The 57,671-nt window shown below is 31.6% G+C and carries 44 protein-coding genes (2 of these 44 running past the window's edge); 16 read left to right on the top strand and 28 right to left on the bottom strand.

Going from position 1 to position 57,671, the window contains the following annotated elements; translation table 11 throughout:
- Nucleotides 1–1,289, top strand: the final stretch of a protein-coding gene (locus VDP25_RS09875) for a DNA gyrase/topoisomerase IV subunit A (protein ID WP_334469301.1). Its footprint begins 1,387 nt before the window's first position; 1,289 of the gene's 2,676 nt are visible here — the last part of the coding sequence; its start codon lies beyond the left edge, outside the window; the stop codon is at nucleotides 1,287–1,289.
- Between the two features lie 385 nt (nucleotides 1,290–1,674).
- Here VDP25_RS09875 and VDP25_RS09870 read toward each other — a convergent pair whose 3' ends face one another.
- Nucleotides 1,675–2,061: a hypothetical protein gene (locus VDP25_RS09870; protein WP_334469299.1), complete on the bottom strand. Its 387-nt coding sequence runs from the start codon at nucleotides 2,059–2,061 to the stop codon at nucleotides 1,675–1,677.
- 41 nt (nucleotides 2,062–2,102) lie between these two features.
- A complete protein-coding gene (locus VDP25_RS09865; RefSeq protein WP_334469297.1) occupies nucleotides 2,103–2,480 on the bottom strand; it encodes a helix-turn-helix domain-containing protein in 378 nt (125 codons plus the stop codon).
- A gap of 302 nt (nucleotides 2,481–2,782) precedes the next feature.
- Between VDP25_RS09865 and VDP25_RS09860 the strand changes: the two genes are divergently transcribed.
- From VDP25_RS09860 to VDP25_RS09850, 3 genes are all read left to right on the top strand, one after another.
- On the top strand, nucleotides 2,783–3,928 hold the full coding sequence (locus VDP25_RS09860; RefSeq protein WP_334469295.1) for a M14 family zinc carboxypeptidase: 1,146 nt from the start codon (nucleotides 2,783–2,785) through the stop codon (nucleotides 3,926–3,928).
- Nucleotides 3,929–4,002: 74 nt separating this feature from the next.
- Nucleotides 4,003–4,482 (top strand): Lrp/AsnC family transcriptional regulator, encoded by a 480-nt coding sequence (locus VDP25_RS09855; protein ID WP_215925742.1) that lies wholly within the window; start codon nucleotides 4,003–4,005, stop codon nucleotides 4,480–4,482.
- Nucleotides 4,483–4,548: 66 nt separating this feature from the next.
- Nucleotides 4,549–5,064, top strand: coding sequence for a DinB family protein (locus VDP25_RS09850; RefSeq protein ID WP_334469292.1), 516 nt, complete (start codon nucleotides 4,549–4,551; stop codon nucleotides 5,062–5,064).
- Here the strand turns inward: VDP25_RS09850 and aroB are convergent.
- Nucleotides 5,061–6,131 carry a 3-dehydroquinate synthase gene (gene aroB / locus VDP25_RS09845; RefSeq protein ID WP_334469290.1) on the bottom strand — a complete coding sequence of 357 codons (1,071 nt, stop codon included), beginning with the start codon at nucleotides 6,129–6,131 and terminating at the stop codon, nucleotides 5,061–5,063. The genes VDP25_RS09850 and aroB overlap by 4 nt on opposite strands.
- Before the next feature lie 93 nt (nucleotides 6,132–6,224).
- Here aroB and VDP25_RS09840 point away from each other — a divergent pair, with 93 nt between their 5' ends.
- The gene (locus VDP25_RS09840; RefSeq protein ID WP_334469287.1) at nucleotides 6,225–7,397 is read left to right on the top strand and encodes a proline dehydrogenase family protein; all 1,173 of its coding nucleotides are present in this window, start codon (nucleotides 6,225–6,227) and stop codon (nucleotides 7,395–7,397) included.
- 79 nt (nucleotides 7,398–7,476) lie between these two features.
- On the opposite strand, the gene VDP25_RS09835 is transcribed toward VDP25_RS09840, so the two are convergent.
- From VDP25_RS09835 to VDP25_RS09810, 6 genes are all read right to left on the bottom strand, one after another.
- Entirely contained in the window at nucleotides 7,477–9,855 is a 2,379-nt protein-coding gene (locus VDP25_RS09835; protein WP_334469285.1) for a GumC family protein, read from the bottom strand.
- A gap of 19 nt (nucleotides 9,856–9,874) precedes the next feature.
- On the bottom strand, nucleotides 9,875–10,651 hold the full coding sequence (locus tag VDP25_RS09830) for a polysaccharide biosynthesis/export family protein (RefSeq protein ID WP_334469283.1): 777 nt from the start codon (nucleotides 10,649–10,651) through the stop codon (nucleotides 9,875–9,877).
- A 33-nt stretch (nucleotides 10,652–10,684) separates the two neighbouring features.
- The gene (locus tag VDP25_RS09825) at nucleotides 10,685–12,580 is read right to left on the bottom strand and encodes a polysaccharide biosynthesis protein (protein ID WP_334469281.1); all 1,896 of its coding nucleotides are present in this window, start codon (nucleotides 12,578–12,580) and stop codon (nucleotides 10,685–10,687) included.
- A complete protein-coding gene (locus VDP25_RS09820) occupies nucleotides 12,577–13,701 on the bottom strand; it encodes a DegT/DnrJ/EryC1/StrS family aminotransferase (protein ID WP_334469280.1) in 1,125 nt (374 codons plus the stop codon). Before VDP25_RS09820 ends, VDP25_RS09825 begins: the two co-directional genes overlap by 4 nt.
- A gap of 369 nt (nucleotides 13,702–14,070) precedes the next feature.
- Nucleotides 14,071–15,072 (bottom strand): peptidoglycan bridge formation glycyltransferase FemA/FemB family protein, encoded by a 1,002-nt coding sequence (locus VDP25_RS09815; protein WP_334469279.1) that lies wholly within the window; start codon nucleotides 15,070–15,072, stop codon nucleotides 14,071–14,073.
- Nucleotides 15,073–15,097: 25 nt separating this feature from the next.
- Nucleotides 15,098–15,718, bottom strand: coding sequence for a sugar transferase (locus tag VDP25_RS09810; RefSeq protein ID WP_334469277.1), 621 nt, complete (start codon nucleotides 15,716–15,718; stop codon nucleotides 15,098–15,100).
- Nucleotides 15,719–16,219: 501 nt separating this feature from the next.
- Here VDP25_RS09810 and VDP25_RS09805 point away from each other — a divergent pair.
- Complete coding sequence (locus tag VDP25_RS09805; protein WP_334469275.1) at nucleotides 16,220–17,173, top strand: glycosyltransferase family 2 protein; 954 nt, start codon at nucleotides 16,220–16,222, stop codon at nucleotides 17,171–17,173.
- Nucleotides 17,174–17,251: 78 nt separating this feature from the next.
- On the opposite strand, the gene VDP25_RS09800 is transcribed toward VDP25_RS09805, so the two are convergent.
- The 11 genes from VDP25_RS09800 to VDP25_RS09750 form a co-directional block, all read right to left on the bottom strand.
- Nucleotides 17,252–18,259, bottom strand: a complete 1,008-nt coding sequence (locus VDP25_RS09800) for an endonuclease/exonuclease/phosphatase family protein (protein ID WP_334469273.1) — start codon at nucleotides 18,257–18,259, stop codon at nucleotides 17,252–17,254.
- A 23-nt stretch (nucleotides 18,260–18,282) separates the two neighbouring features.
- Nucleotides 18,283–19,413: a glycosyltransferase family 4 protein gene (locus VDP25_RS09795; RefSeq protein ID WP_334469271.1), complete on the bottom strand. Its 1,131-nt coding sequence runs from the start codon at nucleotides 19,411–19,413 to the stop codon at nucleotides 18,283–18,285.
- A 6-nt stretch (nucleotides 19,414–19,419) separates the two neighbouring features.
- The gene (gene asnB, locus VDP25_RS09790) at nucleotides 19,420–21,324 is read right to left on the bottom strand and encodes an asparagine synthase (glutamine-hydrolyzing) (RefSeq protein ID WP_334469269.1); all 1,905 of its coding nucleotides are present in this window, start codon (nucleotides 21,322–21,324) and stop codon (nucleotides 19,420–19,422) included.
- A 17-nt stretch (nucleotides 21,325–21,341) separates the two neighbouring features.
- Nucleotides 21,342–22,496, bottom strand: a complete 1,155-nt coding sequence (locus tag VDP25_RS09785) for a glycosyltransferase (RefSeq protein ID WP_334469267.1) — start codon at nucleotides 22,494–22,496, stop codon at nucleotides 21,342–21,344.
- Nucleotides 22,497–22,503: 7 nt separating this feature from the next.
- Nucleotides 22,504–23,577, bottom strand: coding sequence for a glycosyltransferase (locus tag VDP25_RS09780; RefSeq protein ID WP_334469265.1), 1,074 nt, complete (start codon nucleotides 23,575–23,577; stop codon nucleotides 22,504–22,506).
- A gap of 33 nt (nucleotides 23,578–23,610) precedes the next feature.
- Entirely contained in the window at nucleotides 23,611–24,531 is a 921-nt protein-coding gene (locus tag VDP25_RS09775; protein ID WP_334469263.1) for a hypothetical protein, read from the bottom strand.
- A gap of 3 nt (nucleotides 24,532–24,534) precedes the next feature.
- The gene (locus tag VDP25_RS09770; RefSeq protein ID WP_334469261.1) at nucleotides 24,535–25,968 is read right to left on the bottom strand and encodes an MBOAT family O-acyltransferase; all 1,434 of its coding nucleotides are present in this window, start codon (nucleotides 25,966–25,968) and stop codon (nucleotides 24,535–24,537) included.
- Between the two features lie 355 nt (nucleotides 25,969–26,323).
- Nucleotides 26,324–27,514, bottom strand: a complete 1,191-nt coding sequence (locus VDP25_RS09765) for a hypothetical protein (protein ID WP_334469259.1) — start codon at nucleotides 27,512–27,514, stop codon at nucleotides 26,324–26,326.
- A 2-nt stretch (nucleotides 27,515–27,516) separates the two neighbouring features.
- Entirely contained in the window at nucleotides 27,517–28,581 is a 1,065-nt protein-coding gene (locus tag VDP25_RS09760; RefSeq protein ID WP_334469257.1) for a glycosyltransferase family 4 protein, read from the bottom strand.
- A complete protein-coding gene (gene murJ / locus VDP25_RS09755; RefSeq protein WP_334469255.1) occupies nucleotides 28,581–29,921 on the bottom strand; it encodes a murein biosynthesis integral membrane protein MurJ in 1,341 nt (446 codons plus the stop codon). Before murJ ends, VDP25_RS09760 begins: the two co-directional genes overlap by 1 nt.
- 327 nt (nucleotides 29,922–30,248) lie before the next feature.
- Entirely contained in the window at nucleotides 30,249–31,865 is a 1,617-nt protein-coding gene (locus VDP25_RS09750; RefSeq protein ID WP_334469253.1) for a glucosamine inositolphosphorylceramide transferase family protein, read from the bottom strand.
- Nucleotides 31,866–32,393: 528 nt separating this feature from the next.
- Here VDP25_RS09750 and VDP25_RS09745 point away from each other — a divergent pair.
- A complete protein-coding gene (locus tag VDP25_RS09745) occupies nucleotides 32,394–39,923 on the top strand; it encodes an Ig-like domain-containing protein (protein ID WP_334469251.1) in 7,530 nt (2,509 codons plus the stop codon).
- Nucleotides 39,924–39,996: 73 nt separating this feature from the next.
- Here the strand turns inward: VDP25_RS09745 and VDP25_RS09740 are convergent, their stop codons facing one another.
- The 8 genes from VDP25_RS09740 to porX all read right to left on the bottom strand — a co-directional run bounded on the left by VDP25_RS09740 (nucleotide 39,997) and on the right by porX (nucleotide 47,409).
- Nucleotides 39,997–41,376, bottom strand: a complete 1,380-nt coding sequence (locus VDP25_RS09740; protein ID WP_334469249.1) for a nucleotide sugar dehydrogenase — start codon at nucleotides 41,374–41,376, stop codon at nucleotides 39,997–39,999.
- A gap of 215 nt (nucleotides 41,377–41,591) precedes the next feature.
- Nucleotides 41,592–42,611: an NAD-dependent epimerase gene (locus VDP25_RS09735; RefSeq protein WP_334469248.1), complete on the bottom strand. Its 1,020-nt coding sequence runs from the start codon at nucleotides 42,609–42,611 to the stop codon at nucleotides 41,592–41,594.
- Nucleotides 42,612–42,699: 88 nt separating this feature from the next.
- The gene (locus VDP25_RS09730) at nucleotides 42,700–43,077 is read right to left on the bottom strand and encodes a hypothetical protein (protein WP_334469247.1); all 378 of its coding nucleotides are present in this window, start codon (nucleotides 43,075–43,077) and stop codon (nucleotides 42,700–42,702) included.
- Between the two features lie 45 nt (nucleotides 43,078–43,122).
- Nucleotides 43,123–44,322, bottom strand: coding sequence for an alanine dehydrogenase (locus VDP25_RS09725; RefSeq protein WP_215925716.1), 1,200 nt, complete (start codon nucleotides 44,320–44,322; stop codon nucleotides 43,123–43,125).
- Between the two features lie 112 nt (nucleotides 44,323–44,434).
- The gene (locus VDP25_RS09720; protein WP_334469245.1) at nucleotides 44,435–44,956 is read right to left on the bottom strand and encodes a hypothetical protein; all 522 of its coding nucleotides are present in this window, start codon (nucleotides 44,954–44,956) and stop codon (nucleotides 44,435–44,437) included.
- Nucleotides 44,919–45,065: a hypothetical protein gene (locus VDP25_RS09715; RefSeq protein ID WP_215925714.1), complete on the bottom strand. Its 147-nt coding sequence runs from the start codon at nucleotides 45,063–45,065 to the stop codon at nucleotides 44,919–44,921. Before VDP25_RS09715 ends, VDP25_RS09720 begins: the two co-directional genes overlap by 38 nt.
- Before the next feature lie 156 nt (nucleotides 45,066–45,221).
- The gene (tsaE, locus tag VDP25_RS09710; protein WP_334469243.1) at nucleotides 45,222–45,686 is read right to left on the bottom strand and encodes a tRNA (adenosine(37)-N6)-threonylcarbamoyltransferase complex ATPase subunit type 1 TsaE; all 465 of its coding nucleotides are present in this window, start codon (nucleotides 45,684–45,686) and stop codon (nucleotides 45,222–45,224) included.
- A gap of 175 nt (nucleotides 45,687–45,861) precedes the next feature.
- A complete protein-coding gene (gene porX / locus VDP25_RS09705; RefSeq protein WP_215925712.1) occupies nucleotides 45,862–47,409 on the bottom strand; it encodes a T9SS response regulator signal transducer PorX in 1,548 nt (515 codons plus the stop codon).
- Nucleotides 47,410–47,450: 41 nt separating this feature from the next.
- Between porX and VDP25_RS09700 the strand changes: the two genes are divergently transcribed.
- From VDP25_RS09700 to VDP25_RS09660, 9 genes are all read left to right on the top strand, one after another.
- On the top strand, nucleotides 47,451–48,680 hold the full coding sequence (locus tag VDP25_RS09700) for an HD domain-containing protein (RefSeq protein WP_334469240.1): 1,230 nt from the start codon (nucleotides 47,451–47,453) through the stop codon (nucleotides 48,678–48,680).
- A 50-nt stretch (nucleotides 48,681–48,730) separates the two neighbouring features.
- Nucleotides 48,731–49,759: a UDP-3-O-(3-hydroxymyristoyl)glucosamine N-acyltransferase gene (lpxD, locus tag VDP25_RS09695; RefSeq protein ID WP_334469238.1), complete on the top strand. Its 1,029-nt coding sequence runs from the start codon at nucleotides 48,731–48,733 to the stop codon at nucleotides 49,757–49,759.
- Nucleotides 49,746–51,152 (top strand): bifunctional UDP-3-O-[3-hydroxymyristoyl] N-acetylglucosamine deacetylase/3-hydroxyacyl-ACP dehydratase, encoded by a 1,407-nt coding sequence (locus VDP25_RS09690; protein ID WP_334469235.1) that lies wholly within the window; start codon nucleotides 49,746–49,748, stop codon nucleotides 51,150–51,152. Before lpxD ends, VDP25_RS09690 begins: the two co-directional genes overlap by 14 nt.
- 75 nt (nucleotides 51,153–51,227) lie before the next feature.
- Nucleotides 51,228–52,013, top strand: coding sequence for an acyl-ACP--UDP-N-acetylglucosamine O-acyltransferase (lpxA, locus tag VDP25_RS09685; RefSeq protein ID WP_334469233.1), 786 nt, complete (start codon nucleotides 51,228–51,230; stop codon nucleotides 52,011–52,013).
- Nucleotides 52,014–52,106: 93 nt separating this feature from the next.
- Nucleotides 52,107–52,673, top strand: coding sequence for an elongation factor P (gene efp, locus VDP25_RS09680; protein ID WP_215925707.1), 567 nt, complete (start codon nucleotides 52,107–52,109; stop codon nucleotides 52,671–52,673).
- Nucleotides 52,674–52,758: 85 nt separating this feature from the next.
- Nucleotides 52,759–53,697, top strand: a complete 939-nt coding sequence (locus VDP25_RS09675) for a UDP-3-O-(3-hydroxymyristoyl)glucosamine N-acyltransferase (protein ID WP_215925706.1) — start codon at nucleotides 52,759–52,761, stop codon at nucleotides 53,695–53,697.
- The gene (locus tag VDP25_RS09670; protein WP_334469231.1) at nucleotides 53,694–54,104 is read left to right on the top strand and encodes a nuclear transport factor 2 family protein; all 411 of its coding nucleotides are present in this window, start codon (nucleotides 53,694–53,696) and stop codon (nucleotides 54,102–54,104) included. The genes VDP25_RS09675 and VDP25_RS09670 overlap by 4 nt, the downstream gene beginning before the upstream one ends.
- Nucleotides 54,105–54,180: 76 nt before the next feature.
- Entirely contained in the window at nucleotides 54,181–55,053 is an 873-nt protein-coding gene (gene sucD / locus VDP25_RS09665) for a succinate--CoA ligase subunit alpha (protein ID WP_334469229.1), read from the top strand.
- A 102-nt stretch (nucleotides 55,054–55,155) separates the two neighbouring features.
- Nucleotides 55,156–57,671 carry the 5' portion of a M16 family metallopeptidase gene (locus VDP25_RS09660; RefSeq protein ID WP_334469227.1) on the top strand. It continues 457 nt past the right edge of the window, so 2,516 of the gene's 2,973 nt are visible here — the first part of the coding sequence; it begins with the start codon at nucleotides 55,156–55,158; its stop codon lies off the right edge, out of view.

Below are 57,671 nucleotides of genomic sequence, written 5' to 3'. Positions count from 1 at the left end.
AGGAATACGGAGAGGGTAAAGAGCGTAAAACAGAAATAAGAATTTTTGATGATGTAGATGCGACAAAGGTTGTTATTAGGAATACAAAACTTTATGTAAATAGAGAAGAAGGTTTTATTGGTACGTCATTGAGACGCGATGAATACGTGTGCGACTGCAGTGATATAGATGATATTATTGTGTTTACCAAAGAGGGTAAGATGATGGTTACCAAAGTAGATTCTAAAACTTTTATAGGTAAAAACATTATTCATGTTGCTGTATTTAAGAAGAAAGATAAGCGTACCATTTATAATATGATTTATCGCGATGGTAAAAGTGGGCCTTCTTACGTAAAACGATTTGCGGTAACGAGTATGACTAGAGATCGTGAGTACGATTTAACTAACGGTAGTAAAGGTTCTGTATTATGGTATTTTTCTGCCAATCCTAATGGTGAAGCCGAAGTAGTAACAATAATGTTGCGACAAGTAGGAAGTATTAAGAAGTTAAAATGGGATTTAGATTTTGCAGATATTCTTATCAAAGGGAGAGCATCTAAAGGAAATCAAGTTACTAAATATGCTATTAAGCGTGTGGAGCTTAAAGAAAAAGGAGTATCTACCTTAAAGCCGCGCAAAATTTGGTTTGACGATACAGTGCAGAGGTTAAATGTTGATGGAAGAGGTGAATTGATAGGTGAGTTTAGAGGAGAAGATAGGCTTCTTGTTATCAATCAATCTGGAGTGGTTAAAACTATTATACCAGAATTGACGACGCATTTTGATAGTGATATGATTGTCTTAGAAAAATGGATTCCTAAAAAACCAATATCGGCCATTTATTATGATGGAGAAAAGGAGCGTTACTATGTAAAACGTTTTATAATAGAACAAGAAGGAAGGGAAGAGTCTTTTATTTCGGATCATTCGGATTCGCAATTAGAGATCGTTTCAACAGACTGGAGGCCAATGGTAGAGGTGGAATTCACTAAAGAGCGTGGTAAAGACCGAAAACCAAATATGGAGGTGAATCTTGAAGAGTTTATTTCTATAAAAGGTATTACGGCATTAGGAAATCAGTTGACAAAAGATAAAATTAATCAGATAAACTTGTTAGAAGCATTGCCTTATGAGGCTCCAGAAGAAGTGCATGCAGATGAGTTAGAGGTGGTTGATGAAGAAACAGTTTCTGAAAATTCACAAGCTGAAGGCTCAAAAACGGATATTAAACAAAAGTCAAATAGCGCATCCCAAGATGACGACGATGATATAGATGTTGATGATACAGGGCAAGCTAAGCTCTTCTAAGACTTAATTTGTTTATTAAGAGTTTTTTATTTTTTTTGTTTTAGAATCGTTGAACTAGCTAAAACTGCAACCCTATTGTGAAATTTTGGGTGTTAATGGTTTGGCTGAGAGTTACATCTGTAATTATTGAGTTAATAAATAATAATCTTTATTCTAATGATTACCTATTGAGTATTATATTCTTTTTGTTGGAGTCGGGGTTTGATTAACTCTATAAAAAAAAAACAACTAAAAATTACAATTATTGTTATGTTGCAATAGTATGCAGTTTCTGTTGCTGCTTTGTGATGTATTTTTAAGAAAACAACTTGTTGTGGTATTTATCAAACGTTTTGTCTATTTGCGAAATGTGATGTTGAAACTAAAAAAAAAGACAAGTGTAGGGTTAATCTATTTTAAAGGCCACTCCTTTTTCTGTGTTTAATGGTTTGTTTGGTCGTTTTACAGCAAGCTTGTATTCAAACATATAAGAATCTTCTGTTGTAGAGAGGATTTTCATATGAATGGCGTTTTTTTCAGAATTATTGGTAGGGTGAAGTTTCTTAAGGATAAATTCACAATCATTAATCCAGCGAATAGATGAAGAGTCTGCTACTTCTTCATGATAATCAATGTTAAAGTGTTCTGTTCGTTTAAAACGAGAGGTTTTCTCAACACCATCAATAGTGTAGGTAAATTCAAAGGTACCTGTTTTAAAATCTGTACAATTGCGCTCTATAGTATAGCAGCTTGTTAAAAGTAATAATAACAAAAGTGAGGAAAAATGCTTCATTTAAAATCTTTTTTCAAAGATAATGAATAGTGCAATTAGTTTTAAGGCTTATAGCTTTTAAAAGTACCGTCTTTATAAAAGATAACAATTTTTTCAATTTCAGAATTAGAGTTAGGGACCGAAACTGGGATTTGTGGTTTTGCAATAGGTTGTTCGGTTATGTTTGAGTTTGGTGATTCTGAAATTTTAGGCTCATTAGGAAAATGACCTTTGCCATTCATTAGCCAATATAATTCTACTTCAGGATAGGAGTGAAGCACCTTCATTACAAAGTCTAAACTTGGCTTATTTCTACCAGACAAAATATGAGAAATACTAGAGCGCTGTACTCCGATTTTTTCAGCAAAACTAGATGCTGTTTCACTGTAAAAATCCATGACCTTTTGTAGGCGTTGTGTAAATTCTGATGAGTTTATCATTGTAAACCTTAGATTTGTTTTTGTGATGTTACAAATGTAATCAATAGTATTGTAATTGTAGCTAAAGGTTCTGTTTATATTTTATTATAGTTAAACTTTAGGTTTGATTTTGTGTGTTATATTACTGATAATATGTTAATTGAAATGAAAATATATTGTTTGTTGAATTATTTTCAAAAAGCATATAAATAGCTGTGTCTTTTCTAACACTATCTGTTTAACATTGTAACAAAAATTAGAACAATCGATGTTTACAAATGTAAAATTTCAAATGATTACATTTGTAACATCAAAATAATGATATGAATTTAGAGCTTTTAAATGATGTGTTTTCTTCTGTAAAAACAACAGAATTATATGGTCGTTATATAACCAATTCTGATATAGAAAAGTGTTTAGAAAAATTACCAAAATCTAAGATTTCTACGCTTGGATATTCTGTTGAAAAACGACCAATCTACAGTTTGAAATTTGGGCATGGACCAATCAAAATTTTATTATGGTCTCAAATGCACGGAAACGAATCGACATCTACTAAGGCGCTTTTTGATTGTTTTAATTTGTTTGAAACTGAAAATAATTTCACAAAAGGTATATTAGAGCAATGTACGCTGGTGGTTATTCCTATATTAAATCCTGATGGAGCTGAAAGATACACGCGTTTAAATGCGAATCTAGTAGACTTAAACAGGGACGCACAAAATTTATCTCAACCAGAAAGTAAGATTTTACGTCAGGCTTATGACGATTTTATGCCAAATTATTGTTTTAACCTTCATGGACAGCGTACTATTTTTAGTGCTGGAGAAAAAAACAACGTTGCTACGCTTTCATTTTTATCACCTTCGCAAGATGAAGAACGTTCTTTAACAGATAATAGAAAGGTGGCTATGGCTATTATTGCAGAGATAAATACTGTACTTCAAAACGAGATTCCAAATGGGATTGGGCGTTATGATGATGGTTTTAGTCTTAGTTGTGTTGGTGATACCTTTCAAAATTTAGGTGTGCCAACATTGCTTTATGAAGCTGGTCATTATACAAATGATTATGAAAGGGAAGAGGTAAGGCGTTTAATGTTTATTGCTATTTTATCAGGATTGTTTACGATTTCTAAGGGTATTGCTATTGGAGGTTATAAGCGTTATTTTGATATTCCTGAAAATGCAAAATGTTTTTATGATATTATTATTAGGGATACGAAATTAAAAGCAGGAGACACCGATTTAATAGATGTAGCTATTCAATATGAAGAAGTGTTGGTGGACAAAAAACTGCATTTTGTTCCTAAAATAGTAAAATTAGAAAAACTGCTTAATCATTTTGGTCATAAAGAAGTTGATGCAAAAGGTAGGGTTTTTAAAACTACAGGAAATTCGGAATTAATTTTGGGTAACGAAATCGTTTTCGCAATGTTAAATAATGAGGAAATCTTATTGAAACCTTAAAATAATTCAATTTTTATGCAATATCGTTAGTGTAAATGTTCTATTTTTGCATTTACTTTAAAGATTATATGATTATGGCAAAATTTAAATTAGATGAGATTGACCACCAAATTCTCGATATGCTTATTGATAATACACGTATTCCATTTACAGATATTGCGAAAAAATTATTGATTTCTGCTGGTACTGTTCATGTGCGTGTTAAAAAAATGGAAGAAGCGGGAATTATTAAAGGTTCTTCTTTAACATTAGATTATCAAAAATTAGATTATTCGTTTATTGCATATGTAGGAGTTTTTCTTCAAAATACATCGCAAACTAAGTTTGTTTTAGAGCGAATTAACAATATACCTTATGTGACAGTTGCTCATATTACCACAGGGAAATTTAATATCTTCTGTAAGATTAGAGCTAAAGATACTATGCATGCTAAAGAAATTATCTTTATGTTAGATGATATAGAAGGTGTTTACAGAACTGAAACTATGATTTCTTTAGAAGAAAGTCTTAATGATAAAAAACGTTTAATGCATACCATTTTTAATGAGTTGTAATTAAAACAATAAAATATACAAAAGCCCTTAGTTAGTTTACGAAGGGCTTTTTTAATTTATATAATTATGATTTCTAATACACTTAATAATAACGAATATGACATGTATTATAAATGGTATATTGATAATGCCACAAGCATAGATATCATTGAGGGTTTAGAACAAAATTTAGATTCTGTAGTGTTGTTTTATTCGGGCTTAGCGCAAGACAAGCATAATTACGCTTACGCAGAAGGGAAATGGACTCCCAAGGATGTGTTACTTCATATTATAGATACTGAACGTGTTTTTGCATATAGAGCATTACGAATAGCGCGAGAGGATAAAACGCCATTGGCCGGGTATGAACAAGACGACTATGCTATTACAGCTAACGCAAGCAAACGCTCTTTAGTTAACATAATAGATGAGTATAAGGCTGTAAGGCAGGCTTCTATAGCGTTGTATAGAAGTTTTGATTCAGCTGCTTTAGAACAAGTGGGTGAGGCGAGTGGCTGTCCTATTTCTGTGAGGGCAATAGGATATATTTTAACAGGTCATGAAAATCACCATACTCAAATTGTAAAAGACCGTTACCTCTAATGAGCATAATAATCAAAAGCTTCTAAAATAAGGTCGTTGTGAACTACACAGTCTGTTTTGGGTTTGCCAATGGCTTCAAGTAATACAAATTTTACAACGCCATAACTATTCTTTTTGTCGTACTGTAATAGATCTATGATTACTTTTTGGTCGTTTTTATTGATTTCAACTTTAGAGAATGTTTTGAGTATTCCTGAAGAAATTATCTCAAATTCTTCTTGGCTTAAGCCGCATATTTTAGTTGATAGGTAGCTTTCTAATAGCATGCCTATTGCAATAGCTTCTCCGTGTAATAATGGTGTCTTATCTGCGTTTTCTAGAAAGTAGCTTTCAATTGCGTGACCTAAAGTATGACCAAAATTTAGAATTTTTCTTAGGCCTTTCTCTGTTGGGTCAGATGTTACCACTTCATTTTTGATGATGATAGAGTCATAAATCAATTGGTCTAAATCAGAAATGTCTAATTTTTCAAGATGTGTTAAGGTGTTCCAGTAGGTTTTATCGTAAATTAAACCATGTTTTAGCATTTCTGCGAAACCAGAAACCATTTCATTTTGAGGTAAAGTATCTAAGTAAGAGGTGTCAACTCCAACCATTACTCCTTCATTTATAATTCCTATTTGATTTTTTAAGGCGCCTAAATCAACTCCCGTTTTTCCTCCAACTGAAGCATCTACCATGGCTAATAGTGTTGTTGGAATGTTTATGTAAGCGATGCCTCGCATGTATGTACTTGCTACAAAACCACCCAAATCTGTAACAACTCCTCCTCCTAGGTTAATTAATAAACTTTTGCGATCTGCGTTATATTCAGATAGAGCTTCCCAAACACCTGTACAGATGTCTATGGTTTTGTGGTCTTCACCATTTGGTATTTCCATGACTTCAATGACTATGTCGCCAGACTCTATGCGTTCCAAAAACGCAGGTAAACAATAGTCGTGAGTATTGGTGTCTACAAGAATAAATATCTTGGAAGGTTTGTCGGTTTTTAGGTAATTATTTAACGCTGTATAGACTTCAGAATTAAAAAAAACTGTGGCATTTTTTGTAGAAATAGAATCCATTTTAAAATATCTAAATTGATGATGTGAAAATACTTCCTTTTTCAGAAAAAGTAAATGATTAATAAATATATTTGTACATATATTATTTAGCTAATGATTGATCGCTCACTCTTTGAAAATACAGAGACTGCCTTTGAATTAAAGTCGGACTCAGAATTAGAACGTGCCTACTTTTTATTTAAAATGATATCATCTGAACCTTTGGTTCGTATTGGTACGGCTGCAACAAACTTTGCTTTAAAAGCGCATTTACCCGTAGAAAAGTTAATTAGAGCTACTGTCTTTGACCATTTTTGTGGTGGAGTTAATGAAGATGACTGCTTGCCAGTAATAGATAAGCTTTATACAAAAGGAGTGAGTTCGGTTTTGGATTATTCTGTAGAAGGTAAATCTGTAGAAAATCAATTTGATAATGCGCTAGCAAAAATATTGAAGATTATAAACTTCTGTGATGAACGGGAAGCAATGCCAATAGTGGTGTTTAAACCAACAGGTTTTGGTCGGTTTTTATTGTATCAGAAAAAAACAGAAGGTGTTGTTTTAACAAGTGAAGAAGAGGCTGAATGGGGTAGAATAGTAGGAAGGTTTGATGCTGTTTGTAAATTAGCCAAGGAAAAAGATGTTGAAGTTTTAATTGATGGGGAAGAGAGTTGGATGCAAGATGCTGCAGATGATTTGGTAGAAGAAATGATGCGTCGCTATAATAAAGATGTTGCTGTAGTTTATAATACTTTACAGTTGTATCGTTGGGATCGTTTAGATTATTTAAAGCAATTACATGAACGTGCTAAAGCAGGCGGTTTTAAAATTGGAATGAAGATTGTTAGAGGAGCATATATGGAGAAGGAGCGCGAACGTGCTTTGGATAAAGGATATAATTCTCCAATTTGTGAAAATAAAAAAGCGACTGACGATAATTTTGATGAAACCTTAAATTATATACTTCAAAATTTAAAAGATATATCAGTTTTTATCGGTACACATAATGAATTAAGTTGCTACTTAGCTATGGATCTTATGAAAACTCATAACATTTCTAAAGAAGATAATAGGATATGGTTTGGGCAGTTATTTGGTATGAGTGATCATATTAGCTTTAATTTGGCGGCTCAAGGTTATAATGTAGCAAAGTATATTCCGTTTGGACCGGTAAAAGATGTGATGCCTTATTTAATTAGAAGGGCAGAGGAAAACACTTCAGTTTCGGGGCAAACGAGTAGAGAGTTATCATTATTAAAAACGGAACGAAAACGACGAAAATTGTAAACTTTCGTTTTTGTTATATAAAAAAGCCACTAATTTTATTTAGTGGCTTTTTTTTATTAATGTAATTTGGTGTGATTTGTTATGACTTACCAAATTTATACCATTTTTTCTTTCTTTGAGGGTTATTTCCGTAGCCATAGCCGTAACCATAACCGCCGTATCCTTTTTTGCCTAAGCTAACGCTGTTTAATAGCATTGTCATATTAGGTAGTCTTTTTTCTGTATATAATGGTAGTGCAACATGTTGGAGTAAGCGTTTGTCTATATTATCCGCACTTACAACATAGATAAACATGTCTGCTAAATGAGAAATAAGTAGTGTGTCACTAACAATACCTACAGCAGAAGTGTCTGCAACAATATAATCGTACTTAGTGTCAAAATAGTTAAAGAGTTCTTCTACTCTTTCATTCATTAACAATTCAGATGGGTTAGGAGGAATTGTTCCAGATGAAATAATGTCTAAGAGTGGATTGTCTTCGTGTTTTAAGACAATATCTTGAGGTTTTAAAGATGTATCAGCAATGTAATCTGAAAGCCCTTGTTTTGACTGATCTTTGATGTTAAGATACTCAAGTAATTTAGGAACTCTAATGTCTGTTTCTATAAGGAGTACAGATTTGCCAGAAAAAGCAATTGATGCCGCAAGGTTTGAACTTGTATGCGATTTTCCTTCTTGCGGAACAGTAGAGGTGATAAATAATTTTTTAGAGCGACCTTTTATGTTTCTTAGCATAAAATCTATATTAGACTTTACAATTCTAAAAGCTTCTGCCTTTGGTGAATAATCAATTTTCTTTACTAATTTTTGCTTCTTAGAGCTTTTTGGTATGTCTCCTAAATAAGGGATATTTAAAGTGTCTACTAAATCTTCTTTTTTATAGATTTTTGTGTTGAGTAAATCTGATATATAAATAAAAGCAATAGGAATACCTAGGCCAAATAATAATGATGCAATGTATACGATCATTTTATTTGGTGCTACTGGTTTGTGTGAAGAATAAGCACTGTCGATTATCTTTGCATTAGGAGTGTACATGCCTAGCCTTATTGCTGATTCTTCTCGTTTTTCTAATAAATAAAGGTAAAGAGACTCTTTAATATCTTGTTGTCTTTTAATGTCTCTAAACTGGCGCGCTTTTTTAGGTGCTGCTGAGAGTCTACCTTGTATTCGAGCATTGTCTCTGCTTAGGTTGTTAAGAGTGAGTAGAGACGTTTGTTTTATGTTTTTTACCGAATTAAGAAGGTTAGATTTTAAAGATTCTATCTGGTTATTCAGTTGAATAACAACTGGATTCTTAGTTGTTGAGTTTCTTAAAATTCTGTCGCGTTCTGCTACTAACTCATTGTGTCTTTTTATAACTTGAGATGTGTTAGAGTCGCCAATTCCTATGTCGGCAGGTAGCATGTCGTTGCTTTTGTTTGTACTACTAATTTCCTCTTCTAAAAACGATAACATTTCTATGTTATTTGCAGTAGAAGAAATTTGAGATTGTAATTGTTGTCCTGTTTGTAGGTTTAAGTCGGCTCTAGAGTCTAAAGCTGTTAGACCTTCTTTCTTTTGTAAGTCTTCTGCTGTGTAATCTACTTTTTCTAATTCCTCAGAAACTTGCTTAAGTCTATTGTTTATAAAGTCAGAAGTTGTTTTGACAACAGACTCTTTATCTAAGAGTACGTCATTGTTGTATTCATCTATGATTTGATTTAAAATATCAACAGCTTTGTAGGAATTACTTTCGTTAAGGTCTAATTTAATAACACTTGATCCTTTATCTGTTGATACTTTTATTTTTCGTTGATAGCTGTTTACGATTTTGCTAACAGAGGTTATAGATATTTTTAAATTACTTCCTATAACTGGAGCGTGGTCTCCAATATTTGGTGTTAACACCATGCCTCCAAAGCCTGTTTTTATTTTTTCTCCAAATGTGTATGGAACACCTGTTTGTTCGTCTCTGTCAATTAAAGATTTTCCTTCCTTTTTAAATGCTAAAAATTGAGTTGGGGATTTTATTTTAATATACAAGGTCGTATCTACTTGATGTATGATAGAGTCACTTGCGAAAAAACTTAGTTTTACAGGTGGGTTTCTATAAATTTCACGCTCTTTTATATTACCCTCTGCAAAACATCTAATATTAAGATCTAAGGCTTTTACAACATTAGAAATTAAGGTTCTTGACTGAATGGTTTCAATTTCATCTTTAATCTTATCTGTACCATCTGAGAATAGTCCACCACTAGTCATTTCTCCAATAGAAGGAAGTTTTTTAGATTGCTTTTCGTCTATTATTTTAATAGTTGCATTAGCGTTGTATTGATAAGTAGTGTAACGTAAATAAGTATAGCCTAGAAATAGGGCAACGACACTACAGAAAAGCAGAATTTTCCAGTTAGATAGGAATAAATCTACACTTTGTCTAATTTCATTCGGTTTTGAAACAGGGTTGGATTCCATATAATATTTTAATTGGTACTTATTTTATTAAGAATACAGCTAATATGGTTGTTAATGTGCCTATTGCAGATATTAATACTCCATTGTTTTGGTTGTAAGTAGACGATCTAATTTTAGCATTATTTGGTTCAACATAAATAACATCATTTTGCTGTAGATAGTATAAATGAGAATTTACGGTGTTTATGGATGTTAAATCAATTTCAGCAAACTTCTTTTTACCGTCTATTTCTCTAATTAGCCTTACATTTTTTCGTTTACCAAATATAGTTAAATCATTTGCATAACCAAGAGCTTCTAGGAGTGTCACTCTTTCGTCTTGCATTGTAAATGTCCCAGGATTAGAAACTTCTCCAATAACTGTGACTGTAAAATTAGCTAGTCTTACATTAACAATAGGGTTATTTACCATACTCTTAATACGCTCAACTAACAGTGCTGTTAAGTCTGTACGTGTTAAGCCTTCAACTTTTATGGTGCCTAATACTGGGAATTCTATATTACCATTGTGATCTACTAAGTATGTTTGTTGTTGTTGCGTTCCTTGAGCGTTTCTTAAATCGTTTGTATTATTAGATACTATAGGTAAATTAAAAGGCCTAACAGTATCAGGGTCTAATGCTGAAACGTTAATTGTTAAGATATCATCTGGTTTATAAATTAACTGAGTTGCTTCAGAAGCAATTAGTCCTTCTTCTAGTGGTTTGTCTTGAAAGTAAACAATATCTTTTCTAGACGCACATGATGTAGCGTTAATAATCGCTAATATCGAGATAATAAGGATACGTGTTTTCATTTGAGTTAATTTATGGGTTTAGTAAAAATGGGATTATTTTTTTTTGTCTAATACTTCAAAAGTAGAGTTATTAGAGATGTATTCAGGTATTAAAAACTTTATGGAAGAAACGATTTCTAACGGTTGGGTTAAAGAGTTTATCTTAGTAAGTTTATTAATTTGACTTTCAACTGTTATAATATCAACGTGTCTTGATTTAGCAATCATTATTTTGTCGTGATATGTTTTTTTGGTGTTTTCACCGTCAGCTAAAAGTTCTTCGTATATTTTTTCACCTGGTCTTAAACCTGTTATTTTGATATCTATGTCTTCAGGATATCTTAATCCAGAAAGGATAATCATGTTGGTGGCTAAATTAAATATCTTAATAGGTTCGCCCATGTCAAAAACAAAAATCTCACCACCATTACCCATGGCTGCTGCTTCTAATACAAGCTGACATGCTTCTGGTATAGTCATAAAGTAACGTGTAATATCTTTATGAGTTACTGTTAGAGGTCCTCCTTTTTCAATTTGTTTTTTAAATAACGGAATTACAGATCCGTTAGATCCTAAAACGTTTCCAAATCTTGTGGTTATAAACTTTGTGTGTCCTTTTCCTTTAAGACAAGTTACATAAAGCTCTGCAATTCGTTTAGTTGCACCCATGACATTTGTAGGGTTTACCGCTTTATCAGTAGAGATTAAAACAAACTTATCTACACTGTGTTTTACAGAGATATCTGCAACGTTTTTAGTACCTCCAATATTAACGCTAACTGCTTCAAAAGGGTTGTTTTCCATTAAAGGCACGTGTTTATATGCAGCGGCGTGAAAGACAATTTTAGGTTTGTATTGATTAAAAATTTGATCTATTCTAGTTCTGTTTCGTACATCTGCTACAACAGCATCAATATTTTCTAAACCTTGTTGTCTAAATTCTTGTTGAATATCGTAAAGTGCAGATTCTGCATTATCTACAAGGATTAACTTTTTATAATTATATAAGCTAACTTTTCTGCAAATTTCACTTCCAATAGATCCGGCCGCACCAGTAATTAAAATTACTTTATTGTCGTACTGTTCTTCTAAATCTGGGTTTTTAATATTAATTGGGTCTCTTCCAAGAAGGTCTTCAATTTTAACTTCTTTAATTTGTCCTACACTTAAGTCTCCATCAATCCAGCTTTGAACTGGAGGTACAATTTTAACTTTAAGTCCGAGTGAAAAAAGATTACTAGTAATTTGAAGTAGCCTTGTAGGATCTATATTTTGAATTGAAATTATGACATCTTCAACATCATTCTTTTTAATGAAATCCTCGTCAATAGAGTTGATGTTGTAAACTTTTAATAGGTTTATTTTCTTTCCAATTTTTCTTTCATCATCATCAACAAAACCAACAACTTCAACGCCGTTTTTAGTATCGTTTTGAATGGCGTCATAAGTTAACATGCCAGAATTACCAGCTCCAAAAATTAAAACATTAGAAATAGATTGAAAGTCTTGAGTAATATGGTTATAAAGAGATTTTATAAACAATTTAGCCCCAATTAAGAATAATATGTTAAGTAATAAGTGGATATAGATGATTGAGCCGGAGATGTCAAAAAGGCTATCTTCATTCATAAACTTTCTACTCGCAAAAGTACAGCAGATAAGTATAGTTGCTAAAATGTTAGCTCCGATTATAATGTTGACAATATCTTTAAATCCTGTAAATCGAACTACACCTTTGTATGTCCCAACAGCTATTAGGCTAATTGTAGCTACAACAATAACATATGGAATTTGCATCAAAAGGGTAGAGAAGTCAAACTCTATGATGAAATTATACCTAATAAGGTATGCCATAAAAAATGTAGCAACTATTATTGATATATCAAATAACAGCACTAGCCATTTTGAGGCATATTTCTTAGATATTTTATTTAGATATTTAACTATCATGATACAAAATACGTATTTATAGCAGAAACTACTCTATTTAATTCAATATCAGTTAAATTTGATCCGCTAGGTAAACATAAGCCTTTTTCGAATAATTCATCAGAAACTCCATTAAGATAGCTAGGTGCATCTTTAAAAACGGGTTGTTGGTGCATTGGTTTCCATAAAGGTCTAGATTCTATGTTTTCCTTTTCTAAAGCGAGTCTTAAACCTTCTCGTGTGCTTTCAGAATCTAACAGAATACAAGATAGCCAACGGTTGGAAAAATAACCTTCAGGTTCGTTTAAAAATGTGATTTTAGTATTGTCTTTAAAAGCATTTACGTAAAATTCGTGATTTGAACGACGTTTAGCTACGTGACTGTCTAAAATAGTCATTTGACCACGGCCAATACCAGCAACGATATTAGACATTCTATAATTGTAGCCTATTTGAGAGTGTAAATAATGTGGTGCATTATCTCTTGCTTGTGTGGCTAAGAAAACAGCTTGCTCTTTCTGTTTTTGCGTTTTTGTAACTAAAGCACCACCTCCAGAGGTTGTTATGATTTTATTGCCATTAAAGGATAATATTGAAAAATCACCGAAAGTGCCACAATTTTTACCTTTGTAAGTACTTCCTAATGATTCAGCGCTGTCTTCTACAACAGGAATGTTATATTTTAATGCGATATTGTTAATCTCGTCTACTTTATAAGGCATTCCGTATAAATGCACCGCAACAATTGCTTTCGGTTTATTTCCTTTTGCAATTCTATCTTTTATTGCGATTTCTAATTGAATAGGGCACATGTTCCATGTTTCCCTTTCACTATCTACAAAAACAGGAGTTGCTCCTTGGTATACAATAGGGTTAGCAGAAGCTGAAAACGTTTTGCTTTGGCATATTACCTCATCTCCATGACTAACACCTAATAAAATAAGGCTTAAGTGAAGGGCAGACGTACCTGATGCTAAAGCTGCAACATGAATATCTTCATTAAGATAAGATTGTAAGTCGTTTTCAAAGCCGTTAACATTTGGTCCTAAAGGTGCTACCCAATTAGAGTCAAAAGCTTCTTTTATGTAAGATTGTTCATTACCACTCATGTGCGGTGATGAGAGCCATATTTTAGTATTCATAGGTTAATTCTTTAAGTTAGTTTAGTACCTAAAGTTGTTAATTAGAGGTATTTGGGACCTAAAATTAATTAGCATTTATGGTGCTAATATAAGTCCTAATAGTTTAAACCAAGAAACAAAAATATAAATTTACGATAAACTGCTAAATTTACACGATATATAAGGTTTATCTGATTTTTAAAGGTATAAAAATCAGATAAAAAACACTCTAAAACTCTAATATCATCGTTTGATTAGTGTTTGAGATTAAAATTAGGTTTGTGTCTCGTATATTATCTTAATATGCTTAAAAATCATAAGCTTATTTAGTGTTAGTACGAGTTTTAAAATCAATAATGAAAAGGGAGGCTTGTGTATAAGAATGAATTATTACGATCTGTATTTAGGAAAAAAATCTGTTTCATCTTTTTGTTGAGATAATTCATCGTAAATATCTTGATTAACAATGTATTTCCATACTTTAAAAGTTCTAAAATCTTTAGAAAAAGAAGCTTTAAATTCAAATAAAGAGTCGTGTTCACTTCCTAGTCCTCCACCAAGATTAAAAACCTTAAAACCTTGCTCTGTAGCTTGTAGTCGCATTTCATCTAAGAATAATTTTGATGGTTTTAGTCTTAGGTGTTCTGTGCGTGTACCAGACAAGTGGTATTGTACAATTTGTTTTGTTTTTACAAACATTGAACCTGCCACAAAAGTGTTAGATTCTAGGTGTCTAACTAAAAGGATGTCTGTATCAAAATCGCTAATTTCCATGAAGTTAAGAAAGTACTCTTTACTAAAAAAGTAGTTTTCTTTAGCATTTAGACGTTTCATGTTTTCGTAATAGATATCTACAAACTCAAGGATTTCTTCTTTAGTTTCTGCTTTAACAACTTCACATTGTTTTCTTAGTTTGTTTATTTGGTTTTTATTGGATTTTCCATAAGCCATACGCGACTGTTCTATTGGTAATGAAACATCAATATTTACAACGTCACCTAAGCTTACGGTATCTCCTAAGTTTTCTAATATTCTATCTTGTTGAATGTAAGGGTGTAATCTGCTAAAAACAGACACGATGTTATTAGAATCTAAATAAGCGTTAAAAGTTGTTTTAAAATCACTAAAATCATACGTGTTTACGTCTACATTACAAAGTGGGCCTGCATAACCGTAAACAGATGTAAGATCAGAATATATTGTATTAGGAATCTTACGGAGTAAAATAGGTAGGGCTATTGTAGCTTTGTCTTTTGTATAGGTTAATAAAATAGGGGTTTCATCCTCGTTTTTAGAAATGTTATGGTAGTCGTATGTGTGGTAAAAATCATAGTTTTCTATTTGTTCTAAAATAGCATTCCACTCTTTCTTGTCTGTGATTTCTTTCATCATTAAATCTTTAGCTTTATGATTGAAGTTATTGGTCTTGTGTTGTTTTTGTTCCTGTAAACATAGGCATGTCGAGTGTTTCAGAACTATTGATGTCACTTTTCTTTATTACTTTGTAGAAGGTAAGCCATAAGATTTTTAAATCTAGTAAAAAGGATAGATGATCAACGTAATAAACATCATATTCAAATTTTTGTTCCCAGGTAATTGTGTTTCTTCCATTAATTTGAGCCCAACCTGTAATACCTGGCATTACTTCGTGTCTTCTGTTTTGTTCTTTATTATAGTGTTTTAGATACTCTGGCAAAAGTGGGCGAGGACCTATTAGACTCATATCTCCTTTTAGTATATTAAGTAATTGAGGGATTTCGTCTAGTGAGTATTTTCTACAAATATCGCCGGTTTTAGTAACACGTTCTAATGCTGGTAATAGTTCTCCATTAGCATCTGTTTTATCGGTCATGGTTTTTAACTTGATAATTGTAAAAATTTTACCATGCTTTCCTGTTCTTCTTTGGTAAAAGAAAGGCTTTCCGTTGTTTGAGATACTTAAGATAATTATAAGTATTATAAAAAGTGGTGAAATTAGAATTAGCCCAATTAAAGCTGCTGTAAAATCTAATAAACGTTTAATAATTACAGTATACATATTTCTTATTTTTCTATCTGTTATAATTCCCAAAACAATGCAAATAAACTGTTTTTATTTTTGATTTTAGTGTTGCTCTTAATTTTTTAATGATTAAAATTGCTACAAATAGTTTTACATTTTATAAATATCAAAATTAAGAATTTTTATTACTTTACTAGAGAGCAATGATATATTAGGATTTAGCATGTGAAGTTTGCTATAGGTTTAGCTCAGATTTAAAATTTATGATAGCTAAAACGGAGATCTGATATAAAAAAATAAAGTTATAGGTTGTTTATTATAAAGTAGTACTCTGGAAATTTAAGAAAAATGATTGTGTAATTTAGGTAGGTAAGTTAATAAAGCGGGACGTTTATTATAGGGTTTATTGTCTTTTCATCTAGTTTTGTTGCTGATATTAAGATTAACCTATAACTTAGATTTTTAGATTAGATATATACGATATTTAAATGTCTTTTCTCGAGATTATTTTTAATCTTGATACTAATATATGTTAATATGAATTTTAAAGAGTTAATACCTGTATATCGGAAGCAACCATCAACATCATACAAATATAAATTTACGGTATTCACACCTGTTTATAATTGCGAAAATTCAATAAAGAAAGTTCATGATTCGTTACTTAAACAAACATTTAAAGATTTTGAATGGCTTGTAATAAATGATGCTTCATCAGATAAATCACATGAAGTTATTTCTAAAATAGTTGAAACATCTCCTTTAAATATAAATTATGTAAATAATATTGAGAACAAGCATAAGATGAGTTGTTTCATTCAGTCTATAAAATTAGCTAAAGGCGAATTTTTATTGACATTTGATGGTGATGATGAATGTTATCCAAATGCACTTGAATTTTTTAATAACGAGTATGAAGAAATTCCAGATGAATTAAAACCAAAGGTGGCAGCTGTAACAGTTTTGTGTGAAGATCAGTATGGATCACGTGTTGGTGATTTATTTCCAGAAGACCCTTTTTATTGTAACACATTTGAGGCTCGTATTGCTGGCAAAATAATTGGTGAAAAATGGGGCTTTACAAAAACAGATGTATTAAGGAGTATTATTGTGAATCCAAGGATGCTTAATTATGGTTTTGTACCTGAAAGTATGATATGGGATCCTGTAGCGAGTAATGGTTTCTTGACTAAATGTGTAAATAAAATACTTAGAATTTATCATGTAGGAGTAGAGGGGTCCATTATGAATACACCAATGACGGCAAGAAGTGCATTTGGTACTGTTCTTAAAGGTTTAGCTGTATTTGATTGGTTTTTTGATAAATATTTTTTTAAATCTCCAATATTTTTTCTTAAAACAATTTATATAACTATACGTTCAACTTTATATCTCGAATACCCTTTAAAAGATTATATAAAATCTATTGATTCTTATTTTATAAAATCAATTTTTATTCTTTTATGGCCATTTAGAAAATTAATGAAATAATTTTAAGTTTAAACTTTCTAAGTGTCTATTGTCTAGATTAATACATTGTTGAAGATATCGTTAAAGTAAAATCTAGTACTATAGTTGCTTTATTTTAAATTTAACAAATATTGGTTCGTGATCAGATAGTTTTAAATTAAAATTATCATGACTTAATACTTTAAATTGATCATCATAAAGAAAGTAATCTAAGCGTAATGGATACCTTCTGTGAGCATATGTTTTTCCAATTCCATTACCATTCGTTATGTAAGAATCATTGAATCCTTTTTTTAATTTTCTATAAGGTAAGCTATATGGAGTTGCATTAAAATCTCCTGTAATAATGGTTTTTTTATTTGATTTGTTTGCGTGATCTTTAATTAAATTAGCCTGTTCTACTTGTTTTGTGATGGTGTTATTTAAGTTTTCCCAATAGTTAAAACCACTAAATCTATTGGCGATTATGTATGGTGAAATAACATAAGATTGCAGATGTGTGTTATAAACTCTAATAGTGTCTTGTTGAATTTTTATATCTGCATAAATGGCATCATTTTTTGAATTAGGAAAGTCTACATACCCTTTATTAACTATTGGGTACTTGGAAAAAATGGTAAGAAGCGATTTTTCTGAATTTTCTTTGTAGCCAATAAAACGGTAAGGGTAATCTTTTATTTTTTTGCTTTCTTTATAGGAAGATTCTTGAAAAACTAAGATATCAGGACTTAAAGAGTTAATAAACTTTTCTATTTCAGTAAACGGACTTTGGTTTGATTTTGAAGCGTATAAGACTTGGCTAAAGGATCTGACATTGTAAGTTAATAGACTAATTGAGTCTTTTGTTTCTACGTTAGTAGTTCTAGAGAATTGATAAAAGAAGCTATTGAAAAGAAAAAACACGATAACCCCAATTAGGTATATGTATTTTTTTTTGAATATACCATATAGAGCTAATATTGCATTAGCAATAAAAATTAATGGCATTGTAATGCTAAAAAAAACAGATATTATGCCAAAATCCATAAACGTACTTAAAACGCCTAGTACTAAAACTAGTATAATTACAATCGGAAGTTTGTTTAGGATTTTAAGAATGAGTTTCATTAAAAAAAAATTATAGCAATTTGTTATAGCTCTTTTTTAATTAAGTTGATGAGATCGTTATTAATGATGTTTACATCAAATCGTTCTTCTGCATATGTTCTGCTGTTTATTCCCATCTCCTTAATTTTAGCAGGATTATTAATGAAAAATTCCATAGGTTCTACTAAAGCTTCAAGGCTTTGCGGTTTTATTAAAAAACCATTTACACCTTCTTTTACAGATTCTCTACAGCCAACAGAATCTGTTGTAATAATTGGGTTTCCACATGCACAAGCTTCTAATGTAGTTCTTGGTAGGCCTTCTCTGTAATAACTTGGTAAAACAAAAACATCTCTTGCGTTTAAATGTTCTGGAATGTTATTTTGACTTCCGTGAAAGACAATAACTCCTTCTTTGTGTAGTACTTTTAGTTCGTCTTCACTAATGGCAGAAGGTGATGTTTCTGGAGCTCCTATCAGATGAAATTCGGCTTTAGGGTATTTGGCTTTTAAGATTTTAGCAGCTTCCATATAAAGTGCAATTCCTTTTTCTTTTATTAGTCTTGCTACTAAAAGAAAGCTCACGCTGTCTGATGCATCTTTTTCTTTAAATGAAAACTGGTTAAGGTTTACACCAGAGCCACTTACGAAATCAACTTTTTGTTTTTTAGAAATCACTTTTCGGTCTAAAAAAAGTTGATAATCATCTTTATTTTGAAATACTATAACCTTATTCTTTCGTATTGAAAGTTTGTATAATGTTTCATTAAAGCGTTGTAATAATCGTGCTTTTGCTGTTAAGCCTGTAAACGCATAACCCAAGCCTGTGATTAATGAAATTACAGGTATTTTGCACATATTGGCCGCCATTGAGCCATAGATTACAGGTTTTACGGTGTATGGAAAAACCAAATCTATTTTGTTCTCTTTCATTAAGGATTTTAATTCTAAAATGGATTTAAAATCCTTAAAAGGGTTAAGGCCTGTACGTTGTAATTTAAACTCTAAAGGTGTTGCTCCGAGGTCTTTGATGTTTTGACGAAATTCATCAGCATAATCTGGTGCTGCGGTAAATACTTCAAATCCATCATCGACAAGGCTTTTAATAAAATCTCCTCTAAATCTAATGAGAGAACCATCATAAGATGCTATAAGTAAAATTCTTTTTTTATTCATTTCGATTTAGTTTTGCTTCAAGAAATTAAACTTATACCATTTTTGGAAACAGTAATAAGACCACACTCTAAACGTGCTGTCTTTTTTACTGTCTAAATGATCTTGAACTAATTTAGTGATTACTTCGACATTAAATATGCCTTGAGACTTTAATAATTCAGGTTCTATATAGCTTTCTATTTCTTTTCTAAGACTTTGTCTTAACCAATCTCCTGTTGGAGATCCAAATCCGCTTTTGCTTTTTTCTAAAAACTCATCAGGAAACTGATCTCTAAAGGCTTCTTTTAAAATGTGTTTTTTGTTCCAGCCTTTCATTAAATAGTTTTCTGGTAGTGTATTAGCAAACTCCCATAATTCTTTGTTTAAGAAAGGGGCTCTACATTCTAGAGAGGTCATCATACTTGTTCTGTCTACTTTGGCAAGCATTCCGCCTTCTAGACTTAAGATTTTATCGACCAATCTAAAATCGGTTAAAGATTCAATCTTTTGTTTGCCTAAAACATCTTTGTATTCTTGAAAAATATTTGAATCATAAAAATCTGGAGACATAATTTCCTCGAGCTGCGCACTTGTGTTTGCTAATGAAATGATATCCCAATAAAAATCGCCATCGTAATCAATAGCATTTAACAGTTTGTTGATTTGGAATTTTTTTCCACGTGTATCATCTTTATTAATGAGGTATTTATTGCTTAATCCGGCAATAGTTTTATGAAAACCTTTAGGAACAATACCTGTGTACCTGTTGTTCATTTTGCCAATGTAGTACTTATTGTAGCCACCAAATACTTCGTCGCCTCCATCTCCTGTTAGGGCCACCGTAACGTGTTCTCTTGTCTTTTCTGAAAGCAAGTGTGTTGGTAACGCAGCTGTATCTGAAAAAGGCTCGTCGAAATTGACTAGAATTTCGTGAATATTGTTTTTAAGATCGTCTTCATCAATAATAAATTCGTGATGATTACTATTTACCATATCTGCAACCACTCTAGATTTATCAGTTTCATCGTAAGATGCTTTTTTAAATCCTATAGAGAAGGTGTCTATTTTTCTGTCTGTAGACTGTGCTAAGCATAGTGAAATGATAGAAGAATCTACGCCTCCTGATAAAAAGGTACCTAAACCAACATCTGCAATAGATCTGCTATCGACACTTTTGTACACTAAATCTTTTGTTTTTGCTTTTGCATCTTCAAAAGAAATATTGATTGGCTTTGGTTTTGGTTCAGCGTTGATTTTATGAATTGTCGTATTGTGTGACGCTAAATCATATGTGATATAGTGATTGGCTTGTAATTTATATATGTTATCGTATATAGTGTGAGGAGCAGGAATGTAGGTTAATCTAAAATAAAGATTTAATCCTTTTTTTGAAATATTAGGAGTAAAATCAATAGTTTTAATAATTGACTTTAATTCAGATGCCCAAATAAATTCGTTATCTGTGTGTGTGTAATACAGTGGTTTTTCACCAAAGAAATCACGAGCAATAAATAGTTTATTGATGTTTTTGTCATAAATGCTAAAACCATACATGCCATCTAACCATTGAAAGGATTCTACTCCATATTTTTCGTAGGCTTTTAAGATGACTTCGGTGTCACTGGAGGTGTTGAATGTTACACCTTCGGCTAGTAGTTTGGCTTTTAAAACCTTATAGTTGTAGATTTCTCCATTGAAAACAATAACAATTTGCTTATCGTCTGAAAATATAGGTTGCTTACCAGAAGATAGATCTATAATAGATAATCTTCGCATTCCCATACCAACAGTGAATTGCTCATTTTCTTCAGCAAATAAACCATCTTGATCTGGTCCTCTATGAATAATTAAATTATTCATTGCGTTAAGAACCGATGTGATTTCGTCTTTGTTTCTATTGGTCTTTGCTATAATGCCGTTAATTCCACACATACTTTAATTCGTTTTGTCTAATGAGCTATGTTTGTGCTATTTATTAGATCTATATATTTCTTTAAAATGGTATCTTTTTCAAAGTCTTTAATCCGACTTTTACTATTTGTTTTACACGTTTCAGTGTAAGTTTTATGATCTATAAAATAGCTAATGCCTTTAGCCATTAGGTCTGTATTCTTAATTGGTACTAAAATACCATAATCGGTAATCATTATGTCTTCTTTTACCGTTTCTAATTCCATGATTTCACTTGGGCCAGATTGGCAATTGGTACTTAATATTGGTAATCTGCATGCCATAGCTTCTAATAATACATTTGGAAACCCTTCGTGATTTGAGCCAAATATAAATAAATCTGCAGATTTAAGATATTGATAAGGGTTTGGGCTAAAGCCCATTAAGTAAACTTGCTCTTTTAATTCTAGTGCTTCAATAAGTTGTTCAAATTCTTCATGTAAATCGCCAACACCAAAAATGTATAATCGCAATAAAGGATTTTGAAGTTGATGAATGGCTCTTATTAACATTTCGTGATTCTTTCCAATATCTAAACGGCCAAGTGTAATAATGTTGAATTTTTCAGAATCAAAGAATGATAAATTTGGTTCTATATTTTCAATTTTACTTAGGTCAATGGGATTATGAATGACCTTCATTTTTTCTGAAGGGACTTCAAAATTATCAACCAAGTCACCCGCATTTCCATAAGAATTAGAGATTACTAAATCTGATTTCTTGTATAGTGCCTTAATTAAGGTTTTGTTAAAAGACGATTGAAATCCTTTGTAGCTATATTGTAGGCTAGGGAAGGCTCTCTCATTTGTTATTACTTTAAACTTATATGTTGTTAGCTTACTGGCAATAACATTAATAAAAGATGGCCTGGTTAAAAAGCTTAAACTATGAGTAAGTTTGAGTTGTTTTACGAGTTTGGCATATTTATATGCTAGAACAGGTATTTTTAAAGCTTTTTTTATACCGCTTTCGCTAGGATTGGATTTTTCAATATAATGAATCTTAGTATTTTTTGGAATATCGTATTTTATAGTAGGGTTCATTAAAATTAAATGAACATCTATATTGTTTTTTAGACAATAAGACACAAGGTATGAGACGACGCGTTCTGCGCCACCTCCGGATAATGAATATATTAATATGCCAAGCCTCATTACTATTCTAGTTTTTTACAATATCTACAAATAAGTCTTCGTACTGTTGAAGAATTATATCTTTATTGAATTTTTTATAAACAGATGCTCTAACATCTTTAGGATTCCATGTTTTAGAGTCTTTTAGTTTTTGAAGATATTCTTCTTCGTTTTCGACTAAAAAACCATTGATACCATTTTCTACAATTTCTTTTGTTCCTCCAGGAGCTTTAAATGCGATTACAGGTGTGCCAACGACACAACTTTCTAATAAGGCATTGGGAAATCCTTCGACATAAGAACCTTGTAAAAATAAGTCGTGCTCTGCGATATAATCATTGACTTTGTTTGTAAAAGGGACGTGCTCAATATTATCATAAACCCCTAAAGCTTTTGCTTTTTCGAAAATTTCATCTTTTAGATTGCCTTTACCAATAATAGTATATCTAAATGGTTGATCTAATTTAGAAAGGATATCTAAAAGTCTCAGATGACCTTTTACTTCGGTTAATCGTCCTACAGTAATAAACTTTTTAATTTTAGTAGTAGGTTGTGTTTGTTTTACCTCTGGTAAATTAGAAATAGGATTGTTAATTACGTAAATGTTCTTTTTAGGAATATTGAAATTGGTAATCATATCCTCTGCCATATCTTGAGATTGGCAAATTAAAGCATCTAGGTTTTTAAAGCCATTTGGCAATAATCTAAAAGGAGACCATTGTCTTATTTTCTTTTCATTGCCGCGTTTACTCAATACTGTAGCTTCTCTACCTATAAATTTCGTTTTTTTGAAAAATGGAGAGAGCATGGACATTGCTGTGTTAACATGCGAAATAGAGCTTACTACTATTTGCGGTTTACGGTTTTTAATACTACCTATTATTGAAGGTAATGCAGTTAAAATTCTAGGTTTATTAAGGTAAGTAACTTCTACATTACTTACATCATAAGCTGCATCTTTTTTGAAACCAGCAATAACTAAAAGGGGGTGAAATTTTTCTTTATCTATATTTTGAGAGACAAATGAAATAACGCGTTCTGCACCACCAGCACTTAGTGAAGGAAGAATAAACATTATTTTTATTTTGGGTTGATTGCTCATTGATATTAATTGAAATCTAAATTATAGATTATTCTATTTTAATAAAGCATTAGAAATTTGCTTTGCCACTTGTTTATGTCCGTAACAAGTCCAGTGGCTATCGTGATCAAATACCCATTTTTTATCATCTTTGCTAGAGTCTAAAACAATTATATTAAAGCCAAGATTTTTACATTGTTCAATAATTTCGGTATTACTATTAGGGTGAAATACAAAGACTTTATCTTTAATAAAGTAGTTGTCTTTTATATAATTAATTAAATTAAATACTTCAGACTTTGATTTTAATATATCGTTATTCTCTTCAATAGCTTCACTAACTGTAGGTGCTTCTGCATTTTCTGATTGATTATTTAAAGGAAATCGAGTATAGAAATAGTAAAGTAATTTCCAATTATATAAAATCTTTTTAAATAAAGGTGCTTTCATTTTACCGTAAACAATTGTACCATTTTTAAGATTAACTTGCGTTATATCTTGTAGGGGTTTAATGTCTCTAATGCTTTCGTAAAAATCATTATTGTTTACGTAAACTAATGTTTTTACAGGTTTTAAAGAATCTAAGTTTTTACTAATTTCCATAGCTTCAATAAGCGACACACCAGAACGACCGGCTTCCATGAAATTAAATGTTTTCATGTTTTTCTTTAAGAATGCTGATTGGTGACAATCATTAGGATTCATAAAATTTTCGATATATGAATCTCCAATAATCATGATTAGATTATCATAACTATTTGGTAATTCTCCAGGCCAACCTAATTTATTAATACTCCATTTATGATCACCACCTTTCCAGTAACCTTCTTGGTTGGGGTAATATTTTTGTATCCCATTCTCGTCAATAACTCTTTGGGGGATATCAGACATTGTGTGTGTCACTCTAACAACAATTTCTCCAACTATTAAAGCTAGAAGAAAAAATATTATTATATTTTTTAAGAATTTCTTCATGATTTAGAATTGAAAGTAGATAAATTGTTGTTCTTCTCCAGTAAAAGCAAACATTAATATAATTAGTAGCAGATAAAACCCCCAACGTATAGGTCTGTTTATAAAATCTACTTTTTCAATAGCATATTCTCCACTTCTTCCTAGCCATTCTGTAATGATAAAAAAGAATACTAAACCTAAAATTGTACTCGGGAAAATTTCTACCCAAGAAAATAGAGATTCTGAAAAGATACCTTTTAAATAAGAAAATGCATGTGTAACGTTATCTGCTCTAAAAAACACCCAAGCTATTAACGTTAATAAAAAGGTAAATCCCATCTGACCAAGCTCTTTTATGCTAGGTAAATATTTTTCTTCAGCAACTAAATTTGTGTTAACTCTATTTTTATTAGCTAGCAATAACGGTAAAAAGTATATAGCGTTTAGAGCTCCCCAGATTACAAAGGTCCAATTTGCTCCATGCCAAAAACCACTAACAATGAAGATGATAAATGTATTTCTGACCTTCATACTTGTGCCTCCTCTACTTCCTCCTAATGGAATATATAAGTAATCTCTAAACCATGTAGAAAGTGATATATGCCAACGTCTCCAGAACTCTGCGATATCTCTAGAGAAGTAAGGAAACGCGAAGTTTCTTTTTAAGTTAAAGCCAAATAATCTTGAAATACCAATAGCAATATCAGAATATCCTGAGAAATCTCCGTAAATCTGAAATGCAAAGAAAAAAGCACCCAGTAAGAGTGTACTTCCATTGTAATCTGTATGGTTATTAAATATTATGTTAGCATATTTAGCACAATTATCTGCGATTACTATTTTTTTAAATAATCCCCAAAGTACTTGTCTTAAGCCATCGACCGCGTTTCTATAATCAAATTTTCGTTCAACTGAAAATTGAGGTAATAGGTTGGTCGCTCTTTCAATTGGGCCAGCGACTAATTGTGGGAAAAAGCTAACGAAAGCCATAAAACCTACAAAATCTTTAGTTGGTTCTAGTTTTCTATTGTAAACATCTATAGTATAACTTAACGTTTGAAACGTATAAAAGCTAATTCCTACTGGTAATATAATGTTAAGTGTATTTATACTGAGTTCTGAGCCAAAAAACGTGAAGGAATTAATTAAGCTATCTACAAAGAAATTATAATATTTAAAAAAACCTAAGAAGCCAAGATTAACGCAGATACTAATCCAAAGTAATGTTTTTCTAGTAGTTGGTTTCTCATTTTTACCAAGTGCTATTCCTATAGAATAGTCAACTAAAGAGCTAAATAATATGAGTGACAGAAATCTCCAATCCCACCAGCCGTAAAAAACGTAACTAGCAGCTGCAACAAGAAGATTTTGGGTTTTAATATTTTTACCACCAATGAGCCAATAAAGCCCAAAAACAATAGGTAGAAATATGAAAAATTCTATTGAATTAAAAAACATATATGGTTAAAATTTGGGTCTTCATTATAATAGGTTATAAATCCGAAATGTAAAGATGTCACAAGTGTGTAAAAGTATCAAAATTATTCTTTGAATGGACATTATATACTACTATCTGCATGAATTAGTAAAAAGAAAGATGAATTATTCGTCTATTTCTTTAATTAATATAAATTCAAGTGTTTAAAAACGGTTAGAAATATTAATTAGAGATTAAATGTAAACTAGACAACAGTATAGAGTAAGTGTTTAATGGGTTGAAAATGAGTTGTGGAAATTAAATTCAGTGGTCTATGTGATTTTTTTATTTGTTGTACTTTTTAACTTGGTATGAGGAAATATAAAAGCTTAATGGTTAAGCTATTTTTATGTTTTTATTATCAACAAGATATCCCATGTACACAAATAAAGCCATGAAATATGGTTGATTTATTACACTTTGCAAACTTAACATAAATATGCATAGAACTAATAGCATTGGTAGTACAAAATATCTTATATCAGGAGGGCTTTTTATAGCTTCTAAGAAATATTTACCTAACATAAATAAGAAAAATAATAAAACAAAAATCCCGGCATCTGCCCAGACACCAATAATTGTATTATGTGCGCTTTGAGAATTAGCAAAATCTACACCATTACCTAATATAGGGTTTTCAAATACATAATTAGTTATGAGTTTCATTAAGAGTTCATTTCTTCCAGAAGTATCAACCTTGTCTGTATTAAAAGTGACAATGTTTACAATGTTATCAATTTTAGCTCGCTGTTGACCAATTAAATTTAAATCTGCTGTTAATGTGTTTAGATTAGCTAAAGCTAAATATACAAAAGGAAGCAATGAGAGTCCTAGAATTAATCTTAATCCACTGAAAAACTTGTGGTTAAGTATCGTTAAGCAAATAATAAACACCATAAAACCCGTGTTGGAGAATGTAAGAATCAAACCGTAAACCATAATTCCTATGGCTAATAATTTAAACAGTTTAAATATTTTCTTCTTAGGGTTGTACAGCTTAAATATTAAAACAACCGAAATTATTGCTGCTAATGCTGTATTGTTAGCATCTGCATAAACACCACCAGATCTGTCCTTATATGCATAAGTGCCTCCGCGATCTAAATCAAAATTTATACTATATAAATAGATACTTAGAATTCCAGATAAAACAAATGCTAAAACAGCTATATTACCAAAAACCTTACGGTTTTCCGGTATACTTAAATAAACATAGAAAGCTAAAACATATATAAATGGAATAATTGCAACTAAAATATTAGCTGGATTAAAATGAATAGCACTAGCTAAAATTGCAAAAATAAAATATAAGAGATAAAAAATAATCCATAAACGAGCAGTTTTTGATAATGGACCTTTATCTTTAATACATAAAGCTACGCCTAGTATTAATAATCCTAAATTTCCATAAGCTATAACTTGAGCTATCGCCATAGATACTAATCTTGTAATAAAAACTTGTAGGTTGAAAACCGTAAGTACAAAGGGTAATAAAAAGCAAATATGAATTACAAGACTCTTTTTCATAATTATAGAATATTTTTAAAAATATTTAAGTAATTATTATAAATAGTATCTATATTATATTTTTCTAAGGATTTAACACCTTCATTAGCTAATTTAATTCTTAAAAGAGGATTATTTATTAACTTATCTAACCCTTCGGACATTGCCTGAAAGTTTTGATCCTCTATAAGAATGCCATTTTTGTTAGAGTCTATAATATCTGAAGGACCAGTTACGCAATCAAAAGCAATACAAGCGGCTCCACGTGCAAAGGCTTCTAGTATTACCATAGGTAAGCCTTCAGTTCTTGATGAAAGTACATAGATCTCTGACTCTGTCATAATTTCAGAAACTTTTGTAGAATAACCTTCAAAAATAACTTGATCTTCAATTTCATGTTCTTTTGTTAGATTCTTTAGTAATTTTGTGCCTTCATCACCACCACCAACGAGCTTTAATTTCCAATCTTTATTTTTCTTTAATACAGGTGCAATCAACGGAATGAGGTTATCAAATCCTTTATGGTGATATCTATTTAAATCACCAACAGCTAATATTATTTTTTTTCTATTTCTTTCTGTCTCTTTATAAATGTCAAACGTACAGGGATTAGGCATTATATAGGCATTAACACCTTTACTTTTGTAATATTCTTCATCAAACTTGGTAAGTACTGTTAATGCGTCAGATTTACTATACATATACTTTCTAGCTAATTTTCCAATAAAATCGGTTTTCCTTAAATGGTTATTGTGCTCAGCAGAAACCACTTTAATACCTCTAAGCTTTCCTATTAGTGCACCTATAAAGTTGGTTTGTGTCATAAAAGGCATTAGAATATCTGGCCTGTTTTTTTTATCTGAATAGATCTGGTATAGGTTTATAATACTTCTTATCGTATGATTTTTTATTTTACCATCATGTAATTTAATACGTTTAACTGTTGGATTAGCTGAAAAGACTTCAGGTTCATTGAATGTAATAATGGTAACATCATGTCCTTTGTTATCAAAATGATTTGCAAGTAGAATTAGCACGCGTTCGGCACCACCAGCTACTAAGGAATTGACGACAAAATCTATTTTCATTACTTAATCAATTTATATTGTTTGTAAGTATAAGAGAAATAAAACACACTACCCAATATAAATACCAAAGTGGTACTTAATACAAGCCCATAAACATCGTAATATTTTATAAGAATAAAGTTTAGCGTAATATTAATAATTAAATTTGCTAAAGAAACCCATGCCATAAATCTATTTTTGTTAATACTGGTAAGAAACTTAACCATTATCAATGTACATAAATTAAAAGGTACACTAACTAATAGAATCTGCTGAATAGCAGAAACTTTCAAAGTGTCTTTATGTGTGAATTTATCTCTTTCTAACCATAGTTCAACAATCCAATCTGACATAAAAACACTAATTATAACAATTATTATGCCTATACCTAAGATTAATTTTAGAGCTCTAAAAAGTTGATGATATGCCGCTTTTAAATCTTCGTTAACTAATCGAGAAAAATGAGGTAATAAAACACTACCTAAAGCCATTATTACAATAGCTACACCAAAAGCAGGCAATCTATTTCCATAACTAATAGCAGCTAGTGAACCTACTGCAAGTTGACCTACAAAAAATTGATCAATATAATTATTCATTGCAGATAAAAAACTAGATGATATTTTAGGTGGTAACTGATTAATCATTAAACGAGAGTTATCATTTAGAACAGGTTTGCTAAGTGTTAAATCATTATATTTTATCGAAAAAAACAACAAATAAGCAAAACCTAATATACTTCCAGCTAAAGTACCATAGGCTAATACCATATATCCAAAATTATCTTTTAAAAATAGTAAAAAGAAAATCATGGTAAGTAATGGTATTATTTCAGAAAGTGTCGCTACTAAAAAGCGATTAGATACTTCTAAAAGTCCACGGAGTGCTATAGAGATTCCCCAAAAAAATAAACAGGGCATAACAAAATATAATTGTTCTTTTATGAGGGCATAGTAGTTATCTGGGAATTCAGAATAAACAATATTTAAAAACATATCTGTACCCAAATAAGCTAGTAAACAAGAGAATAATGAAATGCCAACTGTAATAGTTATAATTAAAGATTGAAAACCTCCTTTATTGCCGTTACTTTTTAATTCTGCTATGTAATTAGGTATAAAAAGATTGTTAAGAGAACTCACAAATACACTTTGTATAAATGTAGGTATTAAAATGGCGACAAGAAAGGTGTCAATTACCTCATCTAAACCAAAATTACCAGCAATGATCGTTTCTTTATAAAAAGCAATAATCTTAATAAGCATTGCTATGACAGCAACAATCATCATGTTTTTTACAAGAGGATTGCGTAAGGCATCATTAATTTTATTTCTTATGTATTGTAATTTAAAAATGGACATTATAGGTAGGGGAGTTGGCTTGTAAAAAAAGGTTTAAATATTAATGTTTGAAAGCCTAAAAATTAAATTTATAAATATTACTTCTTTAAAATAAAAATTATATCGTGACTCCATGATTTCTATGAATATAGAAAATGAAATAGCTGTTTTATTATAATGTAATATTTAAGACTTTAATCATTTAGATTTGGGTTAATCAATATGCTGAGCAAATATGTGAAAAATAAATTAAACTGTACCTTAATATCATATTAACGTCATTTTTTTTGGGATAAACTCCTTTCTTTACTAATAACTAGGTAATTGTAAATTGTTTAAGAATACAAATTAAAATCGTTTTCTCTTAATTTTAATATCACTTATATATAATTGTTCAGCAGAATTAAAAGAATGCGTACAGTTAATTGCTTTATCCCAATCGGGTTTAATTGCAAAAATTAAATCTTCTTCAAATTTATTAGTATTAAGTGCTGTTATTTCAGAAATATTAAGTCCATAACCATAATGATTAGAGCAGTTTTGAGAAGGTCTATATAGTTTGCCATTATAATTAAAAAGTTTGCCAGCTGGTCTAGCCGTTTTAATATCGGTGACTATTGGGTTCAAAGGATGCTCAATCCATTGATCTGTATATAGGCTTTTGGAAGAATAGAGGAAAAGTTCTACATGCTTAGATGCACCTTTGTGCTTTTTCATATTTGTAAACATCCAATAGGTATCATTTTCTTTATAAATAGTTGTGTCTACAGCAATTACATCTTTCATTAGTACTTGTTGAAATTCCCATTTTAATGGAAAGTCTGTAGCTTTGTATAGTTGAATGTCATTGTTTCCGCTAGTTTCAGGAATCATATAATAAGAGCCATTATCTTCAAAAACAAAAGGGTAGGAGAGGTGGTAGTCTTTAACTAAAATTGTTTCTGGTTTAGTGTAATTTCCTTGCTCGTCAATTTCCATTACAGCTAAATGTCCCAATTTATTTTTATAAATTAATTCTTCTATAAATAAATATGTTTTGTCGTTATGCTTTATTAAAAAAGGGTCGGCCCAAAAACGATCTTTAGGCGGTAATATTTTTGTGTAAGACTTTAGGTTAAATGGGTCATTAGCGTTTTTGTTGTTAAAAAAGATTAAAGCCCATTGATCAAAATAAAATTGACTTTTAATAAGTTGTAATATTTTGTTTTTATATAATTTGAGTACAAAACTTAAGATTTTTAAATTAGAAGGAGGTAATAAAGGAACATTAATCGCTTTGGATTCATAGATGTGAGATTTAGAATCTAGCTTTTTATTAAAAAGTTCTTCGTTTGTTGCTAATAATTCAACATTATTTTTAATTAAAAAATGGGTTTGCCATAAAATTTCATTGAGATTTCTTTTATAGCTTAATCCATCTTTACAAGAAAATGTGAGATCAATAGTTTTAGGTGATGACATTCCTGATTTTAGGTATCTAAGTACACCTGCGACTTCTGGTTTCTGATCTAGCATTTCCCAAATTCCATATGGCCTTTTATTAATGCCATCTAAATCACAATGATTTAAAAACCAGATACCATATTTAGCCGCATCTTGTATTTTTAAATTAAAATTTGTCTCAGTTAGGTTTAAAATAATATCTAAATTATATGTATCTAAATCACTAGCTATAAAGCTATCTGTAATTTGATATGAAGGTATATTGTTTAATGTTATATCGTTATCAAGTATTGCTGTAGCATTAGGATTAGGTTTAAAAATTTTTGAATCTATTTTTAAAAACAGTTTCCATAATAAAGGAAGTTTTTTTTTAGATTTTTTTGCCTTCTTTATGTCTTCGTCTAAATCTATTTTTAAAACTATTTCTACAGATTTAGAATCCTTTAAGTCTTTGACAATTGCATCCTGCCAAGCAAAATAGTTTATATGATCTACAATTAATGCAATTCTTAGTTTTTTCATATCAATACCTAAAAGAAAAAAATGTTACTGTTAATTTTTGTTTTAATAAAAGTCAAAAAAACAATTTTTAACCTAAACTAAATAATTTTAAAGGAATAATAATACTTTTTAAGTTAATACAGTTATTAAAATTACCGCTTCAATCTACATTATAGCTAAAGGTATGTCATTTTCATATTAATATTTGGACCACCTTATTTTACTAGTTTTATATGTTAATAACTCTGTATAACTATGGAAAAAGACTTTAAAAGTTACTGCATTTCATAGTTATTTTTGTAAAAAAATCCGATAAAGTGTTAAATGTCACATTTAGATACGTCTAAACTGTATTAAATGTCCGTATATAGATGAATTAAAATATTTACTCATATTCATCGTATGTTTTAACTTACATTTTTTTACATTTCATCGAAAAAAAATACATTCGACTGCATTTCGTCGAATAATAAAGCATTTGAACATAGTAAAACATTTTATTTTTATAGATTGCAATCCCTACTTAAAGTTATAATGACCCAAGAATTTATGAAGTTTCCTAAAATTACCCTAAAATCATTTTATTATTTACCTGTTTTATTCTTATCCTTTTTAGCATTTAATTTAAATGCTCAACAATTAGCATTTCCTACAGCTAAAGGTGCAGGAGCATACGCAACTGGAGGACGTGGAGGACAAGTTATTCATGTTACTACTTTAGATTGGGATGCGCCAGGCGGGTTAAAAGAAGCGATACAGACACCTGGTCCTCGTATCATTGTTTTTGACGTGAGTGGTGAAATTGACGCAACCAGCGAATGGAATTATACACCTATTATTAGTGGATCTGATTATGACAACATAACAATAGCAGGTCAATCTGCTCCTGCAGGTGGTATAAGTATTAAAACATCTGAATTTATGTTTAGAGAGGTTAGTAATGTAATTATAAGATATATTCGGTTTAGGAATGCCGAAAATAGTATACAAGATTCATTATGGTTTACGGGTGGAAACAACATAATTTTTGATCATTGTACATTTAGTCATGGTGGAGATGAATCAGGTAGTTTAGCATCTGGTTATGGTAGACCTCAAGATCCTACTGTTATAATGGGTAATATTACAGTGCAAAATTGTTTCTTTCAAGATAGCAAAACAGGTTCTATATTAGGTACAGAAACTCAAGATGGTGATTTTACATTTGTTAACAATGTTTTTAGCAATATTTCACATAGATTTCCAAATCCAAAAGGTAATGGTCATTACGATATCATAAATAATATAGTTTATAACTGGAAATATAGATTAATAAGAATTACTGGTAGCGGAACATATAACGTAGTAAATAATTACTACAAAGGTTCAGCTAATGGAATAAGACAACCAGGATGGTTTAATAATGTAGATATTACAGCAAGTTTTTTACAGAAATTGCAGACACAGCCAGACAATAACCCATTAATTTACGCAGCAGGAAGCCTGATAGAAGAACAGCGCGAAATACCATTAGGAGATGACTCAGATATGTGGTCAGTTTTTGCTGGTTCGCATTTACCAGAAAATTCTCAAGTGCCAGAACAATATTTTACGAGTTCTCAGTTTTCTCTTGCAGGTCATAATTTTACAATAAAACCAGCTAGTGAGGTTTACAATACTTTACTTGATGATGTTGGTGCCGATAAAACGTTAAATGCAAATGGTTCTATTTACCCTTATCGCGATGATAAAGATGCAAGTGATATTTTAATGATTCAGAATGATACGTATGAAGGTAGTTTTTATGATAGCAAGACTTCAATACCTTACCCAACTGTGCCTCAAAATACAAGACCATCAAGCTTTGATACTAATAACGATGGAATGCCAGACGTATGGAAAATAGCTAGAGGCTTTGCTGCAGATGAAGATTTATCTAATCATGTTTGGCCAAGCGGATATATTGGTGTAGAGGAATATTTAAATGAAATTGATCTTAATGGAATTGAGGTAATTGAAGCTACAGGAGTAGAAGTAACTCCAGAAATAGCTACAGTAAATATGCCAAATACAATTAATTTAACTGCAACAATATTTCCACAAGAAGCTACAAACCAAAATGGTACATGGAGTAGTAGTGATGAAACTATTGCAATAGTAAATTCAAATGGAGTAGTTACACCTGTTTCTGAAGGTGTAGTAACTATAACTTTTACATCTATGGATGGTGGATTTACAGATTCTACAGAATTAACAGTAACAAATATTGTAATATCATTAGAATCTTTATTGATTACACCCGAAAATTCGATTTTAGAACTCGGTGAAAGTGTTCAATTAATAACAGAGTTTTTTCCTTCTAATACTTCAGATGTAACAGGTACCTGGTCAAGTAGTGATGAATCAATTGCTATTGTAAACGACAACGGTTTAGTTTCAGCAGTTTCTGAAGGTGAAGTAGAAATACTATTTACTGCAAATGATGGTGGTATTACTAATGGTTCAGTCATTACCGTAGTAGATGAGTTTTATGGAACTTATGTTCTTTATAATGCAGAAACAGATTTGATTATTCAAAATATCGAATCCGATGTTGCAATTAATTTAGAAGATGAAGGGGATAGAATAAATTTTAGGTGTATTCCTCAAGGAGGAGACGATAGTACAGAAGTTGAAAGTGTAGGTATTACGTGGACTGGACCAACTAATGGAAGCTGGATAGAGAGTGATGCTATTTATGCAGGACTTCCAAATGGACACGTTGGTTTAAATTTCGAACCATACTTGGTTGAAGAAGGTACTTATAACTTTACAGTAACCTATTATAGTGGAAATGGAGGTTCTGGTAGTGTTGTAGCTATTGATGATTTTTCTATAAACTTTTTTTTTGATTTACTTCCAGTCGCAGATGCAGGTTTAGATCAAGTTATTTGTAGTGGGGAAACAGTCACGTTAACAGCGTCTGGCGGTCCAAATTTTTTATGGAGCACAGGTGAAACAACAGCTTCAATTGAAGTTAATCCAACTACAACAGAAATATATACGGTTACTGTTTCTGATGATGAAGGAAATACAGATGAAGATAGTGTTACGGTTACAGTAAATGACTTACCTGTTGCAAATGCAGGTGAAGATCAAATCATTTGTGAAGGTGAATCAACGATACTTACGGCATCAGGTGGAACTTCATACTTATGGAGTACTGGTGAAACAACAGCTTCAATTGAAGTAAATCCCGAATTAGAAACGACCTATAGTGTAGAAGTAATTTCTAATAATTGTTCTAGTACAGATGAAGTTACAGTTTTTGTTAATGAAGCACCAACTATTATAGTTACTGAAGATATTGTAATTGTTGAAGGTGAGTCAACTACACTTACAGCAAATGGAGGAGACAATTATGAATGGAATACTGGTGAAACAACAGAGTCTATTACAGTAACACCAGACGTTACAGCAACTTATTCTGTTAGTTCTCTTGGTGTTAATGGTTGTATAGCTACTGTAAATGTTACAGTTACTGTAGTGCCAGAAGTTATTGCCAATGCAGGAGATGATATGACTATTTGTAGTGGAGAAACTATTACACTGTCTGCTTCAGGTGGCTCAACGTATTTGTGGGATAATGGTGAAGAAGTTTCGGATCTTGTTGTTAGTCCAGAAACAACAACAACTTATACTGTTACAGTTGAAGATGATTTTGGTTTTACAGATACAGATACCGTTACGGTTTTTGTAAATGAAATTCCAAGTATTACAGCCAATGAAGATGTGTTTGTTATGTTCGGAAACACTGTAACGCTAACAGCTAGCGGTGGAGTTTCTTATTTATGGAGTACAGGTGAAACAACAGCAGAAATAACAGTAAGTCCAGAAGTAAATACAACATATTCAGTAACTGGATTTTCTGAAAATGGTTGTCAAAATACTATTGAGACACTAGTAACTGTAGTGGATGTTCTAAGTGCTAATGCAGGCGAAGATGTTTCAATATGCCTAGGAGAAAGTATTACTTTAAATGCATCAGGTGGTGTAACTTATACATGGAACACTGGAAATACAGGTTCATCTCCAACGTTTACACCTTTAGAAACAACAACATATACAGTTACAGTTGAAGATGGGTTTGGAAATTCTGATTCGGATGAAGTGACCGTAACCGTTAATCCTTTACCAATAGCTAATGCTGGTGATGATCAAGTAATTTGTAATGGAGAATCTGTTGTTTTAACAGCAGAAGGTGGTGATTCATATTTGTGGAGTACGGGAGATACTACTGCATCTATTACAGTAAACCCTAATGAAGACACAACTTATAGTGTTGAAGTAACTGCTAATAATTGTTCGTCTACTGATGATGTTATGGTTACTGTGTTACCAACACCTGAAATTATTATAAGTGAAGATACTGTTATCATTACAGGTAACTCTACAACACTTGAAGTTTCAGGCGGAGATTCGTATTTATGGAATACTGGTGAAACTACAGATACTTTAGTAGTAAGTCCAACAGAAACAACAACATATACCATTACTGCTTTTATGGAAAATGGTTGTGAAAGCACCTCAGAAGTTACTGTTACGGTAATTCCAGAAGTAGTTGCAGAAGCAGGTGACGATGTTGTTATTTGTAGTGGAGAAAGTATTGTTTTAAATGCTTCAGGAGGTGTAACATACCTTTGGGATACTGGAGATACAAGTAGTACTATAACTGTTAGTCCAACTGAAACAATAACATATACTGTTACTGTAACGGATGATTATGGTAATTCTGACTTCGATAGTGTTACAGTTACAGTAAATGAATTGCCAAATTTAACTGTTAGTGAAAACGTTATTATTAATGAAGGTGATAGTACAAATTTAATTGCTGATGGAGCGGATACATATCTATGGAGTACTGAAGAAAGTTCTAGCTCTATTAACGTTAGTCCTTTAGAGACAACGACCTATTCTGTTACAGGTTTTTCAAGTAATGGTTGTTCAACTACATTACAAGTGACAGTTACTGTAATACCAGAAGTTATAGCAAATGCCGGCAATGATATTGCAATCTGCCAAGGTGAATACGTAATTTTAAGCGCAACTGGGGGTTCTAATTTTTTATGGAGTACAGGACAAAATAGTGCTTCAATAACATTTAGCCCAACAGAAACTACAACACTTACGGTTACAGTTAGTGATGATTACGGAAATTCGGATACTGATAGCGTTACTGTTATAGTAAATGATTTACCTAGTTTAACCTTAATTGAAGATATTACCATATTGGAAGGACAAAGCGCAAATTTAGTTGTAAGTGGAGCTGAATCATACCTTTGGGAAACAGGCGAGACAACGGCATCAATAACAGTTAGTCCTACAGAGTCAACAACATATAGTGTTACTGGCTTTTCAGAAAATGGCTGTCAAGTTATTAAAGAGGTATTGGTTGTAGTATTATCAGTAGTAATTGCAGATGCAGGGCCTGACGTTGTAATTTGTAGTGGAGACAGTGTAACTTTAACTGCTTCAGGTAGTTCTTATTTTTCTTGGAATACAGGAGAAACTAGTGCTTCAATCATTGTTAGTCCAACAGAGACGACAACGTATACAGTTATTGTAAGTGATGATTACGGAAATATTGATTCTGATAGTGTTACAGTTGTTGTCCCTAATTTGTCGGATGTAACTATTGGTGAAAATATTACAATTATAGAAGGAGAGAGCACTACATTAACAGCGAGTGGAGCTCATGTATATCTATGGAGTACTGGTCAGAATTCTAATTCTATTTCAGTAAGTCCAAATGTAACCACAACGTATACAGCTGTTGGTTATTCTTCAAATGGTTGTGAAAGTGAAGAAGTACAGGTGATTGTTACGGTAATACCACAGGTTGTAGCTAATGCTGGTAACGATGTCTCTATTTGTATTGGGGAGAGTGTAACGCTAAACGCTACAGGTGGTGGTGGATCTAATTTTTCTTGGAATACCGGGCAAACAGGTGCATCAATAACATTTAGCCCAACACAAACAACAACTTATACTGTTACAGTATCTGATGATTTTGGTTACTCTGACACTGATAGTGTAACAGTTACTGTACATGAATTACCAAACCTTACCGTAAGTGAAAACATTACGATATTTGAAGGAGAAAGTACAAACTTAATTGCTGATGGCGCAGAAACTTATCTTTGGAGTACAGGTGATTCATCAAGTTCAATTTTAGTAAGCCCATTAGGAACTACAACTTACACGGTTAGCGGCTTTTCTATTAATGGGTGTGAAACTACAGCACAAGTTGCAGTGACAGTAATACCTGCAGAGGTTATAGCAAATGCAGGTAACGATGTTTCAATTTGTATAGGTGAGAGTGTAACATTAAATGCATCAGGAAGTTCTAACTATTCTTGGAATACAGGTGATACAGTTGCTAACCCAACATTCACTCCAACAGAAACAACAACTTATACAGTTACAGTTTCTGATGATTTAGGAAATTCAGATACAGACAGTGTAACGGTTACAGTAAATGAATTACCAAGTATTACAGTAAGTGAAAATATTACCATATTTGAAGGCGAAAGTGCAAACTTAATTGCTGATGGTGCAGAAACTTACCTTTGGAGTACAGGTGACTCTTCAAGCTCAATTGTTGTAAGTCCATTAGAAACTACCACTTACATGGTCACTGGTTTTTCAGCTAATGGTTGTGAAACTACGGCACAAGTTGAAGTGACCGTAATACCAGAGGTTATCGCAAATGCGGGGAACGATGTTTCTATTTGTATTGGCGAGAGTGTAACCTTGAATGCTTCAGGTGGTACAAGTTATATTTGGAATACTGGTGGTTCAGGTGCCAATCCAACATTTACACCAACAGAAACAACCACTTATACAGTTACGGTTTCTGATGATTTAGGGAATTCAGATACAGACAGTGTAACGGTTACAGTAAATGAAATACCAGTTATAACAGCAAGTGAAAATATTACAATAGTTGAAGGAGAAAGCACAACTTTATCTGTTAATGGTGCTGAAACTTATTTATGGAGCACAGGGGACACTTCTAATTCTATAGTAGTTAGCCCAACTCAAACAACAACATATACAGTGATAGGTGCAACAAATACTTGTAGTAGTGATGTCGTAGAGGTAGTTGTTACTGTTATACCTGTATTTTTAGCTTCAGCAGGTGAAGATGCTTATGTTTGTGACAATCAAACTTATGAAGTTACATTAACAGCAAATGAAGGTGATAGTTATTTATGGAGTACAGGAGAAACGACACAAAGTATTGTTGTAAGTCCATTATCTACAACATCTTACACTGTTACAGTTTTTAATAATGGACAAGAAGATACTGACGATGTTATGGTTCATGTAGATCCAAGTCCAGAAGTGGTAATTGCAAATGGTGATAGTGTTGAGATTTTAAATGGTGACTTTGTAACGTTATCAGCTTCGGGAGCAAATACTTATGAATGGAGTAATGGTGCTACACAACCTAATATTGCTGTGAGTCCTTCTACAACTACAACTTATGAAGTTAAGGGTTATATAGGCGACTGTTATGACGAAAAACTAGTCACTGTTAATGTATTTGATTATGTTAATGCTGACGCAGGTGAAGACGTTGTAATTTGTTTAAACGAAATGACAACATTGACGGCTACAGGTGGAGATGAATATGTGTGGAGTACAGGAGAAACAACTCCAACTATTCAGGTGTCTCCAGATGTAACAACAGATTATACGGTTACTGTATTCAATCCTTTAGATTTTGATGAAGCTACAGTAAGAGTAGAAATAGATACGGATTGTATAGCTCAAACAACGGATCCAACAGATATCCCAAAAGACTTTAAATTTAATTTATACCCAAATCCAGCAGATGATCAAGTTAACATAAAATTTTCTGGAGTGTTGGTTGTTTCAGATTTGCATATTTATGATGTCACAGGGAAATTAATCCAACGTACTCAAATATCTAACGAAAATATAAGTACGAGCTCAACGATTCAAGTTGATATAAGTTCACTTCAATCTGGTGTTTACTTTGTAAAATTTATTGGTGAAGAAACAGATGTAACTAAAAAACTAATCGTAGAATAATAAAACGACCTCATGAAAAAAGCACCAAAAATTAATTTTTTTTGGTGCTTTTTTTATATAATAATTAAATAAATTATTGGCCAATTGAGGAATATTCAAAACCTATTTTAGTCATTTCTTTTTTGTTAAGAATATTTCTTCCATCAAAAATAAAAGCAGGTTTTTTCATTTGCTCATATATTCTTTGCCAATCGTATGTCTTAAACTCATCCCATTCTGTCATAATTGCAATTGCATGGGCGTCTTTAGATACTTCATAAGGATCGTCATAATATTTGACTAAATCTTTGTTTTCCTCATTAGATCTTGTATTAAGATAATTTAAATCTGCTTGCACTTTTTCACTATTTACTTTAGGATCGTAAACGGCAATATTAGCTTGTTCATTTAATAAGTGGTCTGCAACATAAATAGCAGCAGATTCTCTTGTATCGTTGGTATCTTTTTTAAAGGCCCAACCTAACATTGCGATTTTTTTACCAGAAACCGTATTGTAGAGTGTACTGATTAGGTTATCAGAAAAACGACGTTTTTGATGGTCGTTTAGAATGATCACTTGTTCCCAATAGTCTGCTACAGCATTAAGGTTGTAACTTCGAGCAATGTAAACAAGGTTTAATATGTCTTTTTGAAAACAAGAACCTCCAAAACCAATAGATGCATTTAAGAATTTTGGTCCAATTCTAGAGTCCATTCCAATTGCTTTTGCGACTTCGTTTACATTAGCTTCTGTATGTTCACATAATTCTGATATAGCGTTAATAGAAGATATACGTTGTGCTAAAAATGCGTTAGCGGTTAGTTTTGACAATTCTGACGACCAGACATTAGTTCTTAAAATTCTTTCTTGTGGTACCCAGCTTCCATAAATAGCGGCTAAACTTTCAATAGCATCTTCAGATTCACCTCCAATAAGTACACGATCTGGACTTAATAAATCTTGAACTGCTGTGCCTTCTGCTAAAAATTCAGGATTAGATAAAATATCAAATTTTACATTACTTCCTGTATTGTGTAAAATACTTTTTATAGCTTGGGCTGTTCTTACTGGTAAGGTTGATTTTTCTACAACAATTTTATCTGTTGTCGCTACTTCAGCAATGTTTCTTGCACATAGTTCTACGTATTTTAAATCAGCAGCCATACCTTTTCCTTTACCATAAGTTTTGGTTGGTGTATTTACTGATATAAAAATCATTTCAGATGCTGCGATCGTTTTATCTATTTCAGTAGAGAAGAATAAATTTTTTCCTCTAGTTTCTTCTACGATTTCTGCTAATCCAGGTTCGTAAATTGGTAGTTTTGATACGTCTTTGTTATTCCATGCTGCAATACGTTCTGCATTTATATCTACAATAGTAACTTTTATGTGTGGATTTTTTTTTGCTATTACCGCCATTGTTGGTCCTCCTACATAGCCAGCCCCAATGCAACAGATATTTGTGATTTTCATGTGTTTATTTTTATTTTTTTAACTAACAAGATGCTAGATTCTTAACATACTCGCTTCGTTTTTTAAGTTTATTTAGATTTGAGTTAAATATTGTAAATGACAGCAAATTTGATAGAAATAATTGAATTGAAGTAATTATTACATATCAATGGCATATTTTTACGATAAGTATCATTTAGGCTTCGAAAATAAGAACTTTTGTTCAAAATTTAGTCTTAATTGTAATAGTTTTTAAACCAATCTATAAAAGATTTAACCCCATGTTTTATAGATGTGTTAGGTCTGTAGTCATAATCTTTAATAAGCTCATCAACATCTGCCCAAGTGCGTTCTACATCTCCAGGTTGCATTTCCATCATATTTTTAGTTGCAGATTTGCCTAGGTTGACTTCTATTTCCTTGATAAAGTCTAATAGTTTTACTGAGTTATTGTTTCCAATATTATATACTTTGTATAATTCATTAGTTTCTATACGTTGTGTAGGTGTTTTTTCAATTATTCTAACCACGCCTTCTACGATATCATCTATATAAGTGAAATCCCGTTCCATGTTACCATGATTAAAGACATTAATAGGTCTATTATTAACAATGGCGTCTGTAAATAAAAACATAGCCATATCTGGTCTTCCCCAAGGGCCGTATACTGTAAAGAATCTTAAACCTGTAGTAGGTATTTTAAACAAATGACTGTAGGTGTGTGCCATAAGTTCGTTACTTTTTTTTGTGGCAGCATATAAACTTATAGGGTGATCTACATTGTCATCAGTTGAAAACGGTATTTTCTTATTCATACCATATACACTAGAACTACTAGCATAAACTAAGTGTTTAATATTGTTGTTTCTACAACATTCTAATATGTTTAAAAAACCAACTAAATTAGAATCGACATAAGTTTCAGGGTTTTCTAAACTATATCTTACTCCTGCTTGTGCAGCAAGGTTGCATACAATATCAAAATTTTCGTTTTTGAATAATTTAGGAAGCTCATCTCTGTTTTCAAGATTCATTCTTACAAAAGAAAAATCTTCAGATTTACTATTACAAAGTGTGTTAAATTCTGAAGCTTCATCTTTAGAAATACCTAATTCAGTTAATCTGTCATATTTTAAATTAACATCATAATAATCATTAATATTATCCAAACCAACGACTTGATGACCTTTAGAAAGTAAAACTTTAGAGGTGTAAAACCCTATAAATCCTGCGGCACCTGTTACTAATATTTTCATGCTATATGTTTTTAAGTGTTGGAAATAGCTTCAAATATGTGAATTTAGAATGAAACGTCTAAATTCTACACCAAACAATTTCAACAAATTAGTTGTTTGTATAATTAATATCGAGGAGTGTCGCTATGGAGTCACAATTTTTAATCTTTAAAGCCAATTCTTGCTCTTTATAACTGTTTTCGATATAATAGATTTTACACGAATCTATTTTTGTTTTGCTCTTAGAAAAATCAACACTTCCAAATTTTACTAAATTGATTATTGTTGTAGAATCTAAAGCTTGGTTTGCTATAAATACAGAGGCTTTATTAGAATATTGTATGGGTTTAGAACTGATATTTTTTGTTGTTCTGGCATTAGGTCCATAATCACAAGAAGCATCTTTTCCGTTTAAAAAAAACATTAGAAGAATTAAACCAATAGCAAAACCACCAAGATAGTAGCCTAAACGATGTATAAATTTCATAGTAGCGCAAATAATTCTATTCGGTTGTTAATCGTTGAGAATAGATTAAAAAATTAATAAATTGGCATCGTTGTAATCTAAGCCAAACCATTCTGCAACAGATTTGTTAGTTAAAATGCCGTGGTAAAAATACAACCCATTTTTTAAACCGCGATCAAATCGAAGCGCATTTTCAATACCTCCATATTCTCCAATTTCTAATAGGTACGGAGTGAAAATATTACTAATTGAAACTGAGGCTGTTCTAGAATATCGCGCTGGAATATTAGGTACGCAATAATGAACTACACCATTGTACTCAAAAGTAGGTTTGTCGTGTGTAGTAACTTCGCTAGTTTCAAAACAACCTCCCATATCTATGCTAACATCTATAACAACAGACCCTGCTTTCATATGGCTTAACATACTCTCTGTAACTACAATTGGTGCACGATTAAGTCCTCTTACAGCTCCAATGGCAACATCACAACGTTTTAAGGCTTTTAAAAGATTTTTAGGCTGCATAGTCGAGGTGTAAACAGTACGACCCAAATTATTTTGAAGTCGACGGAGTTTAGTGATAGAACTGTCAAATACTTTAATATTAGCACCTAAGCCAATAGCAGAACGTGCTGCAAATTCTCCAACAGTACCAGCTCCTAAAATAACTATTTCTGTAGGTGGTACTCCATTAATATTACCTAGCATTAAACCATTGCCACCATTTACATTAGATAATAACTCTGATGCGATTAATATGGAAGCCGTACCTGCAATTTCGCTAAGAGAGCTTACGGCAGGATATGCACCGTCATCATCTTTAATATATTCAAATGCTAATGCTGTAATTCGTTTTTTTGCTAAAGCTTCAAAATAAGATTTGTTTTGTGTTTTTATTTGAAGCGCAGAAATTAAAAGTGTTTGCGGATTAATGAGTTTTATTTCATCTATAGAAGGAGGTTCTACTTTAAGAATAATAGGGCAGGAGTATACCTTTGCTGTATCTTTTGTAACTTCTGCACCTGCTTCGCTATAATCTTTATCTTTGAAATTTGCGCCTTCACCTGCGCCAGATTCGAATAGTACACGATGGCCATTGGCTGTTAATGCAGATACTGCATCTGGTGTTAAACATACACGCCGTTCTTGAAAATGAGCTTCTTTAGGAATTCCAATAAATAGTTCTCCTTTTTGTTTAAGAATTTCTAAAGTCTCTTCTTGAGGTAATAATTGGGCTCTTGTAAATGGTGACAAAGATTTACTCATTTAATTGGTCAATTTTAATAGTAATTGCAATATAACGAAACGCTATAAATATTACGATACGTAAATTAACTTCAAATTACGAATAATATCTCAATCAATGTCAAATAGAAGATTAAAAATATTGTTTAACCTTACTCCAAACACCTTTAGGCTTAATCATGAATTCTTCTTCAAGTTCTTCAAGTGTTTTATCTGCATTATTTATTTTGTTGAATGCCTTAGCTCTAATTAAGTAAATAGAAGGCACAACAAATGCCATAATTGGTAGTAATACGACTATTTGATATTCGTCAAAATACCCTTGGTCTTCATTGAATAAATCAAAAATTTGGTAAGTATACATTACAATAGGAACAATTAATGCATGGTGCCACCAGTGACGGCATGTAAAAAACCAAATTAGTAAAAGTAATAAAGGTATGGCTTTGCCTGTAAAGATCCACATTACCAAGTTGGCATCTTCCCATACTTTACTGTCATATGTAAACAAAAAAGTACTCCAAATTTTTTTACTTGGAATACTTTCATGTAAAGAAAATAAGAATGGTACACTAGCTATAATAATCGCAAGCAGAGCACCTTTCTTGAAACTAGCTTTATAAGCTTCTTGGCTTCTTGAATTTTTTCTTTTCAATTTGTGTTGTTGTTTGTCCATCTAAGTCAATAATGTTAGTAGCTTGTACAGTAAATAACATTCCTCCAAAGATTGCAATCGCTAATACTAAGTTTTTTTTAGTCTTCATAATTTAAGGGATTTAATTAATTAATTACAACAAATGTAAGAGCATTGTATAGTGCTTACAAATGAGAAATTGTTAAAGTCCAATAAATTATGAGGCTTCAATTACGGTTTTTCCGTAATACTAGTGTCTTCTTGTAGGAATAGTATTAATCTTTTTTTAAAATTTTGATACTGTCATGGCTTCGTTCTCGGTTAAATGTTTAGTGTTTACAGTTAATTTGAGGGATCTAATATTATCGTTTAAATGAGTAATGGTAATGGTTTGTGAATCTTCTGGTATGAGTTCTTCAATACGTTCTGACCACTCCATAAATAACCAATGATTACTATTTAAATAGTCTTCTATACCAAAACTATAGGCTTCATCTATAGATTCTATCCTATAGAAGTCAAAATGATATACTTTATCATTTGGTAAAGTATATTCGTTTACAATAGAAAAGGTTGGACTCGTTGCTATATCTTCACTTTGCATTGCTTTAATAAGTGCATTAATAAATGTAGTCTTGCCAGCTCCCATGTTGCCATTAAATAACACTGTCTTAGCATCCAAATATCCTAAAACACGGCTTGCGGTAGCATCAATATCTTTAATATGGTATGTAAACTCTATAGTTTTCAATGTTTTTTAAAAATTTAATGCTACAATATTAGGTATAAATTTTTGAAAAACCTAAAGAAAAGTGCATTTCGTCGATTATTTTTGCATTTTAAAGGATTTTTATTATCGTCTAATATGAGTATCTCGTTAAAATACAGGTTTTAGTTGGACAACTTAATCTTGTATATTATAGTAGTTATTTAGGATCCATTACTACGAACGGAATAACCATTTCCTCTAAAGACACACCGCCATGTTGATATGTGTTTCTGTAATAGCTTACATAATGATTAAAGTTATTAGGATATGCTAAAAATAGATCTCCTTTTGCAAATATAAAAGAGCTACTCATTGTTAACGAAGGTAAATGTATAGATTTAGGATTCTTAACGGCTAAAACATCTTTGTCTTGGTAAGTTAGACTACGGCCTGTTTTATATCGCAGATTTAGACTAGTGTCTCTATCTCCAATAACTTTAGTAGGAGCTTTTACATTTATAGTGCCATGATCTGTAGTTAATATTAGTTTAAAACCGAGCTGTTGTGATAATTGAATCATTTCTAATAATGGTGAGTTTTTAAACCAACTTACCGTTAGCGAACGATATGCTTTGTCGTTAGATGCTAGTTCTTTAACGACTTCCATTTCGGTTTTAGAATGCGAAAGCATATCCACAAAATTATAGACAATCACATTAAGGTCATTATCTTTTAAAGACCTAAAATTTTCAACTAATTTTTTTCCAGCTTTAAGATTTGTGATTTTATGGTATTCATGTTTTAGGTGACCTAATCCTAAGCGTTTTAACTGTTCTCTTAGAAAATCGGCTTCATGTAAATTTTTTCCGCCTTCATCAGTATCATTTTTCCAATATTGTGGAAATAAACTTTCCATATCAGCAGGCATTAATCCCGAAAATATAGCATTACGTGCGTATTGTGTTGCTGTAGGTAAGATGCTATAAAATGCCAGTTCAGAAGTTTTTTTGTAATAATTGTTTACTATAGGTTCAAACGCTTTCCATTGATCATAACGTAAATTATCTATCACCACTAAAACTGTTGGTTGTTTATCACTTAATTCAGGAACAATTTTATCTTTAAATAAGGTATGCGACATTACAGGAGCATCTGTGTTGGGTTGAAACCAGTCTTCATAGTTTTTTTCAATAAACTTACCAAATTGCATATTGGCTTCGTTTTTTTGAGACTCTAAAATGTCAGTCATCCCAGCATCTTCAATACTTTCTAATTGTAGTTCCCAGTAAATTAATTTCTGATATAAATCTACCCATTCCTCATACGAATTAACCATAGATAAATCCATAGCAATCTTTCGGAATTCTTGTTGGTAATTAGAGGTTGTTTTTTCAGATATTAAACGGGAGTGGTCTAAATTTTTCTTTAAGCTCAATAATATCTGATTCGGATTTACGGGTTTTATTAAATAATCTGCAATTTTATTACCAATTGCTTCTTCCATAATATATTCCTCTTCACTTTTAGTAATCATTACTATAGGTAAATTGGCACGTCGTTCTTTTATTTCGTTTAAAGTTTCTAACCCTGTCAATCCAGGCATATTCTCATCTAAAAAGACGATATCAAAGTTTGTATCAGTTATAATTTCTAAAGCTTCAGTTCCACTTTGGCATTTGGTAACAGTGTAACCTTTTTGCTCTAAAAAGATAATATGAGGCTTTAATAAATCTATTTCATCGTCAACCCAGAGAATATTTATCATGTTATGGTATATTTGTTTATTAATTTTTGAATTTTAAAATTTTGCCTACAAAAAATAAGCTTAAAATCTTTAACGATCCAATTTACGGATTTATTACGATTCCGAATTCGTTAATATTCGATATTATTCAACATAAATACTTTCAGAGATTGCGACGTATTAGTCAAATGGGATTATCTTATTTGGTTTATCCAGGAGCACATCACACACGTTTTCATCATGCATTGGGTTGTATGCATTTAATGCAAAAATCTATCAATGTACTTCGTTTTAAGGGAGTTGAGATTTCTAATGAGGAAGAAAACGGGTTGTTAATAGCGATTCTTTTACACGATATTGGTCATGGCCCTTTTTCGCATGCTATGGAACATAGTATTGTAAATAACGTTTCTCACGAGGAAATTTCGCTGCGTTTTATGGAAGAACTCAATATAGAGTTTAACGGAAGTTTAACGTTAGCTATTTCTATTTTTAAGAAGGAATACCCTCGTCAATTTATGTGTGAGCTCATTTCTAGCCAATTAGATATGGATAGAGCAGATTATTTAAAGCGCGATAGTTTTTATACAGGAGTTGCAGAAGGCAATATAAATAGTGAGCGATTAATCACCATGTTAAACGTCGTTAACGACCAGTTAGTGGTAGAAGAAAAAGGGATTTTAAGCGTAGAAAAGTTTTTAATAGCTAGACGTTTTATGTATTGGCAAGTATATATGCATAAAACAGGTGTCGTTGCCGAACAATTATTAATGGGAACATTAAAGCGAGCAAAAGAATTAGTGCAACAAGGAGCAAAGCTAAATTGTAGTGATGCTTTATTTTATTTTCTTTTTTCTGAAATTAATGCCGAAAATTTTAATAATGAAACTTTAACTGTTTTTTCAAAATTAGACGATTATGATATTGTAGCAGCTATGAAAGATTGGCAAAACCATGAAGATTTTGTATTGAGTAACCTTTGCCAAATGATATTAAATAGAAACTTATTAAAAGTAAAGCTGAAAAATAAGCCCATTAAATCTTCAGAATTAAAAATGCATTCAGAAGCATTAATAAAAAAACATAAAATTACTAATCATGAAGCCTCATATTTTGTGTTTCAAGGGAAGTTAACAAACCAAGCATATCAGAATAACTTTCAGAAAATCAACATCTTATTTAAATCAGGGAAAATAAAAGATATCGTAAAAGCATCAGACCAATTAAACCTAAAAGCACTGAGTAAACCCATTACTAAATATTATATGTGTTACCCTAAAAAGAAAATGTAATCCTTTTTTTCTATTTTTGCGGAAAGCAACATGACTTTAAAATCTAATCATTGAAATTTACAGCAGAACAAATCGCAGGTATTTTAGAAGGAACAGTTGTTGGTGACCCTAATATTGAAGTTTTTAAACTCTCTAAGATTGAAGAAGGAACGCAAGGCTCATTAACTTTTTTATCTAATCTTAAATACACACCTTATATATATACCACAGAAGCATCAATTACTATTGTAAATACAGATTTTAAACCCGAAAAACCTATTTCAACGACGCTAATTAAAGTTGAAGATGCTTATGAAGGTTTTTCTAAATTGTTAGAATATTACGATCGTATAAAATCAAATAAATCGGGTATAGAACAACCTTGTTTTATTTCAGAAAGCGTTAAGGTTCCAGATAATATATATATAGGTGCTTTTGCTTACATTGGTAATAATGTAGAAATTGGAGATAATGTTAAAATTTATCCACATTCATTTATTGGAGATAATGTAAAAATAGGAGACAATTCAATTGTTTATCCTGGTGGAAAGATTTATTCGGACTGTATTTTAGGAAATAGTTGTGTTATCAATTCTGGCGCTATAATTGGTGCCGATGGTTTTGGTTTTGCTCCAACAAAAGATGGTGGTTACACTAAAATCCCACAAACAGGTAATGTTATTTTAGAGGATTATGTAGATGTTGGTGCTGGTACAACTATAGATAGAGCAACAATAGGTTCTACAATTATAAGAACAGGTGTAAAATTAGATAATCAAATACAAATTGCACATAATGTAGAAATCGGAAAAAATACGGTTATAGCTGCTCAATCAGGAGTGGCTGGTTCTACAAAAATTGGAGAACATTGCCAAATTGGAGGACAAGTAGGCATTGCTGGACATTTAATTATTGGAAACAATGTAAAAGTGCAAGCTCAATCTGGTATAGGAAGAAATGTAAAAGATAACGAGGTTTTACAAGGTTCTCCTTCTTTTGGGTATTCCGATTGGAATAAATCGTATGTTTATTTTAAAAATTTACCAAAACTCGTAAAAACTATTAATGAATTAGAAAAAAAAGTAGATGGCAATAATTAAAACGGAAACGAGACAAAAAACCATTGAAAAGGAAGTAACACTAACAGGTGTAGGACTTCATACTGGTGCAGATGTTAAATTAGTATTTAAACCTGGTTTAGAGAATTCAGGATTTGTATTTGTTAGAGTTGACCTTGAAGGCAATCCTAAAATAGAAGCAGATGCTAATTACGTTACAAATACACAACGTGGTACGTGCTTAGAGAGAAATGGAGTAACTATACAAACTTGCGAGCACGTTTTAGCAGCTTTAGTAGGTTTAGATATAGACAATGCTATTATAGAACTAAATGCTTCTGAACCACCAATAATGGATGGCTCTTCTAAATTCTTTGTGGAAGCAATAGAAAAAGCTGGTATTGTAGAACAAGATGCTCTTAGGGAAGAATATGAAGTAACACAGGTTGTATCTTATTGCGATGAAGAAACTGGAAGCGAAATAATATTAATGCCTTCTAGTTCTTATCAAATTACGACTATGGTAGACTTTGGCACCAAAGTTTTAGGTACTCAAAATGCGACATTAAATAAAGTTTCAGATTTTAAATCAGAGATTGCAGACGCAAGAACCTTTAGTTTTTTACACGAGATTGAAATGCTTTTAGAGCATGGACTAATAAAAGGTGGTGACTTAAATAATGCTATTGTTTATGTAGATAAAGAATTGTCTCCAGAAACTATGGAGAAATTAAGAGTAGCGTTTAATAAAGATAATATTGCTGTTAAACCTAATGGAATTTTAGATAATCTTACATTGCACCATCCTAACGAGGCAGCACGTCATAAACTATTAGATGTTGTTGGTGACTTAGCTTTAATTGGTACACGTATAAGAGGAAAAGTTATAGCAAATAAACCAGGACATTTTGTAAATACACAATTTGCAAAAAAGATGTCTAAGCTTATAAAAAACGAAAGACGAAATAATGTGCCTCAGATAGATTTGAATTCAGAACCATTAATGGATGTGAATCAAATTATGGACATGTTACCACACAGACAACCCTTTTTGTTATTAGATAAGGTTTACGAACTAACTAATAACCATGTTATTGGTATGAAAAATGTCACCATGAACGAAGAGTTCTTTAAAGGGCATTTCCCTGGAGCTCCAGTTATGCCTGGCGTTTTAATTGTAGAAGCTATGGCTCAAACAGGTGGAATTTTAGTGTTAAGCACAGTTCCTGATCCAGAAAATTATTTGACATTCTTTATGAAAATGGATAATGTAAAATTCAAACAAAAGGTTGTTCCTGGTGATACATTAATATTTAAATGTTCATTAATTTCCCCAATAAGAAGAGGGATTTGCCATATGCAAGGATATGCCTATGCCAATGGTAAATTATGCGCAGAAGCAGAATTGATGGCACAAATATCAAAAGTTAAGTAAAAATTAATAGTATAGCTTAATGCTATTGAAATTAAGAAGCATTATATTTTTACTTCAAATTATAAAATAAAAAAAATGAACCAACCGTTAGCATACGTACATCCTGGTGCAAAGATTGCAAAGAATGTAGTTATAGAGCCTTTTACAACGATTCATAATAATGTAAAAATAGGTGAAGGTACTTGGATTGGAAGTAATGTAACTATTATGGAAGGTGCTCGAATCGGAAAAAATTGTAATATTTTTCCAGGAGCTGTTATTTCAGCAGTACCTCAAGATTTAAAGTATAACGACGAAGACACAACCGTAGAAATAGGAGACAATGTTACCATTAGAGAATGTGTAACTATAAATCGTGGTACAACAGACAAGATGAAAACCGTAATTGGTGATAATTGTTTGATTATGGCTTACTGCCATATAGCGCACGATTGTATCGTTGGTAACAATTGTATATTTTCAAATAATAGCACACTAGCAGGTCATATTACTGTTGGTGACTATGTAGTTTTAGCAGGAATGACTGCTGTACATCAATTTTGTGCCATAGGAAATCATGCCTTTGTAACAGGTGGATCCTTAGTTAGAAAAGACGTGCCTCCATTTGTTAAAGCTGGTAGAGAACCATTATCGTATGTTGGAATTAATTCAGTTGGGTTAAGACGAAGAGGTTACAGTACAGAAAAAATTAGAGAGATTCAGAATATTTATAGAATGCTCTATCAAAAAAATTATAATAATACACAAGCTTCAGATTTAATTGAAGCAGAAATGGAAGCCACTCCAGAACGTGACGAAATTCTTCAATTTATTAAGAATTCGCATCGTGGAATTATGAAAGGCTACTTTAAATCAAATTAAACAACTAAGACTTTAAACTAGAAATAAACAAATAGTTTTATTTGAATGTCTAAAAACAATTAAGACTATAAATTAACGACTAACAATAAAATAATGGCAAGTACTTCAGATATTAGAAACGGATTATGTATAAGATATAATAATGATATTTATAAAATTGTTGAATTTCTTCATGTAAAACCAGGAAAAGGTCCTGCTTTTGTAAGAACTAAAATGAAAAGTGTTACTACAGGTAAAGTTCTAGATAACACATTTTCTGCTGGTCATAAAATTGAAGATGTACGTGTTGAAACACATAAATTTCAATATTTATACAATGATGGCGAATTCTATCATTTTATGAATGAATCGGATTACACACAAATTAGATTATTAGAGTCTGCATTAGATAGACCCGATTTAATGAAAGAAGGAGAAATTGTAACTATTCAAATTAATACGGAAGATAACATGCCGCTTTCAGTAGATTTACCAGCTTCTGTAATATTAGAAGTTACAGCTACTGAGCCTGGTGTAAAAGGAAACACTGCAACTAATGCAACTAAACCAGCAACGGTGGAGTCTGGTGCAGAAGTTAATGTTCCATTATTTATCAACGAAGGAGATAAAATTAAAGTTGAAACAGATAAAGGAACTTACAAAGAACGTATTAAAGAATAACAAATAAGTAGGCCGTCTTCAGTCCACAGTTAGCAGCGCTTACTGAGGTCTGTAAACTGTAGACTTCTAATCTGAATACTGATAAATGAAATTCCCAAAACCTCACACCTTAAAACAAATCGCTACACTAATTGATTGCAATTTCAAAGGTGCAGAAGATTTTGAAATTTTAGGTATTAATGAAATTCATGTGGTTGAACCAGGTGATATTGTTTTTGTAGATCATCCTAAATATTATGATAAAGCGCTACAATCTGCAGCTACAATAGTCTTAATTAATAAAGATGTAGACTGTCCTGAAGGAAAAGCACTTCTTATCTCAGATGATCCTTTTAGAGATTTTAATAAAATCACAGAGCATTTTAAACCTTTTAAAGCCTCAAATAGTGCTATTGCAGATGACGCCATAATAGGTGAAGGTACTATAATACAACCTAATTGTTTTATAGGAAATAATGTAAAAATTGGTAAAAACTGTATTATTCATGCCAATGTTAGTATTTACGATGACGCTATCATTGGCGATCATGTCACAATTCATTCAGGTACGGTTTTAGGCGCAAGTGCATTTTATTATAAAAACAGACCAGAAGGCTATGACCAGCTAAAATCTGGTGGTCGTGTTATTATTAAAGACCATGTAGATATTGGAGCGCTTTGTACTATTGATAGAGGAGTTACAGGCGATACCACTATTGGTGAGGGATCAAAATTAGATAATCAAATTCAAGTTGGTCATGATACCTTAATTGGAAAGAAATGTTTAATTGCATCGCAAACAGGAATTGCAGGTTGTGTTGTTATTGAAGATAATGTTACCATTTGGGGACAAGTAGGTGTAAAAAGTGGTATTACTATTGCAAAAGGTACGGTTTTGTATGCTCAATCTGGATTGGGACATTCTACAGCCGAAGGCAAAACCTATTTTGGTTCGCCAGCACAAGAAGCTAGATATCAATTTAAGGAAATGGCTTACATAAAAAAAATTCCTGAGATTCTTCAAAAATTAAAAAACTTACAATGACAGCAAAAGAGCTTGTTAAAGCATTTTATGAGTCCGATTTAGCTAATGACGCTACAATCGTACCTAGGTTTTTTCATAAAGACTGTAAAATGCATTGGAATAGTAGTCATGGATTTAGATTGTTAAATTACAATGACATTGAAGATTTTTTTGAGAACACAAGAAAATCATATCATAATATTCGTTTTGAATTTACACATTTAATAGAGGCAGATGCATTGGTAACGTCAAGGCATACTCTCTTTGCAAATACAATAGAGGATCCAAATTTTGAACAACCATTAGCACACTATTCAACCATTTGGGAAGTTAAGGATAACAAACTCTATCGTGGTTATGAGATAAGTCAGCAAGCAAATGAAACGGATTTAGAATGCATGAATTCTTATGCTGAAAGAAAAATATAAAAAGAGCTCGCTTTTGCGTATTAAATCTCTTATTTTTGTACAACAAAATTATAAAACTTAAAATCAACAATATCAAATGAGCGTTTTAGTTAATAAAAATTCCAATATTATAGTTCAAGGTTTTACAGGTAGTGAAGGTACTTTTCACGCTGAGCAAATGATTGAATATGGTACAAATGTTGTAGGCGGAGTAACGCCTGGTAAAGGTGGTCAAACACATTTAGATAAGCCTGTTTTTAATACAGTTTCTGAAGCTGTTGAAAAAGTAGGTGCAGATACAACCATTATTTTTGTACCACCTGCTTTTGCTGCTGATGCAATTATGGAAGCTGCTGATGCAGGTATCAAAGTAATTATTACAATTACAGAAGGTATTCCTGTTGCAGATATGATTAAAGCTTCAAATTATATCAAAAATAAAGACTGTCGTTTAGTTGGTCCTAACTGTCCAGGTGTTATTACTCCAGGTGAAGCTAAAGTTGGAATTATGCCAGGTTTTGTATTCAAATCAGGTAAAGTAGGTATCGTTTCTAAATCTGGAACATTAACTTATGAAGCGGCTGATCAAGTTGTGAAACAAGGTTTAGGTATTACAACAGCTATTGGTATTGGTGGTGATCCAATTATTGGAACAACGACTAAAGAAGCTGTAGAGCTTTTAATTAACGACCCAGAAACAGAAGCTGTTGTTATGATTGGCGAAATTGGAGGTCAATTAGAAGCAGATGCAGCAGAGTGGTACAAAGCAAGTGGAAGTAAGAAACCTGTTGTTGGTTTTATTGCTGGTGAAACTGCTCCTGCTGGTCGTACAATGGGACATGCTGGTGCTATTGTAGGTGGAAGCGATGATACTGCACAAGCCAAAAAGAAAATTATGAGAGCTTGTGGAATTCACGTTGTAGATTCTCCTGCTGAAATAGGAAAGAAAGTTGCTGAAGTTTTAGGCTAAACTTCTGTTAAAATATATTTAAATACATAACGTTATTAATCCATTGGCTATACATTTAGCTAATGGATTTTTTTTATTCAATTAATCAACTAAAATCAAAAAATGAAAATCACTAAAACACTAATGCTGCTTTCCATGATTGCAGTCGTTTTTGGCTGTAAGACCGAAAACAATGACAAAAAAATGGCTTATGCCATAGAAACTAATCAAGACGCTAATGGTTTTAATTATGAAACTGTTGCAAATGACCCAACAGGTTTACGACTTTATACTTTAGATAATGGTCTTAAAGTGTATTTGGGTAAAAATGAAGAAGAACCAAAAATTCAAACTCTTATTGCTGTTAGAGCTGGTTCTACTTATGACCCAGCCGATAATACAGGGTTAGCACACTATTTAGAACACATGGTTTTTAAAGGTACTGATAAAATTGGTACAACTAATTATGAAGAAGAATCTAAATTAATTAAACAGATTTCTGATTTATATGAGGAGCATAAAAAAGAACAAGATCCTGAAAAGAAAAAAGAAATTTATAAAAAGATAGATGAAATTTCTTTAGAAGCTTCAAAATTATCTATTGCTAATGAGTATGACAAAATGGTAAATTCATTAGGAGCTGAAGGTACAAATGCTTTTACCTCTAATGAGCAAACGGTTTATGTTAACAAAATACCATCTAACGAAGTTGATAAATGGCTTAAAGTAGAAAGTGAGCGTTTTAGCAAATTAGTATTACGTTTATTTCATACAGAATTAGAAGCTGTTTATGAAGAATTTAATAGAGGACAAGACAGTGACGGTCGTAAGCAATACTTTGCAACACTAGAAGGTTTATTCCCAACACATCCTTACGGAACACAATCTACAATAGGTATATCAGAGCATTTAAAAAATCCATCAATGGAAGCGATTAATGCTTATTTCAACAAGTATTATGTGCCAAACAATATGGCTGTAATCATGGTTGGTGATTTAGATTTCGATACCACTATAAAAAAGGTAAATGATGCTTTTGGAAGTTATGAGAAAAAAGAAGTAACACATCCTACGTTTCCAGAATTAGAGCCAATTACAGCTCCTGTTAAAAAAGTAGTATTAGGTCCAACATCAGAATCTATATACGTTGCTTTTAGATCAAAAGGAAAAGGATCTGACCAAGAAGTTATATTAAGTTTAGTAGATTATATGCTATCTAATTCTCAAGCAGGTTTAATAGATTTAAACCTTAACCAAAAACAAATGGTACAGAATGCATCGTCATTTACAAATTTTGATAATGATTACGGTTTCCATATGCTTTATGGGTCACCAAAAGCTGATCAAACTTTAGACGAAGTAAGAGATTTATTATTGTCACAAATAGAGAAAATCAAAAAAGGAGAATTTGAAGATTGGTTATTAGATGCTGTGATTAATGATATGCGTCTATCTCAAATTCGTCAATACGAAAACGGATCTGCAACAGCATATGCTTATTTAGATGCTTTTATTGGTGAACAAGAATGGAGTAATCGTCTTAAAATGTTAGATGAAATGAAAAAAATAACAAAGCAAGATGTTGTTGATTTTGCTAATTCATTTTATGGTAACAATTATGTAGAAGTGCATAAGCAAAAAGGAGAAGATACTTCTATTGTAAAAGTTGAAAATCCAGGAATTACTCCAATTGAATTAAATAGAGGTAAAGAATCTGAGTTTTTAAAAGCATTAAACGAGATAGAATCTCCAGATTTGAAGCCTCAATTTGTAGATTACAAAACGGCTATTAAAGAAACTAAAACAGACAATGGACTTAAAATGTCTTATATCGAAAACCCTAATAATGATATTTTTAATCTAAATATTATTTTTGATATGGGGCAAGATAATGATAGAATGGTTTCTCTTGCTGCTGGTTATTTAGATTATTTAGGTACTGACAAATACACACCAGAACAATTAAAACAAGAGTTTTATAAAATTGGAATTAGCTACAATGTATTTTCTTCTAGTGATAAAACTTATGTTGGTATTTCTGGACTTAAAGAAAACCTAGATGCAGGTTTAGAACTTTTAGAGCACTTATGGAATAATGCAGAACCAAACCAAGAAACCTACAATAAATATGTTGAAAGTATTTTAAAAAATAGAGAAGATGGCAAAACAGAAAAAGGAAACATTTTCTGGAATGGGTTAATGAGTTACGGACAATATGGAGAAAACTCTAGATTAAGAAATATATACTCTCAAGCAGAATTAAAAGCAATGAGCCCAACAGAGTTAGTAAACAAGATAAAAGAAATGCGTGCTTATAATCAACGTATTTTTTATTATGGAAATGCAGTAGATGAAGCAAAAGTAGCTTTAAATACACATCATAAAATTCCTGAAACGTTATTAGATTATCCTGAAAAAGTAGAATATACCAATTTAGAAACAGGAGGTAATGTTTACTTTGTAGATTATGATATGGTACAAAGTGAAATTTTATTGGTAGCCAAAGGAGAGGAGTTCAGCCCAGAGAAAATGGCAGCTTCACAATTGTTTAATACTTATTTTGGTAGCGGCTTATCATCAATTGTATTTCAAGAAATTAGAGAATCTAAGTCTTTAGCTTATTCTGCTTTTTCAAGCTA

It is taken from the genome of Winogradskyella sp. ECml5-4, from assembly GCF_036903175.1.
In the GTDB taxonomy this organism is placed as follows: Bacteria; Bacteroidota; Bacteroidia; order Flavobacteriales; family Flavobacteriaceae; genus Winogradskyella; species Winogradskyella damuponensis.
Note: the sequence above shows the minus strand (reverse complement) of the source record. Positions and strands in the feature narration are given on the sequence as shown.

What these genes read in the sequence shown, in the direction of transcription:
- VDP25_RS09740 (WP_334469249.1), bottom strand. Translation starts at nt 41,376, where the DNA reads ATGAAAATCACAAATATCTGTTGCATTGGGGCTGGCTATGTAGGAGGA.
- efp (WP_215925707.1), top strand. Translation starts at nt 52,107, where the DNA reads ATGGCAAGTACTTCAGATATTAGAAACGGATTATGTATAAGATATAAT.
- VDP25_RS09780 (WP_334469265.1), bottom strand. Translation starts at nt 23,577, where the DNA reads ATGAGCAATCAACCCAAAATAAAAATAATGTTTATTCTTCCTTCACTA.
- lpxA (WP_334469233.1), top strand. Translation starts at nt 51,228, where the DNA reads ATGAACCAACCGTTAGCATACGTACATCCTGGTGCAAAGATTGCAAAG.
- VDP25_RS09870 (WP_334469299.1), bottom strand. Translation starts at nt 2,061, where the DNA reads ATGAAGCATTTTTCCTCACTTTTGTTATTATTACTTTTAACAAGCTGC.
- VDP25_RS09855 (WP_215925742.1), top strand. Translation starts at nt 4,003, where the DNA reads ATGGCAAAATTTAAATTAGATGAGATTGACCACCAAATTCTCGATATG.
- VDP25_RS09830 (WP_334469283.1), bottom strand. Translation starts at nt 10,651, where the DNA reads ATGAAAACACGTATCCTTATTATCTCGATATTAGCGATTATTAACGCT.
- VDP25_RS09805 (WP_334469275.1), top strand. Translation starts at nt 16,220, where the DNA reads ATGAATTTTAAAGAGTTAATACCTGTATATCGGAAGCAACCATCAACA.
- VDP25_RS09795 (WP_334469271.1), bottom strand. Translation starts at nt 19,413, where the DNA reads ATGAATAAAAAAAGAATTTTACTTATAGCATCTTATGATGGTTCTCTC.
- VDP25_RS09745 (WP_334469251.1), top strand. Translation starts at nt 32,394, where the DNA reads ATGAAGTTTCCTAAAATTACCCTAAAATCATTTTATTATTTACCTGTT.
- VDP25_RS09760 (WP_334469257.1), bottom strand. Translation starts at nt 28,581, where the DNA reads ATGAAAATAGATTTTGTCGTCAATTCCTTAGTAGCTGGTGGTGCCGAA.
- VDP25_RS09735 (WP_334469248.1), bottom strand. Translation starts at nt 42,611, where the DNA reads ATGAAAATATTAGTAACAGGTGCCGCAGGATTTATAGGGTTTTACACC.
- VDP25_RS09860 (WP_334469295.1), top strand. Translation starts at nt 2,783, where the DNA reads ATGAATTTAGAGCTTTTAAATGATGTGTTTTCTTCTGTAAAAACAACA.
- VDP25_RS09820 (WP_334469280.1), bottom strand. Translation starts at nt 13,701, where the DNA reads ATGAATACTAAAATATGGCTCTCATCACCGCACATGAGTGGTAATGAA.
- VDP25_RS09715 (WP_215925714.1), bottom strand. Translation starts at nt 45,065, where the DNA reads ATGAAGACTAAAAAAAACTTAGTATTAGCGATTGCAATCTTTGGAGGA.
- murJ (WP_334469255.1), bottom strand. Translation starts at nt 29,921, where the DNA reads ATGTCCATTTTTAAATTACAATACATAAGAAATAAAATTAATGATGCC.
- VDP25_RS09775 (WP_334469263.1), bottom strand. Translation starts at nt 24,531, where the DNA reads ATGAAGAAATTCTTAAAAAATATAATAATATTTTTTCTTCTAGCTTTA.
- VDP25_RS09850 (WP_334469292.1), top strand. Translation starts at nt 4,549, where the DNA reads ATGATTTCTAATACACTTAATAATAACGAATATGACATGTATTATAAA.
- VDP25_RS09835 (WP_334469285.1), bottom strand. Translation starts at nt 9,855, where the DNA reads ATGGAATCCAACCCTGTTTCAAAACCGAATGAAATTAGACAAAGTGTA.
- VDP25_RS09865 (WP_334469297.1), bottom strand. Translation starts at nt 2,480, where the DNA reads ATGATAAACTCATCAGAATTTACACAACGCCTACAAAAGGTCATGGAT.
- VDP25_RS09765 (WP_334469259.1), bottom strand. Translation starts at nt 27,514, where the DNA reads ATGAAAAAGAGTCTTGTAATTCATATTTGCTTTTTATTACCCTTTGTA.
- VDP25_RS09800 (WP_334469273.1), bottom strand. Translation starts at nt 18,259, where the DNA reads ATGAAACTCATTCTTAAAATCCTAAACAAACTTCCGATTGTAATTATA.
- aroB (WP_334469290.1), bottom strand. Translation starts at nt 6,131, where the DNA reads ATGGATTCTATTTCTACAAAAAATGCCACAGTTTTTTTTAATTCTGAA.
- sucD (WP_334469229.1), top strand. Translation starts at nt 54,181, where the DNA reads ATGAGCGTTTTAGTTAATAAAAATTCCAATATTATAGTTCAAGGTTTT.
- VDP25_RS09730 (WP_334469247.1), bottom strand. Translation starts at nt 43,077, where the DNA reads ATGAAATTTATACATCGTTTAGGCTACTATCTTGGTGGTTTTGCTATT.
- VDP25_RS09785 (WP_334469267.1), bottom strand. Translation starts at nt 22,496, where the DNA reads ATGAGGCTTGGCATATTAATATATTCATTATCCGGAGGTGGCGCAGAA.
- VDP25_RS09750 (WP_334469253.1), bottom strand. Translation starts at nt 31,865, where the DNA reads ATGAAAAAACTAAGAATTGCATTAATTGTAGATCATATAAACTATTTT.
- VDP25_RS09815 (WP_334469279.1), bottom strand. Translation starts at nt 15,072, where the DNA reads ATGATGAAAGAAATCACAGACAAGAAAGAGTGGAATGCTATTTTAGAA.
- VDP25_RS09770 (WP_334469261.1), bottom strand. Translation starts at nt 25,968, where the DNA reads ATGTTTTTTAATTCAATAGAATTTTTCATATTTCTACCTATTGTTTTT.
- asnB (WP_334469269.1), bottom strand. Translation starts at nt 21,324, where the DNA reads ATGTGTGGAATTAACGGCATTATAGCAAAGACCAATAGAAACAAAGAC.
- VDP25_RS09840 (WP_334469287.1), top strand. Translation starts at nt 6,225, where the DNA reads ATGATTGATCGCTCACTCTTTGAAAATACAGAGACTGCCTTTGAATTA.
- VDP25_RS09690 (WP_334469235.1), top strand. Translation starts at nt 49,746, where the DNA reads ATGGCAATAATTAAAACGGAAACGAGACAAAAAACCATTGAAAAGGAA.
- porX (WP_215925712.1), bottom strand. Translation starts at nt 47,409, where the DNA reads ATGATAAATATTCTCTGGGTTGACGATGAAATAGATTTATTAAAGCCT.
- VDP25_RS09825 (WP_334469281.1), bottom strand. Translation starts at nt 12,580, where the DNA reads ATGATAGTTAAATATCTAAATAAAATATCTAAGAAATATGCCTCAAAA.
- VDP25_RS09810 (WP_334469277.1), bottom strand. Translation starts at nt 15,718, where the DNA reads ATGTATACTGTAATTATTAAACGTTTATTAGATTTTACAGCAGCTTTA.
- VDP25_RS09725 (WP_215925716.1), bottom strand. Translation starts at nt 44,322, where the DNA reads ATGAGTAAATCTTTGTCACCATTTACAAGAGCCCAATTATTACCTCAA.
- VDP25_RS09675 (WP_215925706.1), top strand. Translation starts at nt 52,759, where the DNA reads ATGAAATTCCCAAAACCTCACACCTTAAAACAAATCGCTACACTAATT.
- VDP25_RS09670 (WP_334469231.1), top strand. Translation starts at nt 53,694, where the DNA reads ATGACAGCAAAAGAGCTTGTTAAAGCATTTTATGAGTCCGATTTAGCT.